The organism is Rouxiella sp. Mn2063, assembly GCF_049319665.1.
In the GTDB taxonomy this organism is placed as follows: Bacteria; Pseudomonadota; Gammaproteobacteria; order Enterobacterales; family Enterobacteriaceae; genus JBMOUD01.
Map to the genome: position 1 here is coordinate 57,672 of NZ_JBMOUD010000010.1, position 57,671 is coordinate 115,342.

The 57,671-nt window shown below is 47.6% G+C and carries 52 protein-coding genes, 3 pseudogenes and 1 riboswitch (2 of these 56 cut by a window edge); of the genes and pseudogenes, 32 read left to right on the forward strand and 23 right to left on the reverse strand.

Features of this window, described 5'->3' with window-relative positions; genetic code table 11:
- The 4 genes from ACL9RG_RS15255 to ACL9RG_RS15270 all read left to right on the forward strand — a co-directional run.
- A protein-coding gene (locus ACL9RG_RS15255) for a hypothetical protein (protein ID WP_422793474.1) crosses the window boundary here: on the forward strand, nt 1–182 show its 3' end. The gene continues 808 nt to the left of window position 1, outside the view; the window shows 182 of its 990 coding nt (coding positions 809–990); the start codon falls outside the window, past its left edge; the stop codon is at nt 180–182.
- Nucleotides 179–1,285, forward strand: coding sequence for a hypothetical protein (locus ACL9RG_RS15260; protein ID WP_422793475.1), 1,107 nt, complete (start codon nt 179–181; stop codon nt 1,283–1,285). The genes ACL9RG_RS15255 and ACL9RG_RS15260 overlap by 4 nt, the downstream gene beginning before the upstream one ends.
- Nucleotides 1,286–2,281: 996 nt before the next feature.
- Complete coding sequence (locus tag ACL9RG_RS15265) at nt 2,282–4,630, forward strand: AAA family ATPase (protein ID WP_422793476.1); 2,349 nt, start codon at nt 2,282–2,284, stop codon at nt 4,628–4,630.
- The gene (locus ACL9RG_RS15270; protein ID WP_422793477.1) at nt 4,627–5,352 is read left to right on the forward strand and encodes a hypothetical protein; all 726 of its coding nucleotides are present in this window, start codon (nt 4,627–4,629) and stop codon (nt 5,350–5,352) included. The genes ACL9RG_RS15265 and ACL9RG_RS15270 overlap by 4 nt, the downstream gene beginning before the upstream one ends.
- Nucleotides 5,353–5,776: 424 nt before the next feature.
- On the opposite strand, the pseudogene ACL9RG_RS15275 reads toward ACL9RG_RS15270, so the two are convergent.
- Nucleotides 5,777–5,899 (reverse strand): annotated as a pseudogene (locus ACL9RG_RS15275) (DNA methyltransferase); the annotation flags it as partial.
- Nucleotides 5,900–6,141: 242 nt separating this feature from the next.
- On the opposite strand from ACL9RG_RS15275, the gene ACL9RG_RS15280 reads away from it, so the two are divergent.
- Nucleotides 6,142–6,441 (forward strand): type II toxin-antitoxin system RelB/DinJ family antitoxin, encoded by a 300-nt coding sequence (locus tag ACL9RG_RS15280; RefSeq protein ID WP_422793478.1) that lies wholly within the window; start codon nt 6,142–6,144, stop codon nt 6,439–6,441.
- Entirely contained in the window at nt 6,428–6,715 is a 288-nt protein-coding gene (locus ACL9RG_RS15285; RefSeq protein ID WP_422793479.1) for a type II toxin-antitoxin system RelE/ParE family toxin, read from the forward strand. Before ACL9RG_RS15280 ends, ACL9RG_RS15285 begins: the two co-directional genes overlap by 14 nt.
- A 20-nt stretch (nt 6,716–6,735) precedes the next feature.
- Here the strand turns inward: ACL9RG_RS15285 and ACL9RG_RS15290 are convergent, their stop codons facing one another.
- Together ACL9RG_RS15290 and ACL9RG_RS15295 are read right to left on the reverse strand one after the other, a co-directional pair.
- On the reverse strand, nt 6,736–6,945 hold the full coding sequence (locus tag ACL9RG_RS15290; protein ID WP_422793480.1) for a DUF4260 family protein: 210 nt from the start codon (nt 6,943–6,945) through the stop codon (nt 6,736–6,738).
- Nucleotides 6,946–7,024: 79 nt separating this feature from the next.
- Complete coding sequence (locus tag ACL9RG_RS15295) at nt 7,025–7,885, reverse strand: LysR family transcriptional regulator (RefSeq protein WP_422793481.1); 861 nt, start codon at nt 7,883–7,885, stop codon at nt 7,025–7,027.
- Between the two features lie 93 nt (nt 7,886–7,978).
- On the opposite strand from ACL9RG_RS15295, the gene ACL9RG_RS15300 reads away from it, so the two are divergent.
- Together ACL9RG_RS15300 and ACL9RG_RS15305 are read left to right on the forward strand one after the other, a co-directional pair.
- Nucleotides 7,979–8,836, forward strand: a complete 858-nt coding sequence (locus ACL9RG_RS15300) for a DMT family transporter (RefSeq protein WP_422793482.1) — start codon at nt 7,979–7,981, stop codon at nt 8,834–8,836.
- A 135-nt stretch (nt 8,837–8,971) separates the two neighbouring features.
- A complete protein-coding gene (locus tag ACL9RG_RS15305) occupies nt 8,972–10,954 on the forward strand; it encodes a tetratricopeptide repeat protein (RefSeq protein WP_422793483.1) in 1,983 nt (660 codons plus the stop codon).
- Nucleotides 10,955–11,069: 115 nt separating this feature from the next.
- On the opposite strand, the gene ACL9RG_RS15310 is transcribed toward ACL9RG_RS15305, so the two are convergent.
- A complete protein-coding gene (locus ACL9RG_RS15310) occupies nt 11,070–11,687 on the reverse strand; it encodes a LysE family transporter (protein ID WP_422793484.1) in 618 nt (205 codons plus the stop codon).
- 206 nt (nt 11,688–11,893) lie between these two features.
- Between ACL9RG_RS15310 and ACL9RG_RS15315 the strand changes: the two genes are divergently transcribed.
- The 4 genes from ACL9RG_RS15315 to ACL9RG_RS15330 all read left to right on the forward strand — a co-directional run bounded on the left by ACL9RG_RS15315 (nt 11,894) and on the right by ACL9RG_RS15330 (nt 16,123).
- Nucleotides 11,894–12,814, forward strand: coding sequence for a LysR family transcriptional regulator (locus ACL9RG_RS15315; protein ID WP_422793485.1), 921 nt, complete (start codon nt 11,894–11,896; stop codon nt 12,812–12,814).
- Nucleotides 12,815–13,004: 190 nt separating this feature from the next.
- Nucleotides 13,005–14,222, forward strand: a complete 1,218-nt coding sequence (locus tag ACL9RG_RS15320) for an MFS transporter (protein ID WP_422793579.1) — start codon at nt 13,005–13,007, stop codon at nt 14,220–14,222.
- 172 nt (nt 14,223–14,394) lie between these two features.
- Nucleotides 14,395–15,390: a LacI family DNA-binding transcriptional regulator gene (locus tag ACL9RG_RS15325; RefSeq protein ID WP_422793486.1), complete on the forward strand. Its 996-nt coding sequence runs from the start codon at nt 14,395–14,397 to the stop codon at nt 15,388–15,390.
- Nucleotides 15,391–15,568: 178 nt separating this feature from the next.
- Nucleotides 15,569–16,123: an ester cyclase gene (locus ACL9RG_RS15330; protein ID WP_422793487.1), complete on the forward strand. Its 555-nt coding sequence runs from the start codon at nt 15,569–15,571 to the stop codon at nt 16,121–16,123.
- 103 nt (nt 16,124–16,226) lie between these two features.
- Here the strand turns inward: ACL9RG_RS15330 and ACL9RG_RS15335 are convergent, their stop codons facing one another.
- Together ACL9RG_RS15335 and ACL9RG_RS15340 are read right to left on the reverse strand one after the other, a co-directional pair.
- A complete protein-coding gene (locus ACL9RG_RS15335) occupies nt 16,227–17,099 on the reverse strand; it encodes a glycoside hydrolase family 6 protein (RefSeq protein ID WP_422793488.1) in 873 nt (290 codons plus the stop codon).
- 126 nt (nt 17,100–17,225) lie between these two features.
- Nucleotides 17,226–17,741, reverse strand: coding sequence for a MarR family winged helix-turn-helix transcriptional regulator (locus tag ACL9RG_RS15340; RefSeq protein ID WP_422793489.1), 516 nt, complete (start codon nt 17,739–17,741; stop codon nt 17,226–17,228).
- A gap of 151 nt (nt 17,742–17,892) precedes the next feature.
- On the opposite strand from ACL9RG_RS15340, the gene ACL9RG_RS15345 reads away from it, so the two are divergent.
- Both ACL9RG_RS15345 and ACL9RG_RS15350 read left to right on the forward strand, forming a co-directional pair.
- Entirely contained in the window at nt 17,893–18,693 is an 801-nt protein-coding gene (locus ACL9RG_RS15345; protein ID WP_422793490.1) for an SDR family NAD(P)-dependent oxidoreductase, read from the forward strand.
- A gap of 198 nt (nt 18,694–18,891) precedes the next feature.
- Nucleotides 18,892–20,070 carry an MFS transporter gene (locus tag ACL9RG_RS15350; RefSeq protein ID WP_422793491.1) on the forward strand — a complete coding sequence of 393 codons (1,179 nt, stop codon included), beginning with the start codon at nt 18,892–18,894 and terminating at the stop codon, nt 20,068–20,070.
- A gap of 2 nt (nt 20,071–20,072) precedes the next feature.
- Here ACL9RG_RS15350 and ACL9RG_RS15355 read toward each other — a convergent pair whose 3' ends face one another.
- Both ACL9RG_RS15355 and aphA read right to left on the reverse strand, forming a co-directional pair.
- Entirely contained in the window at nt 20,073–20,498 is a 426-nt protein-coding gene (locus ACL9RG_RS15355) for a GNAT family N-acetyltransferase (RefSeq protein WP_422793492.1), read from the reverse strand.
- 363 nt (nt 20,499–20,861) lie between these two features.
- The gene (gene aphA, locus ACL9RG_RS15360; protein ID WP_422793493.1) at nt 20,862–21,578 is read right to left on the reverse strand and encodes an acid phosphatase AphA; all 717 of its coding nucleotides are present in this window, start codon (nt 21,576–21,578) and stop codon (nt 20,862–20,864) included.
- Nucleotides 21,579–21,847: 269 nt separating this feature from the next.
- Between aphA and ACL9RG_RS15365 the strand changes: the two genes are divergently transcribed.
- The 4 genes from ACL9RG_RS15365 to ACL9RG_RS15380 all read left to right on the forward strand — a co-directional run bounded on the left by ACL9RG_RS15365 (nt 21,848) and on the right by ACL9RG_RS15380 (nt 26,326).
- Nucleotides 21,848–22,924: a porin gene (locus ACL9RG_RS15365; RefSeq protein ID WP_422793494.1), complete on the forward strand. Its 1,077-nt coding sequence runs from the start codon at nt 21,848–21,850 to the stop codon at nt 22,922–22,924.
- Nucleotides 22,925–23,115: 191 nt separating this feature from the next.
- Nucleotides 23,116–23,658: a winged helix-turn-helix transcriptional regulator gene (locus ACL9RG_RS15370; protein WP_422793495.1), complete on the forward strand. Its 543-nt coding sequence runs from the start codon at nt 23,116–23,118 to the stop codon at nt 23,656–23,658.
- Nucleotides 23,658–24,740: an HlyD family secretion protein gene (locus ACL9RG_RS15375; RefSeq protein WP_422793496.1), complete on the forward strand. Its 1,083-nt coding sequence runs from the start codon at nt 23,658–23,660 to the stop codon at nt 24,738–24,740. The genes ACL9RG_RS15370 and ACL9RG_RS15375 overlap by 1 nt, the downstream gene beginning before the upstream one ends.
- Nucleotides 24,741–24,781: 41 nt before the next feature.
- Nucleotides 24,782–26,326: a DHA2 family efflux MFS transporter permease subunit gene (locus ACL9RG_RS15380; protein ID WP_422793580.1), complete on the forward strand. Its 1,545-nt coding sequence runs from the start codon at nt 24,782–24,784 to the stop codon at nt 26,324–26,326.
- An 86-nt stretch (nt 26,327–26,412) separates the two neighbouring features.
- On the opposite strand, the gene ACL9RG_RS15385 is transcribed toward ACL9RG_RS15380, so the two are convergent.
- Complete coding sequence (locus tag ACL9RG_RS15385; RefSeq protein WP_422793497.1) at nt 26,413–27,183, reverse strand: DeoR/GlpR family DNA-binding transcription regulator; 771 nt, start codon at nt 27,181–27,183, stop codon at nt 26,413–26,415.
- A gap of 101 nt (nt 27,184–27,284) precedes the next feature.
- On the opposite strand from ACL9RG_RS15385, the gene hisN reads away from it, so the two are divergent.
- Both hisN and ACL9RG_RS15395 read left to right on the forward strand, forming a co-directional pair.
- Nucleotides 27,285–28,073 carry a histidinol-phosphatase gene (gene hisN / locus ACL9RG_RS15390; RefSeq protein ID WP_422793498.1) on the forward strand — a complete coding sequence of 263 codons (789 nt, stop codon included), beginning with the start codon at nt 27,285–27,287 and terminating at the stop codon, nt 28,071–28,073.
- Between the two features lie 86 nt (nt 28,074–28,159).
- Entirely contained in the window at nt 28,160–29,326 is a 1,167-nt protein-coding gene (locus tag ACL9RG_RS15395; protein ID WP_422793499.1) for an MFS transporter, read from the forward strand.
- A 200-nt stretch (nt 29,327–29,526) separates the two neighbouring features.
- Here ACL9RG_RS15395 and ACL9RG_RS15400 read toward each other — a convergent pair whose 3' ends face one another.
- The 3 genes and pseudogenes from ACL9RG_RS15400 to ACL9RG_RS15410 form a co-directional block, all read right to left on the reverse strand.
- Nucleotides 29,527–29,775, reverse strand: a complete 249-nt coding sequence (locus ACL9RG_RS15400) for a hypothetical protein (protein WP_422793500.1) — start codon at nt 29,773–29,775, stop codon at nt 29,527–29,529.
- Nucleotides 29,776–30,008: 233 nt separating this feature from the next.
- Nucleotides 30,009–30,272: a hypothetical protein gene (locus tag ACL9RG_RS15405; RefSeq protein WP_422793501.1), complete on the reverse strand. Its 264-nt coding sequence runs from the start codon at nt 30,270–30,272 to the stop codon at nt 30,009–30,011.
- A 315-nt stretch (nt 30,273–30,587) separates the two neighbouring features.
- Nucleotides 30,588–31,578: pseudogene (locus ACL9RG_RS15410) on the reverse strand (IS630 family transposase).
- A 158-nt stretch (nt 31,579–31,736) separates the two neighbouring features.
- Between ACL9RG_RS15410 and ACL9RG_RS15415 the strand changes: the two are divergent.
- Nucleotides 31,737–32,158, forward strand: a pseudogene (locus tag ACL9RG_RS15415) (integrase); the annotation flags it as partial.
- 139 nt (nt 32,159–32,297) lie between these two features.
- Nucleotides 32,298–33,809 (forward strand): SIR2 family protein, encoded by a 1,512-nt coding sequence (locus ACL9RG_RS15420; RefSeq protein WP_422793502.1) that lies wholly within the window; start codon nt 32,298–32,300, stop codon nt 33,807–33,809.
- A 555-nt stretch (nt 33,810–34,364) separates the two neighbouring features.
- Here ACL9RG_RS15420 and ACL9RG_RS15425 read toward each other — a convergent pair.
- The gene (locus tag ACL9RG_RS15425; RefSeq protein WP_422793503.1) at nt 34,365–34,724 is read right to left on the reverse strand and encodes a hypothetical protein; all 360 of its coding nucleotides are present in this window, start codon (nt 34,722–34,724) and stop codon (nt 34,365–34,367) included.
- Between the two features lie 362 nt (nt 34,725–35,086).
- Nucleotides 35,087–35,190, forward strand: a riboswitch (TPP riboswitch).
- 34 nt (nt 35,191–35,224) lie between these two features.
- On the opposite strand from ACL9RG_RS15425, the gene thiM reads away from it, so the two are divergent.
- Nucleotides 35,225–36,016, forward strand: a complete 792-nt coding sequence (gene thiM / locus ACL9RG_RS15430) for a hydroxyethylthiazole kinase (RefSeq protein ID WP_422793504.1) — start codon at nt 35,225–35,227, stop codon at nt 36,014–36,016.
- Nucleotides 36,016–36,831, forward strand: a complete 816-nt coding sequence (gene thiD / locus ACL9RG_RS15435) for a bifunctional hydroxymethylpyrimidine kinase/phosphomethylpyrimidine kinase (protein WP_422793505.1) — start codon at nt 36,016–36,018, stop codon at nt 36,829–36,831. The genes thiM and thiD overlap by 1 nt, the downstream gene beginning before the upstream one ends.
- 369 nt (nt 36,832–37,200) lie before the next feature.
- On the opposite strand, the gene yegS is transcribed toward thiD, so the two are convergent.
- The 6 genes from yegS to mdtD all read right to left on the reverse strand — a co-directional run bounded on the left by yegS (nt 37,201) and on the right by mdtD (nt 44,338).
- Nucleotides 37,201–38,091 (reverse strand): lipid kinase YegS, encoded by an 891-nt coding sequence (yegS, locus tag ACL9RG_RS15440; protein WP_422793581.1) that lies wholly within the window; start codon nt 38,089–38,091, stop codon nt 37,201–37,203.
- Nucleotides 38,092–38,557: 466 nt separating this feature from the next.
- A complete protein-coding gene (gene yegQ, locus ACL9RG_RS15445; protein WP_422793506.1) occupies nt 38,558–39,970 on the reverse strand; it encodes a tRNA 5-hydroxyuridine modification protein YegQ in 1,413 nt (470 codons plus the stop codon).
- Between the two features lie 215 nt (nt 39,971–40,185).
- Nucleotides 40,186–40,524 carry a YegP family protein gene (locus ACL9RG_RS15450; protein WP_422793507.1) on the reverse strand — a complete coding sequence of 113 codons (339 nt, stop codon included), beginning with the start codon at nt 40,522–40,524 and terminating at the stop codon, nt 40,186–40,188.
- Nucleotides 40,525–40,791: 267 nt separating this feature from the next.
- The gene (gene baeR, locus ACL9RG_RS15455; RefSeq protein WP_422793508.1) at nt 40,792–41,511 is read right to left on the reverse strand and encodes a two-component system response regulator BaeR; all 720 of its coding nucleotides are present in this window, start codon (nt 41,509–41,511) and stop codon (nt 40,792–40,794) included.
- On the reverse strand, nt 41,511–42,902 hold the full coding sequence (baeS, locus tag ACL9RG_RS15460; RefSeq protein ID WP_422793509.1) for a two-component system sensor histidine kinase BaeS: 1,392 nt from the start codon (nt 42,900–42,902) through the stop codon (nt 41,511–41,513). Before baeS ends, baeR begins: the two co-directional genes overlap by 1 nt.
- The gene (gene mdtD / locus ACL9RG_RS15465) at nt 42,899–44,338 is read right to left on the reverse strand and encodes a multidrug transporter subunit MdtD (protein ID WP_422793510.1); all 1,440 of its coding nucleotides are present in this window, start codon (nt 44,336–44,338) and stop codon (nt 42,899–42,901) included. Before mdtD ends, baeS begins: the two co-directional genes overlap by 4 nt.
- 18 nt (nt 44,339–44,356) lie before the next feature.
- Here mdtD and ACL9RG_RS15470 point away from each other — a divergent pair, with 18 nt between their 5' ends.
- Complete coding sequence (locus ACL9RG_RS15470; RefSeq protein WP_422793511.1) at nt 44,357–44,611, forward strand: hypothetical protein; 255 nt, start codon at nt 44,357–44,359, stop codon at nt 44,609–44,611.
- A gap of 139 nt (nt 44,612–44,750) precedes the next feature.
- On the forward strand, nt 44,751–45,704 hold the full coding sequence (locus ACL9RG_RS15475) for an aldo/keto reductase (protein ID WP_422793512.1): 954 nt from the start codon (nt 44,751–44,753) through the stop codon (nt 45,702–45,704).
- A gap of 190 nt (nt 45,705–45,894) precedes the next feature.
- On the opposite strand, the gene yegD is transcribed toward ACL9RG_RS15475, so the two are convergent.
- Both yegD and ACL9RG_RS15485 read right to left on the reverse strand, forming a co-directional pair.
- Nucleotides 45,895–47,247, reverse strand: coding sequence for a molecular chaperone (gene yegD, locus ACL9RG_RS15480; protein WP_422793513.1), 1,353 nt, complete (start codon nt 47,245–47,247; stop codon nt 45,895–45,897).
- A gap of 388 nt (nt 47,248–47,635) precedes the next feature.
- Nucleotides 47,636–47,839, reverse strand: a complete 204-nt coding sequence (locus ACL9RG_RS15485; RefSeq protein ID WP_422793514.1) for a hypothetical protein — start codon at nt 47,837–47,839, stop codon at nt 47,636–47,638.
- 49 nt (nt 47,840–47,888) lie between these two features.
- Here ACL9RG_RS15485 and ACL9RG_RS15490 point away from each other — a divergent pair, with 49 nt between their 5' ends.
- The 5 genes from ACL9RG_RS15490 to ACL9RG_RS15510 all read left to right on the forward strand — a co-directional run bounded on the left by ACL9RG_RS15490 (nt 47,889) and on the right by ACL9RG_RS15510 (nt 51,934).
- On the forward strand, nt 47,889–48,164 hold the full coding sequence (locus tag ACL9RG_RS15490) for a hypothetical protein (RefSeq protein WP_422793515.1): 276 nt from the start codon (nt 47,889–47,891) through the stop codon (nt 48,162–48,164).
- A gap of 305 nt (nt 48,165–48,469) precedes the next feature.
- Nucleotides 48,470–49,003, forward strand: a complete 534-nt coding sequence (locus ACL9RG_RS15495) for a hypothetical protein (RefSeq protein WP_422793516.1) — start codon at nt 48,470–48,472, stop codon at nt 49,001–49,003.
- Nucleotides 49,004–49,222: 219 nt separating this feature from the next.
- Complete coding sequence (locus tag ACL9RG_RS15500; protein WP_422793517.1) at nt 49,223–50,638, forward strand: cytochrome ubiquinol oxidase subunit I; 1,416 nt, start codon at nt 49,223–49,225, stop codon at nt 50,636–50,638.
- A gap of 2 nt (nt 50,639–50,640) precedes the next feature.
- Nucleotides 50,641–51,648: a cytochrome d ubiquinol oxidase subunit II gene (gene cydB, locus ACL9RG_RS15505; RefSeq protein WP_422793518.1), complete on the forward strand. Its 1,008-nt coding sequence runs from the start codon at nt 50,641–50,643 to the stop codon at nt 51,646–51,648.
- Nucleotides 51,649–51,763: 115 nt separating this feature from the next.
- A complete protein-coding gene (locus ACL9RG_RS15510) occupies nt 51,764–51,934 on the forward strand; it encodes a DUF2474 domain-containing protein (RefSeq protein ID WP_422793519.1) in 171 nt (56 codons plus the stop codon).
- Between the two features lie 176 nt (nt 51,935–52,110).
- Here ACL9RG_RS15510 and ACL9RG_RS15515 read toward each other — a convergent pair whose 3' ends face one another.
- Both ACL9RG_RS15515 and mgtE read right to left on the reverse strand, forming a co-directional pair.
- Nucleotides 52,111–54,345, reverse strand: coding sequence for a diguanylate cyclase domain-containing protein (locus tag ACL9RG_RS15515; RefSeq protein ID WP_422793520.1), 2,235 nt, complete (start codon nt 54,343–54,345; stop codon nt 52,111–52,113).
- A gap of 225 nt (nt 54,346–54,570) precedes the next feature.
- Nucleotides 54,571–56,010 carry a magnesium transporter gene (mgtE, locus tag ACL9RG_RS15520; RefSeq protein WP_422793521.1) on the reverse strand — a complete coding sequence of 480 codons (1,440 nt, stop codon included), beginning with the start codon at nt 56,008–56,010 and terminating at the stop codon, nt 54,571–54,573.
- A 993-nt stretch (nt 56,011–57,003) separates the two neighbouring features.
- Between mgtE and ACL9RG_RS15525 the strand changes: the two genes are divergently transcribed.
- A protein-coding gene (locus ACL9RG_RS15525) for an EAL domain-containing protein (RefSeq protein WP_422793522.1) crosses the window boundary here: on the forward strand, nt 57,004–57,671 show its 5' end (the start). It continues 1,564 nt past the right edge of the window; only the first 668 of its 2,232 coding nucleotides appear in the window; its start codon is at nt 57,004–57,006; the stop codon falls past the right edge of the window.

Genomic DNA, 57,671 nt, shown 5'->3' on the forward strand with positions numbered 1-57,671 from the left:
ACACTGATCAGTTCGACAGGGCACAGGGAATCCTCAATTTCGTTGCTCATGAGCACGGTACAAGTCGAGATATCTCAATCGAGGTTTTCGGTACTGAAGCGAAATTGCGGATTTGGGCACAGTGTAAGCGCGATGATGTCTTGATCATTCTCCAGCAAATATGGGGATACAACGCGACGTGACTATTGATGATGCTTCAACACAGGAGCGATGGGGCGATGCCTTAAACCGGAAGGTGGAGCTTGGTGAGGGTCTTGAGTTTTCGGCTGCCCAGCTTGCTCGCCAGTTGAACGAGCCCGACATCGCTAACCTGACAGCATTTCTCACCAAACTTGTGGCATCGGGTTCCGCGACCGAGTTCACGGCTTACACCTGTCCAATGAGCGGTTGCCGTAAAACACTTCCTAGTGGGGTCGATCCGGGTGCATGCCCATTCTGCAAGGTGACCTTCATCGAAGAGGGTGTTACACCTACATCGGAACATTTTTTTCGCATGACCGGAGAGAATAGTCGAGACATTCGGTGGATGGTGGTGATTCATGGGATGAACAGTCGTGCTCCATGGCAAGAGGCGTTCAGTTGGGAGATAGCAAACCTTCTTAAATACTCCGCGCCAGTGCTGATCTACAAATACGGTTGGGCAACGTATGAAGTCTTGTTCCCGGGTATGCATAGACGGATGGCGAAGAGTTTGGGGAGGCGTATTCGTATTGCCACTGAACGGGCTAGGGCCGCGAATCTGCCAGATTGCCCGGACGTGATTGCACACAGTTTCGGTACTCGCTTGTTCTCGTTAGTCTTAGAGGATCCTGAATTCGCTGATCTCAGATTTGGACGAGTAATTACTGCTGGTAGCATCATTCGACCTGATTTTGATTGGAAATGTCATTTTCGAGATGGAAGAGTTGAGGCAGTTTTGAATCATGTAGCTGCAAAGGATGGTGCTGTTCCCTTTGCTGTTTGGGCTATTCCCGGAACGGGCCCTAGTGGAAAAGTCGGGTACATGTCTCAGCAGGTTTTGAATGTTCGTAACCTGCAATACGGGCATTCGAGCTTTTTTGACGATCAGTATTTGCCTGCACTTATTGGCGAAAACGGCCTGTGGCGCAGCTTCTTCACGCGGCCACTGAAGCCATTGAGGAATGATGGTGTGTTCGTGCAAAAGGATGCCTGGCAACCACCGACGACGTGGCGGATTATCACTGCTCGTGTAGGAGGAGGTATTACAATCACTTCGCTAGTGTTGGCGTCTCTATGGTTATTGAAGCTGATTTTGTGCTGGTAGGGAAATCCGCCTCGACTTTGGATTATTAGGCGGCCCGTGACCTCCAATACGTCCGACTATGACCTTAAGCGACTTGTATTTTATTCCTATGAGCTCACTCTATCGGTAAAGCAAGCTCGATTTGATACGAGATTCGTCGATATCTTTCATGACGTGCATTAAGCGATCCGATGGTGTTGAAAACATACACGTTGAACTCACAATCATTGGCGGATCTTAGAGATAGGGGCAGCTAGAGGCCAGAAACTAGAGGCTAATCCGACATTCTTGAATATTTTTTTGTGCATGGCACTTTTCATGGTTATTTAATTTATTTACTCATCAATATTCTGTTTGATATAAAATCAATTGATTGGCTTATAATCGAGTGGGAGTGAGGTTTTTATCAATGTTCTGCTTTGATTAAATATAGTGATGCATTTAATAATGCATTTTCATTGTTAATGGGATTTTATTTGTTATTTAAAAGGCTTCACCGGGCGAAAGTGGTTTAATACCATAATGAAAAGCCTGATCTACATGATAGAGGGCTAAATCCAGAGATTTTAGGCTTGGGCTTATATGTGTTTTACCAGGATTCCCACTCATGGTTATGCCATCACCTTAATTCAAACTGGTGCTTTAAAGATATTAGTCCGCCATCGTAATTTAGAATTTTGTCAGCCTCGCCAATGCATTGTAATGTTTTTTATATTCCATAAGGCTAGGTCGGCGTGTTATCTGGTAAAGCTGCATATAGTAGCGTTAGCAACCGTTTAGGATACCAGTATATAATGTTGTCTGCGGGTTTGCCAATTGATGATAATACCTCAATGACTCTTTATTTCGGTTGCAGCCAGTTACAGCAAGATGCTAGCTTAGAAAATACCTATGAGTAGCAGAAGTTGTAACTTAAATCGGGGTCATGTTATCCGCAGGATTATGTAAAACGAATGGTTGTAGCCTCCAGAGACATAAATTTCAATAATTTTAGATAACAGGGGTTTGTACTACAATATGGAAAATATAGACGAACGCGACATCGACGCAGCTCGTTTTGAAAAGCATATTTTGACAATGGGGCGTAATATATCAAATCAAGCGCCAGCAACGGTGCTCAAGTTAGCTGTATTCTTGTTATTCACTGAATTGAACGAAAATTTTTTACCGCTTCCCTGGTCACTGGACGATACAAAGACTACTGATGGTTTGATAACCGCCAGGCTTCGTGCTATTGAGTGGTTGGAACTTAGCGATGACGATGGAACAACGCTAGAATGGAGGCGTTTGCCTCAACACGGGCTGGATGAACTATTTCACTTTATTGTATACAGTAGCGGCAGTCGCGAGGTTTCTCTGAAGCGATTGGATTATCTTGTCAAAAGCTTGAGTGTTCTCCGTCACTCTAATAATTGGGCCCAGAAGGTTGAAAACTTCGTCTCTCATTTTACACACGACTGGCCAATCCAAGGCCACGTAGTCGTTGACTTGAACACTATGACAACTGGTGAACTCGGGATTAAACTGAGCGATTTTAGGGCAGTTAGAGAATACGCATTGCCTGATGTTCTCAGGCCCCATCTCTTCGAGGTCTGTCTTCGCCTTCGTGCCTATGAGGTTAGATATCATTTCGTTCCAGAAAAGGGGGCTGACTATGCTTGGGACTATGTTGGCACAACTTTTAAAATTGCCTGGCCAACTCGCAATCGCAAAAGAAGAAATCCATATGAAAATTTCCTACCCTCTAATTCAGATGGTCTTGATTTTGCTCAATGGTTTCTTGGCAGTAATTATGCTCAGCGTGTGACGATCGTAGTCCTTCCCTCTGCTGATTTACGAGGCAGAGGTTGGCGTACCGAAATTCGACATAATCTATTACGGGGTAGGCATGTGATAGGTGTATTGGAGCTACCTGCTCGGGTTTCTGGTTCTGCACGGCTTTCCATGTTAATTATGGCAACCGGGCAATCAAGCTTAGACGAACCAGTTTTGCTGATGGACGGTCGTGCTGTAGATGGGCTAAGAGATGAACCCCTCGACCGTTTAGCACGATTTCTAAGCATTCCGTTTATGCGAAAAATGATGAATGATGGAAAATCCCGACAAAACCATGACTACTTTTTGGGAGAGGGGCTATCAAATCGCGCTAGGAAGATGTTCAGGTCAGATTCAGGTGAGATACCAGGATTTTTTCGTTACGTGATGCCAGAAAAAATTCTGGACGATAAGCATATTGCACTAAATCCTGGTCATTGGATTACCGAACGCCAGTCCATGGTCACAAGCGATCTGCTAGATGGTTCTCCTGTTTATAATCTGTTGGAAGAACGAGAACAAGCATGCTGCATATACGTTATCGGAAACAATGGTGCGGGAAAAAGCATGCTCTTGCGTCAGCTAGCCAGAGCTTATGTTACTTCAGGGCGGCCCGTGCGTACTATTGCTTCTGCAACCAGCGACAGATTTGATACCAAAATGGGTGCAAATTCTGACTACGTCTACTTAGGTTCGCGTACGAGTGAGAGATCTACACAGCCACATAGGCTTGGGCGTAAGTTAGCTGAACTGATGGTTTCTATCCACGCGGATCGCGCTAAAGTTGTAGTGGTGAATAGGGTCTTGGAGCAACTGTCCTTCTCGGGCCAGCATTACCTTCTGCCGGAAGCCGCCACTTCTGATATCCTTGAATCATTGCGAGAACTAGGTAGAGATGATACCCCAGTCAACATGAATGGGTGGAAACTCGGTTTTCGCAAGACCCATGAAAACACGATTGTCCCCTTTGATCACCTTAGTACAGGTGAACAGCAGCTACTGCTTCTGACGGCAAGGCTTGTTGAATACGCGAGGCCCGGCGTTATCTTCTTGGTCGACGAACCTGAGACGAGTTTGCACGTCGCATGGCAGCGAGCACTGCCATCGGTCTTTCAGACCATCAGTCGGGACTTCAATTGCCAGATGGTCATTGCTACGCACTCACCGATTCTAATTTCGACCTCGCATGGAAGCGATACATTCCGATTTATGGCAGATGGCGGTGTGCTAGAAGCAATTGATGAGCAAGCTGCGAACAGTGTCGAGCGAGTCCTTTTTCAAGGGTTCGATACCTACACAGGCAACAACCGAGAAGTTCACGAACGCTGTGCTGAGTTGGTTTCGCGGGCAATCGAGTTTGCCAACACGGAGCGAACTGAAATGTTGCCGATGGTCTTGGATGAATTACGGCAAATGGAGGAGACAGTTGTTAGAGCTGTCCCGGCACTTGGCTCAGATGTACCAGCGCTGCACCTTGAACTCATCCGGAGAGCTACGTTAGCGATAGGGGAATTGACTAGCTCCGATCAGCCTGAGGAGGCCAGATCATGAACCAACTAGTAACGGCTGAGATAGATTTCGGGATGAACGTACTGACCTCAATCGAGGCTCGAGCTTTCTATCGTGCATGGAGAAAAATTGCGTCAAACAGAGCTGGGTCCTGGTCTGCCATTCGTAATGCTACATTTACGGTTGCGAGCAAAAAAAAACGGTCGGGTGTTGATGTCATATCAGCACTTCGTGACCACCTTGTTGCTCTGCAGGCTGAACGCTGCTGTTACTGTCGACGTCTGCTTGCTGGGATAGCCTATGCGCGGCCTATTGAGCACATCCTACCCCAAAACATTTACGGGCATTACACGTTTACTTACCGTAATCTTGCCGTGGCATGCTTCGACTGTAATCACGTAAAAAGTAAAGCCAACTGGTCAAACTGGCCAACAAATCGTAGGGTGTACATTAATGAAAAGAGCTGTAACAGTTTTTTTCATGCCCGTTTCCATGATTATGACTCCCATGTCAGATATCTTCACTTGGAGACGAATGGCGCATCGGTCAGCATTTACGTTGGCTTGACTCCTCAAGGACGACATCTTTGCGTTGAGCTACTGAAAAAGTCCTCGGGAAGAACTCTTGCGGAAAGCGCCAACCCACGATTTTCTGCCGCAATGAGTAAACTTCGTGGCCAAGTTCAGCAGATGAGGGCGGCTACTGACGACACTAAGTTGTTAGACTTTATGGAAGCGTTGGAACTTGCCGCTGACCCGCAGTGAAGGAGTAAACGTCTGGCAGGGGCGACAGTAAGGCAACTTATTTTGGGGGGCATAGTTATCAAGTAAAGACGTTCTATCAAAAGACTATCCCCCACTTGATCCTGCTCTTTGACCTACTATGCGAGATTTCGCCTTCGGCGAAACGGGCCGATAACAAGCTGCAACTTGTCCCATTACGAAGGCCATTTTGCGACTATATACACATTCTCAAAATGGTATTTTTTATGGTATTAAATGGCAGGTGGGGTTTAAGTTATTTTAAAATAATGGTTTTCTTTCCCTATCAATAATCGAGTGGGAATAGTATACGGCCACTTGTTAACGATTTGAGTCGATAGCAAAACCCGCAAGCCCTCTGATAAAACAGGGGGCTTTCTCTTTTCTACGATTGATAACGAATTCTGAAAGCCTCAAATTTTTACCGGTGTTTTTGACGATAACTGGTACCTCGCACGACAATCAGCAGATCCTCACTGTTAGCGAGGGTGTAGTTTCCGCCGTTCATTCGCGTCTGGCAGTTCAGCAGATTGAGGAAGTCGTAAAAATTTACCGGCCCCGTAATCAATGGAATTTGAATACTTTCTATTTCTAAGCCAGAGCAAACGAAAGTCATCAGAAATAAGATACCAGTGAGCAATATTGTACGAGGCGCCTTCCACTTTTGAGTCGTGAAAGTATTGTTGTCATAGCGTTTCTCATAATATGTCAGAGCTATCAGATGTGGAGGGGCTTGACTGTATCTCTATTGAGATACAGTATGAGTAAAAGTCCACAAAAGGAGACATCACGATGGCTGCTCAAACATCCATGCTACACATTCGTATAGACGAAAAACTGAAGGCTGATGCTGCCGAAACGCTCGCTAATGTCGGCTTGTCTTTATCGGATGCAGTGCGGATCTTTCTAACCCGAGTGACCAAGGAGGGAGGATTGCCAATGGGACTGACTATTGACCCGGAAGCTTATGATCAATGGTTTCGCGATAAGGTGCATGAGGCTCTGGCTGACCCGCGCCTATCAGTGACACATCAGCAGGTGATGGATGAGGCGCAAGACTTGATCAACAGGAAGCGTCGTGCCAGAACTTGAATGGTCGCAACTAGCTCGCGCTGATTTACTAGCGATTGTCGATTATATTTCGGATGACAATCCCGATGCTGCGCAACATCTTAAAGACGATATTGAGTCCAAAGTGGCGAAGCTAGCAGAGCATCCGAAGCATTATCGGCAGGGACGCATTAAGGGCACGCGGGAAATGGTCGTCCGAGAAAATTATATCCTTGTGTATATAGAAAACCCTTTTATTGTTCGCATTCTGCGCGTGATGCACGCCGCGCAACAGTGGCAGCCCGTTAACGAGTAAAGATGGTCATTTCTCGAAGATTAGCCCACATCATGCGGTCTACCCGACGATAAATTTTTCACCTCACGACCAATAGCCCCAAGATGGGTTGAGCGAAAATCAGTTGAGTACTTAAGGCTATAACCCAGTGTGCGATCCAGGCCAATATGCGCAATCCAAATAATGTAGTGGCACACTGAATTTATACACCTCAATAATCGGCGTTGTGTCAAGACGGCAAGAAAATGCATCCTGATGCGCTGACTTAGATAAGTGATTCGGGTAGGTGCTTGTAGCCAACAGGAAGGTCATGCCAAGTATGACGGGATGTCACTTCAACGTTTTAAAGGTCGTGATAATTTCCTCAATCAATAACGTGGCGATGATATTCTCTTTCTGTCGTTCACTGCTGACGACGGCGATATCCAGCACGGGCAAGTCGGGTAATGCGTTATGTGGCGACATAATCAGATGGGCGGGGGCGCAACATCGTGTCAGTACCGAGACCGCCAAGCCACTTTCGGCAACGGCTATCTGACCGGCGATATAAGGGCTGTTATACATCACCCGATAGCCACCCGGTAAAGCATCCAGAATGTGGGTAATTTTTTTCCTGGCTTCACTACCAAATTCATACATTGCGACCGGCAAAGGGGCATGCTCTAACCGTATTGCCGCCATCGTTCCCGCCCAGACCAGAGGTTCGCTGGTTAAGAATATCCCTCTGCTCGGGCTATCCCGGGTGATAATGGCGACATCAAGTTCTCCGCTGTCAATTTTAGGGAGCAGCTGTGAAGAGGGTTCGCATAACAGTGATATTTCAACTTGGGGATAGCGTTGGGTAAATGAGCGCAGAATAGACGGCAGGTAATAAGAGGCATAGTCATCCGGGATACCTAAGCTGATTTTTCCGCGTTGCTCATTGCCTGAAACATGATGAATCGCCTGCGCGTGTATTTTCAGAATGCTATCGGCATATTTCATCAGTTCATGACCCGCCGGGGTTAACTGAATACTCTTAGTCTCACGGTTAAATACCGTGGTTCCCAGCACCTCTTCAATATTTTTGATATGCATACTAATAGCCGACTGAGAGCGGCTCAGATGGCGTGATGACGCAGTCATTGAGCCGCTATGGACGACGGAGATAAACGTCCGCAGCCACTGAATTTCTAGATCCTTTTTAGCCATGTTGCCACCTATTCGATAATCGAATGATATCGTGCGTAATTATGCGTTTTTATAAAGCATGCCTCAACGCTAGAATTTTGGCAGGGGGAAAATATGCGTACTATTGGGTTTCAAGCTTCAGTTGGCGTGCATTTGTGCACCATGTTATTTGGGTTATCAGCCGTGCTAGCTAAAGGCCTGTCGCTGCCGGCCGTGGATATTGTCGCCGGGCGGGCGCTATGGGCATCTATCACATTATCAATGGTGCTTTTTATTTTGCGCCGCGCTCAGTGGGCCACACTTTCGTGGCGTGATGGCTTGCACTTAATATGCAACGGCATACTATTGGCCGTGCACTGGATGTGCTTTTTTATTGGTGTTGAACAAGGCGGCGTCGCGGTAGGAACACTGGGATTTGCCTGTTTTCCGGTATTCGTGGCTTTGTTCGGTCGGGCGCTGTTTGGCACGCCGGTGACAGGACGTAATGTGATAGCGATGCTGTTAGTTGCGTTCGGGCTAGCGGTTATCTCTCCCGGCGTACTCTCATCACCCGCAGAGGGTATCGCGCTCGCCTGGGCGCTGGCCGCTGGTTTATCCTATGCGGTGATCGTGCTTTACAATAGCCATGTTAAAACGGCGGCCCTGCCGCTGCAGTCTTCCTGCATTCAATGTATTGCCTGCGCGCTGGTTACTTTACCTTGGGGCTATCCGGCTTTTAGCCGTGCTGCCAGCGAAAGCTTTTGGCACGTGTTACTTATCGGTGTGCTATGTACCGGTCTGGCTTATAGCCTGCTGACTTTTGCATTAAAAAAAGTGGATGCGGGAAGAGCCGCGATCATTATTTCTCTGGAACCGGTGTGGGCTATTCTTTTTGCCGCATTGTGGTTTGGCACGCTGCCGAATATACATACTCTGGCGGGAGGCGGGCTGATTATTGCTGCCGTGATAATTAGCGCAAGGGCACGAAGATAATCGCGGGTTATTTTGATGAGCATAATAGCCGTAGCACTGATAAATCCCGCTCGGTTTTATTTGCGCTAAGATATCTATACCAAAAATATATCCAGCAGAGGCGATTGCCTCTAATAAAGGGCGATAACTCTACCTATGTTTAAACGTCTCCTGTCTGCCCTGAGTGGCAAAAAAAATGATACCAATACCTCCGCCGTTTCTGGTGCAACGAAGACATTAGAAACTTTGCCAAGCAATGAAGAGCTGATTGTCGCTTATGATGCGCATGGTCAAGAGATGCGTATCGCCCGCAGTGATTGGCGTGACAGCATCTTTCTGCCTGCTTTGCAGGAAAAGTGGAACGATGCGGGTGAGCTCTACGATACGATTATATCCGGCTTGAATGATGGTTTTGTTGCTGACCTGATACCCGCGGCTGAACGTTTGGTTGAGATTGACCATATTCCCGAGCGTAGCCACGTTATTCAAGGCATTGTGCTGATGCAAAATGGTCAGCTCGACGCAGCGGAAAACACCTTGCGGATCGGTATAGCTAAGGCTGGTGAGACGGGAAATCTGCTGACTAATCTGGCTAAGGTATTCTCCGCGCGTGGTGAGGAAACGCGTGCCGATGAAATACTTTGGCAATCGATACAGGCTGACCCGAATCAAGATAATGGCTTGCAGTGGTGGGCAATTATCCAGCAGGAACGCGGGGGAGAAGCGAGTTATCTGGCTGCACTGCAAAAGGCAGCGGCGTTGCCCGGCAGTTGGCTAGCGCAGTTATGGTTGGCACGTCATTATCTGGAACATAAAGACATTGAAGCTGCTCGTACTTTATATGTCGAAGTGTTGACTGAAGGGTTGTACGACCAAAATGCATTAATGATGATTTCCGGCGATCTGGGTAACAATGAGCAGATCCCGCTGCTCGTCGAGCTCATTGCACCAATCTACGATGAGCACAAACATGAGCCGATGGCTGGCCTTAACTTGTTGCGTGCTTATCAGGCGCTGGGTAATGCTGAAGAAGGCGAAAAGCTATTAAGTCGCCTGTATGCACTGAACTTCCCGCCAATCAAACAACATCTCGATCAGTTCGCGCAAGCTTTCCAACAGATGAACAGGCAAGCCGCACAGGCGACGCCAATCGATCCTGCTAATGTGAAGTTCAGCACCTTGTCCTTGACTCAACCTATCTGGCATTACGGGCTATGCAAAGCCGATTGGCTTTTTGCGCATAAGCCTAAGGATGCACAACAAGTCGGGTTCTTCGCATTTTCAAAAATGACCGACGGCACAGAACAGGCCGAATCGCAACGTGAAGACGATGTTGGCCGTTTGGCTCGCGCTTTGCCCCTTTACTTTGCGGAAGCCAGTCATTATTGGAGCCACTATGCGGCCAGTGTTTATATTATCGTCGCAGAAGGCATTGGCCCGGTGTTATCCGCGTCTGAGAGCGATGGACAGCCACTGTTCGATATCGTCCCGCCGACGATGACGTATTTTGTTACCGGCGAAATCGGCAGTTCGGGGCAGGGGGAGCAGCTGCAATGGCGAGTATCGCTAAGCTTATGGGACTGCGCTCGTCGTACCAGGCATGCGGTTGAACATGGTGAGTCAAGCGAAGCCGGGTTAGGGGCGTTAGTTCTCGACCTTGAACAACGCCTGCTCACGCATATTGGTCAGCAACGGGAGCAGCCGATAGATGCTTTTTACTTGCGTCCTTCTGTTGAGGCCATGCCGATTTATTTAACCGCCTTGGGACAAGCATTGATGCTTACACTCGCGGCGAATGAACAAATGCCTAAGTCTGCATTGTGGGGCGAGCGGGCCATGCTGGATTGGCCGCTTAATATGGCGTTGCATTGGCCAGGCGTTGAGGTGCCTAAGTTGATGTATATCTCCGAGTTGGGCCAGGCCTGCAACTATCAGTCGGATGTATTGGCTGAGTATCAGCGGCGAAGCTTGGATCTGCTGCGTAAAGCGCAAGAAGAGGACAGCCCGGCCGCCAGTCTGGCTCCGCTGGTATGGAAAATATTTGGCATGAACGATGAATTTAATGCTCATCGCCAGAATGTGCCTGCCGATGCCAGTGCCGCGTATGTAGCATGGCTGGACAGAGTGGCAGAGAAGTAAATATACAGTCTGCTTACTAATAGATCAGTAAAACTTGGCCCGCTCATATAGCGGGCTTTTGGTTCTTTATTTAACTCGTTATTTAATTCTTTATTTGGCGCGAGGCTCCTAACCCTCAGTTAAAAAACGCCAACTTAATCGCAAATATCGCCAGGCATAATCCCGCCGTCTTCTCTAGCAGAAAGATCATCCCAGGCCGCGCGCGCACGCTATCTGCAACCGAGGCGGTCAGTGTGATCATCACTGTACAATAGATGACCGTCAGCACGGCGGCCGTTGCTGCCAGACATGCAAAGGTGATCAATCCTTGGCTGTGAACCGGGTCGATAAACAGCGGCAGAAACATCACATAGAATAGAATCGGTTTTGGGTTGGTCAGGGTAATCACTAACCCTTGCCAAAAGGGCGTTCTTTTTTGCGTGGTTGGCGGTGGGGCGGCGCTCGTCCGTGCTTTCATCAACAATTGCGCGCCCATCCATAGCAGATAAGCAGCACCTAGCCATTTGATGGCCTGAAACAGATGGGGTGACGAATCTAAAAGAGTTGCTACACCTGCAATAGCCAGCCAAAGTAAGGTTTGATCGCCGATGATGATCCCCATCAGGCAGATAAATCCGCTGCGCGCCCCGCCTTTACTGGTACTGGTAATCAGGACCAGATTGCCCGGTCCCGGGATAATTAATAGCAGAATAAATGACAGGACAAAGGTCCCATAGTTAATGATGCCCGGCATGCTCATAATTCCTTCAAAAATAATGTGTTAAACCTAAGGTCTTATTGGTTTGGTATATCAAAAGAGAGAAGAAGTCTCCGTCTGCTCAGCCAACATATGATGAAAATCCTGCTGATATCCGGCAACCGAAAATCGTGATATGTTTGCTGTATCTATGAAAGAATTCGATTTGTCATTCGACAACTCTTTAATAACTGACTGATAAAATGTCCAAGATTAAGCTCAACCAGCTGGAAATGCTGATTGCGGTAGTAGAAAACAACGGTTTCAGCGCCGCCGCCGCCGCTTTAGGCTGCACTCAGTCGCGTATCAGTCATGCTATCGTTGAACTGGAACAACATCTGAACATCCGTTTATTACACCGTTCTCGTACCGGCTGTGTGCCGACGCCTGCCTGTATGCGCATCTTGCAAGATGCGCAAAAAGTGATGCGGCTGGTGGCGGGAATCGAACAAGTTGCCGCAGAAACGCCACAGATCGCCGGGCGTATTCGAGTTGCCTGTTTCCGTAGCGCTACCGCGTATATTCTTCCTCCCTGTTTGGAGGCGCTGGCTTTGTCATGGCCGGATATTCATTTGGATATTGATGATAGTGCGACCGAATATCACCATATTGACGAGGCGGTCTCTTCAGGACGAGCCGATATTGGTGTGACGATTAATGGACATTTGCCGGATATGCACGTGGTTCCTTACGTCAGCGATCCCTACGTACTATTACTCCCGCGAACATTTCGCTTACAACAGCCTTTTAGCTGGCGTCAGTTGGAGGCTTTGCCGCTGATTCAACCCAGCGTAAATACACTGACGATGGTGATTGAGCGCTGTCGAGAAATGGGGCTGCGTAATGAGGTAATACATAAATTGGCCAGCGATAGCGGCATTGTGGGGCTGGTCAATCAGGGGATTGGTTTTTCTATTATGCCTTGGTTATCGATACTTCCAGTCCCCGACAATATGCGTATTTTGGAATTACCTCAGCCACTGCGACGTCATCTCTATATTATGACCCGTGCCGAAAACCGTCACGATAGGGTGATATCAACGCTGATTAATCTCCTGCGAGACAAAGCGCTAATTCGTACTACCCATGTTTGGCGATCCGGAATGTTGGCTTTCGACTACTAAGTAAATCTCCTTGCGAGCGATGTGGATAACGAGGGCACAAAATGATGCGTTTATGCTTTTTTTATCGTTGTGTAACGCGTTACATTTTCATAATATGCGCTGACAGTGAAGGGTGAGCATTCTTAGGTAGTCGGAATTCTGTTCCGCTGTGATGCCACTTGCTGAAGATACCGGACATATTGTGAAACCTATGAACCCACAATCTACATCAATTGATACCAAGCCGGCAGAACATCCCGCTTGGGGAGCCGTATTTGCCATGGGAATGGGCGTCTTTAGTCTGGTGACTGCGGAGTTTCTTCCCGCCAGCCTATTGACGCCGATGGCCCTTGGTTTGCATCTTTCTGAAGGGCAGGCAGGGCAAGCCGTTACCGCCACTGCCGCTGTGGCACTGGTGACCAGCCTGCTGATTTCAGCACTCATCAAGGGCACCGATCGTAAATATGTTTTGCTCTCTTTTACCCTGCTTTTGATCATATCTAATCTGCTTGTTGCTTCCGCGACCGGATTAACCGCGGTGCTGATAGGGCGTATTTTACTTGGTATTGCTATCGGCGGATTTTGGACCATGGCGGTGGCAACCGCCATGCGATTGGTACCCGAAGCGATGGTGCCTCGCGCGTTATCTATTATTTTTAGCGGGTTGTCTCTGGCGACAATCGCGGCCGCACCGCTTGGGACTTACTTTGGCAATCTCTTTGGCTGGCGCAGCGTCTTTTACGCCGCCAGCGTCCTTGGCGGCCTGACCTTCCTGGCGCAGATGCTAACTTTGCCATCTTTACCAGCCAAGGGTTCTGCGGGGCTGCGTACTATTATCGAAGTGCTTCGTCGGCCTACCGTCGGTCTGGCGATGTTAGCGACCATCTTGGTCTTTAGCGGGCATTTTATGTTCTTCACCTATATTCGCGGTGCGCTAGAACAATCGGCTGGCGTTGGCGTGAATGTGCTGGCGGCGATCCTCTTAGGCTATGGCGTGGCTAATTTTATCGGCACACCGTTATCAGGCCGGTTGGTCGAGAAACGCCTGCGCCTGATGTTGATTGCGATGCCTGCACTTATGGCAGTTCTGGGTATCGTGTTGGCGATGTTTAGCCGTTACCCATTGATTGATGCGGTGCTGGTGGCTGTTTGGGGGCTGGCCTTTGCCGGTGTCCCTGTTGCCTGGTCAACCTGGGTAACGCGCACCGTCCCTGATGAAGCTGAAAGTGCTGGAGGGCTTATTGTAGCGGCAGTCCAACTGGCTATCTCAATAGGTGCTGCTTCTGGCGGCGTTGTTTTTGACGCCAACGGCGCTCAGGGTATTTTCTTTACGACGACAGCGATTTTTATTTTCGCCGTACTGCTCATTACTTTTGCCGTACCGTCAAGAGAACAGGTACAAGGCGCCGCGGCGCAAAGTTTACACTAACCAGGCAAACCTTTCGGCTAAGTGCGATAAGCCGGAAGGTTTTCCGACTCACATTTTTCGTTTTTAGCGACGCGATTCTATGTTGAGGTCAGCATTAGGTCATCGTCGTGATTGCCGATTGCATGTTATCCTGCTGCCAGTTAAAGACCTTTATCGCGCACAAGAAGGACACATGAGCAGGATAAACATACGCCAGGTAGCCAAGGCTGCAGGGGTTTCAACGGCGACGGTCTCTCGCGTTATCAATGGCACGGGAGCCGTGAAGCCAGAGACGCGGGAAAAGGTGATGAGCGTAGTGGAACAGCTCGGCTTCTATCCCAATCAACTGGGACAAAAGCTGCGAAATTCACAAAGCGGCATGTTATTAGTGCTGGCATCGAACATCGCTAATCCTTTTTGTGCGCTGGTCATCTGTGGCATTGAATGTGAGGCCGAGAAACGCGGCTATCACATCTTGCTATGTAATTCTCAATCAAATCCTCATCGTGAAGAGACCTATCTTAAGCTCCTTCAAGGCGGCGTTGTTGACGGCGTTATTACCATGGATGCGACAATCCGCACCGATGCGCTTCAGGCGCTGATCGGCAAGCGTCCTTGGGTGCAGTGTGGTGAATATAAACCGGGAGTTGCCCCTTTCGTTTCTATCGATAATTATGCTGCCGCACGTCAAGCGGTCGATTATCTTATCGACTCTGGGCGCACGCGCATCGGCATGATGAGTGTGCAAGATGGTTATATGCATGCTGATGAGCGAGAAAGGGCCTACCGCGATAGTCTTGCGGCGGCGGGCCTGTCATTTGAAAGAGTGGTTTATGCCCAGAGCGTAAAGAGCTTCGAGCATGCGACCACCGCATATGAAGCGTTAATGTCTGGCGAGGAGGGCTGCGATGCTATTTTTGCCATATCCGATATTCTCGCCTGCGGCGCGCTTAATGCGGCAGTGAAAGCCGGTAAAACAGTACCTGATGAGTTGGCTATTGTTGGTTTCGACGGCGTGCCTTATTCGGAAGTCACATTACCTGCATTAACGACAATCCAACAACCTATGTTCGAAATGGGAACACACTGTGCTCGACTGTTGATTGAGCAAATTAGTGGGCAAACACATGACAACCACGAAAGCCAACTTCTCCTGCCATGGACGCTGGTTATTAGAGGGTCATCCTGAGGTTAGCAATATTATTCGGCTTTAACGAAGTCACCCTTTTGGTTTTACTCAATTCTAAAATAAAGCTGAAGCAAATATCCTATTGGGCAATACGAGAAATACTGTACTGAACCTCTTTATTTATCTGGTTCCTATACGTAGCTCACGTTTTATTTAAAACCTTTTAGGAAATCGTATTATGCAATCTTCACGCAACGCACGACGTATAACCAATATTTTAACGACGATCACAGTAGCAGCAACCGTAGCCTCTTTTTCGGCAAATGCCGCGTCGAACGAACTGATTGTACCCAAGGTATTAATTGCAGATAGCCACCTGACATCAAAGCAAGTTAGCGCTTTGACCAAAGCGGCGATTCGTTATGACACATTCTGGAATACCGGCAATGAAGCACTAGCTCGTGAAGCGCTGGCTGATAATTTTATTGATAAAACACCGCCAGAAGGGCGCAAACAAGGCCCGGAAGGTCCATTGCTTGCCTCTCGAGTTTTTCGCACTGCCGTACCAGACCTCTCCGCTGAGGTTGAGCAGATGATAGTGGCTGGCAATCGTGTGGTATCACATTTACATTTTCGAGGGCATTTCACCGGCACTTTTGGCAAGATTCAAGGCCAGGGACAAACTGTGGACTTCATTGCTACCGATATTTATCAAATCCAAAATGGTAAGATTGTTGCCAATTGGCATATTGAAGATAACCTTAAATTAATGAAGCAGTTAGGGGCGTTATAGACTATTAAATAAGTCTTTATTCTAGAGCGGTATGCCACTCGCCATGATAAAGTCTTTCTACTCCCGGAGTTGGCGCAGTACACGATTTGCCTTGATGTTGATATCACTTTCCTTCAATCAGTCGCTGCGCTAATTCTGGGCTAAATACGCCCGCCTTTACGGTTGGCGCAATCCCGCAGGCACCGTCTGAATTGCCGGGTGCTTTGATCCACGCTAGCAAGATATTCTTAGACTGATAACCGGTGTGGCTGCCAAGCTTGCTGCGAGCAGGATTACACCACTGGCCCTGTGAGCCGTTGCCGTTCCTGCTGGTATCGATGATGACTGACTTGGTATAACCAAACTGCTTTTCCAATTCGCTGTTTACTGCGTTGGCGTAAATAATAGACCGCTCGGTGTTATAAAAATTAGACACGTTCAATGAAAATCCCTTCGCTTGTGCAATACCAGCGGCATTTAGACGTCTGGCGATTTCATCGGCAGCAATCCAGTGCGCATTGCCGGCATCAAGATAGACGTCTGCCGCCGGGGCACTTTGCTGCAATTGCGCTACGGCATTTTTCAATAGTGCCAACCGCGAGTTTCTCTGCGCCGCGCTTTTCAAACAATCCAATTGACCAAGCGAATCTGGCTCGACGACCACAATAGCGGGATTTTTGCCGATGCCCTGTGCAAAGACGGCTACCCAACGGCGATAAGCCTTGCTGTCGTCTGCGCCCCCAGCAGACTCACCGCCGCAGTCACGATTGGGAATATTATAAGAAACCAGAATGGGCGTTTTATGCATGGCAGCCGCGCCCATAACAAAGTTTTGCACGTTATCGTGAACATCATGGTTCCAGTTGCCAAACCAGCGGGCCATCGGTTGGTTAGCAATCGCCGCGGCAATCTGAGCAGCGCGTGGATCGTCGGCATGGCTTTGTAGCCACATTGCCGAGGCGGAATGTGGGTCAACATAAAAGTCGTTTTTCGCCAATGCGTATCGGGGTCCACAAACAGCGAATAGGGCAATCAACAAGAGCTTTTTAGGCCCCCGCTTTAGAGAGAAATCACGATTTTTTTTCGCCATAACAGATTAATTAATTTATTTTTTTGAAAATGATCAGGATCTTTCTGTTTCGGCAGATGTATCTTGATTGTACTGTGCCAGAAATTCATCTGAGGCAACGCGATCGGCAAGCGCGCGTAAAGTCGCTGCTGATTCTACTCCCAATATATCCTCAACTCGCTGATTCGCTCTGGACCAATGCTGTAAGGCTTCGTTCAGATGTGCAACTCCCGCTGGCGTCAGAACTCCACGTTTAGTGCGTTTGTCATCTTTGTCGGGCTGTAACTCAACAAGGCCATCGCGGATCAATGGCTTGAGAGCGTGTGTGATAGCAGAAATCTGGATTGATAGTTTGGTCGCCAGACTTTGTAACGATGGCGCTTGTCCCGCGTTACTGGCAGTCAGGCGTTCAATTTCACACAGCAAACTTATTTGCGTTGCTTTCAAGCCAAGTGGGGCAAGTGCATCGTCATATAAGTGACTTAATCTGCGGGCTGCGCGCCTTAGCGCGGTGTTAGTGCAGGCTAAGACTTCAAAGACATTCATCCCGTTATTTTCTGTCTTATTCATGTCGCTCACCGTCTTCATTTCATCAAGGGTTTATCTAAAAAAGCAAGGATGGGGTAGTTCAATCTTATTGACAAGGACAATCTATAGGATTATAAACTTGAGTACTCAACTAATTGGTTGAGTGCTCAAGTTTAATCTTATGGAGTAAATTATGTCCACTTTGAAAAAAACTGCGGTAGTAACGGGTGCCTCTTCTGGGCTTGGTGCGGTATATGCTGACCGTTTGGCCGCGCGTGGTTATAACCTGATGCTGGTGGCTCGTCGCGCCGATCGTCTGGCAGCCTTAGCCGACAAGTTATCTAAGACTTATGATGCCAACGTCCAAGTACTGGCCGCCGATCTTGAAGATGAAAAGGATCTGGCCAGCATCGAAAGCATCCTGGCTAACGACGCCAATATCAGTATCCTCGTGAACAACGCGGGACTCGCCAAGTTGAAAACACTGGGAGACTCCTCTTTGCATGACTCTAACTCTCAAATCGCGCTCAATATCACCGCCTTGACGCGTCTTACTCATGCCGTACTGCCAGGATTTTTATCACGAAATGAAGGGGCGATTATCAACATCGCTTCCGTTTTGGCCGTCCATTCACTCTCGAACAGCGCGGTCTATAGTGGTTCCAAAGCTTATGTATTGGCCTTCACCCGCGGGTTACAAGCCGAATTGGTGAGTACCGGAGTCAAGGCGCAAGTCGTGTTGCCAGCATCGACGGCAACTGAAATTTGGAGCGAAGAAGTTTCAGGCGTGCCTTTATCAGCATTGCGCGCAGAGACAGTAATGAGTGCAGAAGAGTGCGTGGATGCAGCACTGACCGGTTTTGATATGGAAGAGGCGGTCACTTGGCCATCGGTAGCCGATGACAATTTATGGACCGAGTACGACGTTGCTCGCGCCACATTGTTTGCGGCAACTCAGGTGGGGACGCCAGCACCTCGTTATCGTCAATCCTAGTTATCGCAAGCAAGCTGTTCAAAAAGCATAGACATTCCAATGAAGGCGCGGCGATGGCCTTCATTGGAGGACATCAAATTGCCGTCGTAAGCACTTATTGCTGACACAACGTTTGATTAGTAAGCACCGTGGATTAGCTAGTGAGTGAATTAGTTCGAACAGTTGATTAGTAAGCATTTCATTTTTAAGGAAGTCACTATGTCTTCACAACAACACGCTTTAGATAATGCCCCAACGTATTCTTGGTTGGGGGTGTTGACTATCGCACTCGGCGCACTTTCTTTGGTGGTGACCGAGTTTTTACCCGTCGGTTTGCTTCCCGGCATCAGCCGCGACCTTGGCATTACTGAAGGCACCGCAGGTCTGGTTGTTACCGTCACCGCTATACTCGGATTTATCGCCGCCCCTATGACGGCCGTTGCTATCGGGAAAGTTGACCGTAAGCTTGTGTTGCTTGGTTTTACTGCCTTACTCATCATTTCCAGCGTGCTGTCCTGGAAAGCCGAAAGCTTTGCGACCTTGCTAATTGCTCGCGTTATTCTTGGAATTGCTATTGGTGGGTTTTGGGCGATTTCAATCACTGCCGCGGCAAAACTGGTCCCTGCCGAAAAAGTACATGCTGCGTCTTCTTTAGTCTTTGCTGGTATCTCTATTGGTTCTGTTATCGCGGTTCCAGCTGGTTCCTATATCGGTGCCTATGCCAATTGGCGAGAAGGTTTTTTAGGCGCCAGTATCTTGGCTATCATCTGTTTTATCCTGCAGTTTATTTTTCTGCCAAAACTCAAGATGAAACAGGGGGTGAGCACTCATGATTTCTTTGGCTTGCTGAAGAATGCCAAGGTTCGTGCGATTTTTCTGACCGTGATCTTTATTATTGCCGGGCAATATGCGGGTTACACCTTTGTTACCCCTTATCTGGAACAGATCACTCATCTTAGTACCGAAGTGGTTAGCGTTCTGCTGTTTGCCTACGGTGTAGCGACGGTGATTGGAAATTTTGTCGGTGGGGCTTTTGCCGGGAAGAATTTACATAATACGGTCGTGGTGACCGCCTGGCTTTTTGTTTTGTCATTAGCCGCTATAGCTACATTCGCGACCAGCCCGATTCTGGCCGGTGTTGCGTTAATGGTCTGGGCGATATCCTGGGGAATGGCGCCGGTAGCGACGCAACTTTGGTTATATAACGCGACATTGCATGCTCCTGAAGCTGCACAGGCCATGAATACCAGCGTGTTCCAACTCTCTATTGGGCTGGGTTCATTGGCCGGCAGTATTGCGGTTAACAACGTTGGTTTACACAGCTCGATGTGGCTTGGTACGTTAATTTTGGCCTTAGCTGTTTGCATGGTCTATATCGTCGGGCGAATGAACCGCTAAGCCTAGGGCAAAACAAAATGGAACAGATAATATTCCCCTTTTGGACTATCGCCGGTGGCGATAATTTCCCAACCGTGGCGCTGGTAGAATTTGACGGACTTTTCACTGTTGACCAAACATTTTAAGGAACCGGTAGAGGTGAACGTTTGTTCGGCGGCGTGCAATAAGGCGCTGCCGACACCTTGTCCTTGTATATCGGGCGCGACAAAGAGGTTATGCAGAAAGTTTTCGGCGGTGAAAATGGAAGCAAAGCCGAGGCGGTGACCATTTTCTTCGGCCACGATGACCTGTTCATCGAGGATTGCTTGGTCAAAATCCTCCAGCGCCAGACTATCGGGATCAACCCAGTGCCAGGCTGCTTTGCGGGAGGCTAAATAGAGCGTACGTAAAAATGGTCGGTCAGCTTCTTGGTAAGGACGTATCAGCACGCGGCGATCCTTTTATAGTGGTCTGCACAGCAGGATACAAAAATAAAAGGACGCAGTTCAATCAGTAAAAAGAGCGGATTAAACAACCTGCCAATAATGGCGCGTCACGATGCCAATACACTGTTTATGGCAGGTGATATTCCCTTGTTCTGCAAGCTTATTGAGCCGGTATTCCACTTTATATCGGGTGACATTTTGAAACTCAGCGACAATTTCTTGCACGCTATATTTTTTCTGAGGATGAGCAAGGAGCAACTGGAGCAAATTGTGTTCAAAATTTTGTTGGTTATATTCCATTTTATCTATGCAATGCGGTCCCTGGCTATTATAAGAATGGGGCCAATATCTGGCCCCCCATTAATATTAAAACTCTGAGTTAATGACGACTTTTTCACCAAAGTCACCATTTTTTGGCATCGGGCGATTAGTGGAGTTGAGGGGGCGTAAAACTCGAATGCCTTCCGCACCTGCCGCCCGTGCATCGGCAATATCATTATCAGAATCACCGTAGAATAGGGTGATATGATGCTCTTTCATATGATCGGTTTTTTTGCCATCGCCTACACCGGCGAAAATAACGTTATTTAACTGGGTATCGCTAATATTGAAGTCTTTCTGCAACGTTTTAGTCAATGTCTCTTTACCTGAAGACGGCATCGGACGTCCGGTGATGAAATAAACATGATCACCACGTGATAAATGCATTTTTAATAGTGCAGCACCGGACTCTTTAGGTATTGAAAATTCATCCCAGCCATTACTGACCTCATCCCAGAATTTAGGATTTTTCAAATATGCCTGGCTATTAGGGGAATAAACCTGCTGTCCGTGGAAGAACGCAGGGCTGGAATAGAGCAACGTATCATCAATATCAAATCCGACGCTAATTGGCGCTTGGCCTTTGAGTTGCTCGGCGATTTGTTCGATTGATACCCAGTGGATTGGATATTGTTGATTCAGTTCGGAAAGAGTGACGCCAGGAGTAAGGCTATGTGCGGGTTCTGCATAAGACGAACCGATGCTGCCACATACGGATATTATCAGTGCAATGGTGCTGAGAATTCTGACCTGCTTTTTCATAACAACTACCTATTATTTTGTATTTAAATATTATTAATGTTAAGTGCCGAGTTATTATTCTTATTTGGCATTATAAAAATGCGAGCGGTATCAAATTTTTATTCATGGATGTTTTGTTAGTGCAATAAATGTGCGAGCGTTATCGCATAAAAATAATCCTGTGTAAACTAATTTACTGCGGGAATAATTTTGCAAAAAAAAACAGGATAATAATGAGATATCGACGCCTTTGTATTAATTCTCTGGTATTTTTTATTACTTTAGGATGTATGAATCAAACAGCCACCGCAGCACAAATTTATAACCAAGATGGCAACCGTATTTCTCTTGATGGTTCTTTTAAAGTCAGATATTACTCATCGAAAGATAAAGGTATTGATGGCGATCAATCCAAGGCAAAATTCACCTTCAAGGGGGAGACCCGAATAAGTGAATTAGCCACGGGGTTTGCTCGTTGGGAATATAACGTCAAGTTTAACCAAGCGGAGACAATGGGCAGTAAAAAGAATACTACGCGCATTGCTTTTGCTGGCCTGAGTTTTGGCAAATATGGCACATTTAATTACGGTCGAGACTACGGAATTTTAAATGATATCAATGGCTGGACCGGCGCACCTGTTCCCGTCTTTGGCGGCTTGAGTTATGACGGTATTGATAACTTTATGACCTACCGCACCAATAATATCGCCACCTATCGTAACCGTGATATTTTCGATTTAATTGATGGTTTATCCTTCGGCCTGCAAGTACAGGGCAAAAATGATGGAGTAAACGATCCTGAGCGAGAATTAGGTCCAAGAAGTAATAATCCGCGCGGCGTGGCGCATCAGAATGGCTCTGGTGCCGGAATGTCACTGGTCTACGCGCTGGATAATGGCATCAGTTTTGGGACCTCGTACGCCAATTCAGATCGTACCCGCCAACAGCGTCAAGATCAGCAAGGCAACAAAGCTCACGGCTGGAATGCTGGGATAAAATATGACGCTAATAATATCTATCTTGCTGCCATGTATGCCGATGTACATAACATTCACTATATTGGCCGCACTGATGGCTTCGCCCCGAAAACCCAGGCGGTGGAGCTATTGGCACAATATCAATTCAACTGGGGATTGCGGCCTTCCATTGGCTACACGCAAGGCATGAGTAAAACGCAGAATAGCCAATATGGTAATAAAAAGAACACCACCAAGTTTCTCGATTTGGCGACAACTTATGATTTGAATAAGAACTTGGCTTTGATGCTGGAATATAAGCTGAATCTGCTCAATAAAAGTGAATTTACCCAAGCAAACCGTATCAGTACCGATGATATTTTCGTCACTATGCTTAATTATCGTTTTTAATTTATCACGTTATGGGCGTGTGCAAAGCACGCTCACCGCCTCCGCTGGTTGATCCATTCTTGTACGCTAACGTCCTTTAAACCCTACAAAAAAACCTGGTATTAAAAATACCAATCTGGTTACTTGCATTTTGCAACTGACTGGCGCAGCATAACTATCAAAATGCAAGTGACTAGGTTGGAGTCATAAAAATGAAGAACGATGCGCTATGTAATATGGTCTGTCCGGTAGCTCGTAGCCTTGGTCGTATTGGTGATGGCTGGAGCATCATGATTATGCGTGATGCTCTTGCTGGCCTGACGCGATTTGACGAGTTTCAGAAAAGCATCAATATCGCGCCGAATATCTTAACCAGCCGCTTAAATGCGTTGACTGAAGACGGGTTATTGGAGCGTATTCAATATTCTGTAAAGCCGGTGCGTTATGAGTACATTTTGACGGAATTGGGTTTAGATTTTCGCCCGGTGCTGTTAGCGCTCTCGGAGTGGGGGACACGTAATTTCGCGCCAGAAGGGCGGGCAATCGAGGTCGTAGAGCGGGAAACCGGACGTCCTGTTCGGGTGGGAATGGTGGATCTCGATACCGGTAAACCGATCTCCTTAGAAGAGTACGCGTTGGTACCGGGCCCGGCAGCGAGTCCGGGTATGCGTTATCGCTATGACTATATTAAGCAAAAACAAGCCGGTGTGACGACGGCGAAATACGATCCTCTTAGCGTTTCTCAGGAAAAATAATGAGCGCCACCATCGATGTAGTTGCGGAAAATACCGCTTCACGTAAGCCCGCCAGCAAGAAAATATTTCTATTTATTATTGTGTTAGCATTGCTTATTAGCGCAGCTTTTTATGGGGTTCACTGGTGGCAAACCGGTCGTTTTATTGAAGAGACCGACGATGCTTATGTAGGAGGCGACATCAGCGTAATGTCTGCCAAAGTCTCCGGCTATGTTGCCCAGATTGCGGTGACAGATAACCAGCGAGTTAAAAAAGGCGATCTACTGGTTAAACTTGACGACCGCGATTATCGGGCCGCGCTGGCACAGGCTGAAGGTAACGTGGCCGCTCAGCGTGCGCAGTTAACCGATCTGGCGGCTACCCGTCAGCTACAGTTGGCAAATATCGCCAGCGCTCAGGCGACTGCACTTGCCGCCGCCGCAGAAACCCAGCGCACTCGTGATGATAACCATCGTTATCGCGTACTTTCTAACTCAGAAGCGGTGTCTGTGCAAAGCCGTGAAAAAGCGTCAGCGGATTATCTGCAGGCCGATGCTAATGAGCAAAAAGCTAAAGCAGATATCACGGCAGCACAGCGCCAGCTAGTGGTATTAGATGCACGTAAAGAACAGGCGCAGGCTGCGTTGGATCAGGCAATTGCCCAGCGTGATATTGCGCAGTTAAACCTCAGCTATACCGAAATACGTGCGCCTTTTGATGGCAACGTAGGTAATCGGCGCGCGCAGATTGGTGCTTATGTCTCCAGCGGCGTGCAACTGTTGTCGTTGGTGCCCGAACATGGGCTGTGGATTGATGCCAATTTCAAAGAGAATCAACTGACACATATGCGGGCCGGACAACCAGCAGATATTCGCGCGGATATTATGCCTGGCCGCGTTTTTCATGGTCACGTTGGCAGCTTGTCTCCTGCTACCGGGTCGCAATTTAGTGTGTTGCCCGCGGAGAATGCCACCGGCAACTTTACTAAAATCGTCCAGCGCGTACCGGTTCGTATTTTATTAGAAGGGGATGACGCGAATTTCGGTATCTTACGTCCGGGTCTTTCAGTCACCGTTGACGTGAACGAGCAGAGTGGACGATGAGTGGCACAACACCAGCCCCTGCGGTATTAGGCACCGCGGGTATGAGCATGGCGAAGAAGGTGTTTGTCTTCGCCACCATGTGCCTTGGGATGTTTATCGCTTTGCTGGATATCCAGATTGTTTCGGCTTCACTGCGAGATATCGGCGGTGGATTATCAGCGGGAACGGATGAAACCGTGTGGGTGCAGACCAGCTATTTGATTGCCGAAATCATTGTGATTCCGCTATCGGGCTGGCTGGCTCGGGTAATGTCTACTCGCTGGTTATTTGCTGTTTCGGCGGCAGGTTTTACCGTGATGAGCTTGCTGTGCGGCTGGGCGTGGAATATCCAAAGTATGATTGCCTTTCGCGCCTTACAGGGATTTATGGGCGGGTCGATGATCCCGCTGGTGTTCACCACCTCATTTGCCTTTTTTACCGGCAAACAGCGGGTGATTGCCGCGGCGACCATCGGTGCGTTGGCTTCGCTGGCACCGACGCTTGGGCCCACCGTGGGCGGCTGGATCACCGATAACTACTCGTGGCACTGGCTGTTTTTTATCAATCTGATCCCCGGTCTGTTTATTGCTATTGTGGTGCCAATATTAGTCAGGGTTGATAAGCCGGAATGGTCATTGCTGCGTAAAGCGGATTATTTTGGCATCGTGCTGATGTCGTTGTCGCTAGGTTGCCTGGAATATACCTTAGAGGAAGGGCCGCGTTGGGGATGGATGGACGATTCGGTGATTGCCAGCACGGCGTGGATTGCCGGAATATCGGGATTGTTGTTTATCTGGCGCTCTTTAAGCTATGTCAATCCGGTTGTGGATCTGCGGGCGTTAAAAAACCGCAACTTCTCGCTGGGCTGTTTTTTCTCATTTATTACCGGCGTTGGCCTCTTCGCGACTATTTATCTAACGCCGTTGTTCCTGGGGAATATTCGTGGATTCAGTGCGCTGGATATTGGTATCACCATCTTCTCGACTGGTGTATTCCAGATATTATCTATTCCGGTTTATTCGTGGCTAGCCAACCGGGTAGATTTACGCTGGCTGATGATGGTCGGGCTCGGCTCCTTTGCGCTCTCAATGTGGTTGTTCACACCGATCACTCACGATTGGGGTTCGGCACAGTTTTTACTGCCGCAGGCATTTCGCGGCGCGGCCCAGCAATTTTCCGTAGCGCCCACGGTGATGCTGACATTGGGGGCGCTGCCGCCAGAGCGATTAAAACAGGCATCGGGCTTATTTAACTTGATGCGAAACTTAGGCGGGGCCATTGGCATTGCCTGCTGTGGTACTGTCCTCAATAATCGTACCAATCTGCATTACAGCAGGCTGGCTGACCATCTTAATAATACGAATCAGGCGATGGATAGTCTGTTGCAGAGTTCGACGGCCCATTTTATTCAAGGTGGAATGGACCTGCTTGCGGCGCAAACTGCGGCATTAAAACAGCTGTCATCGCTGACGTTTCGTGAGGCACAAACTCAATCGTTTTCTGATGCGTTTTTGCTGATTATGGTAGCGTTTATTGTGGCAATGTTAATGGTGCCTTTAATGCGCAAACCCGGCGCAGTGAAAGCCCCATCGCCTGATGCGCATTAGTTTTATTTCATCTAGTTTTCATCGAGATAATAGTCATGGATGACTATTGATGTTAAATCCTGCCGGCTAAACTGACATCGATAAAACTAGACCAACGTGATGGTCAAATCCTTATCTGCAAATGCCGCTATTTTATCTTTCGAGCGGCTCTCTTCTACCAAAAGTACTGAAATCTCATCGCAAGAAGCGACGCAATAGCGGGTAATTGCCGGGAATTTTTCTGCCGTTAGCGCCACGATAATCTCATTACTGCGTGCGATCAGCACTTTTTTAAACTCGGCATCTTCATAGTTAAATGCGCTGACCCCTTGCTCTGGGTCCATCGCGCAGGCCCCTAAAAAGGTTTGATCAAAGTGAATGGCATTAAGCTGGAGTTGTGCCGTAATCCCCAGGCTGCCGCCGGTTTGTTTATCCAGCCGTCCTCCTAAGATAATGGTTTCACACAGCGGATGTTTCATCGCTTCAACCGCAATCAGGGGGGAATTTGTCACCACGGTTAAGGCCAGATCGTCGGGCAGAGCTTTGGCTAATTGCAGATTGGTGCTGCCAGCATCAACAAAGATACAGCTGCCTTGCTTAATCAGTTTTACAGCCCCTAGCGCTAATAATCGCTTTTCACTGCTGCTATCGGCTGCTCGAGCCTGCAAATTATCCGTTCTCGGTAAAATCGCCACGGCTCCGCCATGCACGCGCTTGCAAACCCCTTCGCTCGCCAGCTCCTTAAGGTCTCGGCGCACCGTATGCTCGGAAACGTTCAGCCTGGAAGATAGCTCGGTACAGACCACGCGACCTTCATCTTGCAGGATCTTACGAATGAACGTGTGGCGCTGTTCAGGAAAAGAAGCATATTCGAGCATTGAAACTCTCCGTAATTGATCATAATCTTGCATGGTCGAGCATAAACCATCATGCCGTCATCACTCAACCTCTGTATAACGCTGTTGAAAGGCGATAAAAAATGAATCAGCAACTTCCCGACATTGCATTCTTCCATGAACTGGCGAACGCCGCCAGCCAACAAACGCTTCCTCGTTTTCGTACCAACAACCTACAGGTTGACACTAAGCCGAAAGAGGGCGAACGTTTTGACCCGGTAACCGCGGCGGACAGAGAAGCGGAAAGGGCGATGCGGGCATTGATCGGTGCGCGTTACCCAGACCATTCCATTATGGGCGAAGAGTTTGGTATTAGCGGCGAAGGGCCGTTCCGCTGGGTGCTTGATCCCGTTGACGGCACGCGCCCTTTTATTTGTGGTCTGCCGGTGTGGGGCACGCTGATTGGGTTGCTTTATGAAGGCCAGGCGGTCATGGGAATGATGAGCCAGCCGCATACTGGTGAGCGTTTCTGGTCTGACGGCATTCGAGCATATTCGAGCAGCTTCCACGGACAGACAGTACTGCAAACGCGTAAATATATTCCGCTAGAGCAGGCGATATTACATACCACCTCACCTCAACCGGAGCACTTGCGCACGCAAGCTAATTTTTCGGCGCTGGTTGAGCGCACGCGTATGACACGCTATGGCGGTGAGTGTTATGCAATGGCGATGCTTGCTGCCGGACATATCGACGTCTGTGTTGAATTCTCTCTGCAACCTTACGATATCGTTCCTCTTATCCCAATCATCGAGCAGGCAGGCGGTATTGTGACTACGCTTTGGGGGCAGAGCGCCGAAAGCGGCGGACCGGTGGTGGCCAGCGGCTGTCCTGCTTTGCATCAACAGGTTCTGGCAATCCTCAACGGATAACTAACCTCAACGACTAAATAACAGCAGGCTTATTGCGTTCGGCGTGGGCCTGTTTGATAACAAAGAGTTTGACGAGAGACGCTGTCATGCAAGATTTTACTCAAGCTGTGCAAGAGCTGCACCGTGAAGAGACACCAGGTCGCTGCGCACAACGTGCCACGCGAATTATGTTTTTTGTCGCCGGTTTTGCCACCGCAGCATGGGCGGCGTTGGTCCCTTTTGCCAAATTGAATACCGGCGTTAACGACGGCGCATTGGGGTTGTTGCTACTGTGTTTGGGGGGCGGGGCATTGGCGGCAATGCCAGTAACTGGCGCATTGACCAGCCGTTTCGGATGCCGAATGGTGCTGATTTTTTCTGTGGCGTTGTTCAGTATTGTATTGCCACTGCTACCGATAATTACTAGCCCGGCGTTACTCGCTATTGCTTTATTACTGTTTGGTATCGGCATCGGCACCACCGATTGCGCGATGAATATTCAGGCCATCATCGTTGAGAAAGCCGCAGGTAAACCGATGATGTCGGGATTTCATGGCTTTTATAGCGTGGGTGGAATTGCCGGCGCTGGGGCAATGAGCGGTTTATTAATGCTGGGTCTTGATCCGCTATACGCCTGTTTGGTGTCGGCGTTGTTTATCTTGGTATTACTGGCAGTTAGCATCAGTAATCTGCTTGGTTATGCCAACCCAGCGGAAGGGAAAGCCTTTGCGATCCCTCACGGGGCGGTACTGATTTTGGGCGGGATCTGTTTTGTGGTGTTCCTGGCGGAAGGCACGGTGCTGGATTGGAGCGCAGTCTTTCTCACCGAACATCGCCAATTGTCTGATACGTTGGGGGGATTAGGCTTTGCCTGTTTCTCGGCATTGATGACCGCAGGACGCTTGACTGGCGACAAGATAGTAGCCTATCTGGGGCCGCAAAAAGTGGTGGTCGGCGGCGCGTTAATCGCGGTTGCTGGATTTGCGCTGATTATTTTTGTCCCTTGGTGGGAGCTATCGTTGCTCGGTTATGCCCTGATTGGCATCGGTTGTGCGAATATCGTCCCGGTGATGTTCTCGGCGATAGGCAGACAAAACAGCATGCCGCAAGCCGTGGCTGTGCCCGCTGTCACCACGCTAGGATACATGGGCGTGCTGGTGGGGCCAGCCTCTATTGGTTTTATCGCTCACTACAGTTCATTGCCACTGGCCTTTTTAGTGGTCGCTGCGCTGCTTATTGCTGTCGCGGGGACGTCTCGTTTAGTGAAAATGTAGTGCTTATTTGCAGGAGTGGGTTACAAGTCTAAAGCAGACCTCTACCCTGTGGTGGTCTGCGTTAGGCAGACAAGATAACGATGTTATGACCGACTCGGGTTGCCGATAAGTTTGATTGGCTGAGAAAGGTAATCCCCCATTTTTAACGGTGACAATAAGTAGGGGCAGTGCATGATAGCCCCTATCAGTTAACAACTGGCTCACTCCACTTCAATGCACGTACTAATGTGGATGTTTGCTTTGTAGGTGTCCAACATGCCATCGGTTGTGACTCTTATATATTCTACAGCCTGATTTGGTTCGGGGTTTATCTCCTGCCAAATGTCATCGGCGATTTTCTTCGCGTAATAAACCTCCGCCCCAGCACGTTGCAGAGTCATTGCGCCAGAACGTGCATTAACTGCCGCGTAAAGGTCTGGGGCTTGTTGTGGTGTCCCAGTAAGTAGCAACGTACACGCATAATGTTTCTGGTAAGGAACGTTGATTCTTTGCGCCGCAGTAGCGGGTATTGTAGTTACAAGGAGAATCTAGGCTAAATACGGAAATTTCATTTTATCTCGTTGTTAGTAAAAAATTTTAGATACTTTTACCAGAACACTAACAAGTTACCCCAGTGTGATTGATTATGTCTGGTGAGAGGCTTACATCTTGGTCAAGGTTTAGGGGGAGTATATTCTCAAAATTAGATGGTACAGCGAACGCCAGTCATCTTGTATAAGAATTCAATCAGATGCTGAGAGCCTTCATCTATAGTCGAAAATTTTTGTGAATGGTGAACACCATCAGCACGTGCTCTAAAAAGGTGATGATGCTCAGGTTTCACTTCAACTGACAATTTGCGTTTAATGCTATCCATACAAACACGGTACTTAAAGCTATGGCCTGACTGCTGAAGAAAATGGACTCCGGTTACAGTCCTTCCCTTGGTTTTGACAAGGCTGGTCATAAACTCATTCCTCTCATGAAAATGGTGTAAATAGGGCACTTATCTAACGGTCATTTGCAGTGTAGACAATAGCCTGACAATCATCAGTATTGAATTTACTGAAATCAGCAAGACTCACTCACAATTTCATGAGCTATCTCGTAACCGGTTTTGCGGCGTCTTTGTTCACCGGATCATAATTTAGTCTAAAATCATACCGAACACTGCGGGGTATTGCTGTAGTTGGGGGCTTACGTATGTAATCATTTATGGTTGGCTGCATTCACTGAAATGCGAGGTGAGTAGAGCGCCAGTAACTAGCTAATCCTAATACCGCTACACTTTTGTTTGCCCGTATTTACCGTTGGGCAATGTGCTGACCGTTTTCATAAAGTGGCGTATTTTGTTTAATAATTGCCACATCGACCGGCAGCTATGATTCCTGTTTATCGTGTCATGCAATGCCTGCGAAAACCGTTCAACGTGGTTTATCTACGGCGAATAGACCTGTTTATAAATAACTATAAATTTGAGATTTTTCTTCAGCCAGCGACGGGTTTCTGCGTTTTTATGGATGATGTAATTATCGACGAACAGTGTGACTGTTTTTGCCCACAGGTACGTACTTTTTAGATGTTTTAACAGGCTGATAAATAACCCAGAGTTTTTACTGTTGCCGCGGAGATAACTGACTTTTTACGTACCACTGTGTAACGAGCCAGCCAGATAATGTTTTTCGTTCTGACCCGGTGTAACAACGCGCTTTTGTTGGCTACGCAATTGCCAGTCTGCACCGATTTTCGGATTGAGATGGATATCGACTTCATCCTCGTAAAACACTGGACTTCTGGCGCTGCATTGCTCGAGAGCGTCGGCGATAGCCGCCATTTTTTCGTCTTTGTGTGGGTCGCGAATGCGCAGTGTTGGCGCAGTTCTTCGCCAGACAAGCCCTGCGGCAGGAAGCCAACGACGAACGGTTGAAGTATGCAAACGATATCCTGTTATCACATTGATTTTTTATTGCTAATAGTTCAGTACTTCAGCGAGAGCGCTGATAGATAAAATCATCGGGTGAATGCTTAATTAACTGGCGTAACAGTGCACAAATATGCCCAAACGGCCAGCGTCGCTCACGGCCCGGGGGCGGTGATTTCAGGCCGTCTATCCCATAAAGAGTGAACCAATTAATCCAGCGCTCCAGAGATGAATGGGCACAACAAAGTGTTTTGGCGACATCACTTATCTTGTGCCCACGATGAAGCATCAATATCGCGGTGAGTCTACGAGCATGGTTTTTATCACATGTTTTATGGATAATTTTTTGCATCAAACACCTTTAGGTGTCGGGTATCGGTGCTATGATCGACATGGCTCAGTCCGGTTGCGGTGGTTTGGGATATTCAGCGATTGATCAGAACGCTAAAATCGGGCTGAGTTCCCTTCGAGGGATCTACTATTTGGAACAGCTATTTATTGTGATGATCTCCTGAAGATCTAGTTGACGCTGAATCGAGCCACAAGCATCTGAAGATTTACAAATTGCTATTCAAAACCTTCCTGACAGACAATAAAGATATCCTGGATAAGTCACAAATCAAGTATGACGAGTATAGTAAGCGGTACCATCTCTTGTTCGCGGAAGGAGGGCTAGGGGAAATAGAGAACGCAACAAGGCAGGTGGCTATCTGCCCCAACTGATCTAGCAGGGACTCCCCGATTTCGTTAACTGCCAATGAAAATAGAAAATTTTCTCGCCTGTGTCGGGTAAGAACATGCGGAAGATCGACAAAGTATTAGCGAACATGCGTGATCGATTTGGAAACTTGGCGCACTTGCAACAATCTGTTGGTCATGAAAAGAGCGGGTCAGGGATCACTAGGCGTTATATACACATATTCCCATTATGAACTATCAGTTATGTGATTGGCGGGTGGTATTGGGAGTGATTTAAGCAAGTCTACAATGGGTCGCTGTAAATTTTCATATGATTGATTTTTATCATAGTCAATATAGAATATTCCCACTTACCTGCCGGAGGCTAATTACATGAATATTCGGGATTTTATCGGACAGTATCGTAACCATCCTGTACTTTTTATCGGGGCAGGTGTCAGTTTACGATATCTTAAAAACTCTCATACTTGGGATGGTTTATTAAAGCACATTGCTTTTGAATTAAAAGGAAATAACGAGTTTTACCTAGATATCAAAGCTGAGTGTCAAATTGGTGGGAAGTATAACTATGCCCTAATTGCAACAAAATTAGAAAAGGCTTTTAATAAGTCTTTGGGCGAGGATCGGAATGGGAAATTTAAAGATATTAATGATGTTTTTTATGCTGAGATGGAGCATGAAAATAATCTAAGTCGATTCAAGATTTATATTTCTAAGTTGGTTGAAAGCTTAATTTATAGAGAAGAAAAAAGAGAAGAGTTGGCTGAATTAAAGAAAATAAGGAAAAATATTGGTTCGGTAATAACTACTAATTATGATGGCCTCATTGAGGATGTATTTGGCTTTGAGGCATTGGTAGGAAACGATATTTTATTGAGCAATCCTTATGGTTCGGTTTATAAAATACATGGTTGTAATAAGGATGCATCAAAAGTAATTATAACTGAAGAGGATTACACTCATTTTGATAATAAGTACGAGTTAATTCGCGCTCAGTTACTCTCAATATTTATACATAACCCAATTATATTTATGGGGTATGGTATTGGTGATGAAAATATTAAGAGTTTACTTAAAACCATTTTTACTTATGTCGAACCAAATTCGTTAACGGCTCAGCGGATAAGAGATAACTTCCTTTTAGTAGAGTTTGAACAAGGCTCTATGTCTCATGAGATAAGTGAGCACGACATCGATTTGGAAGGATTTTCTACGATAAGAATAAATAAAATAAAGACGGATGATTTTGTCGAAATTTATCGATCTTTATCAAATTTAAATTTACCTGTATCTGCAATGGATATAAGAAAGGTACAAAGCATAGTTAAAGATATATATTCTGGTGTTCATGATGATGGAACTAGTATTAAAGTTAACATTACTGAAGACATTGATTCTCTTAATAATAGCGACAAAATACTAGTAATTGGATCAAGTAATTCTATAAAGTATGAGCATAAAAACTCCTCTAGTTTTATGTCAGATTACTTTGATATTATCGATGAGTCTAATCATCAGTTGCTGCAACTCATTGATAAGATTAATATTGCCTCAACGCAGTGGTTTCCTGTTTATGGTTTTTGTATGATCTGCAGAGATCTTGAAAAATGTAACTCTCTCAAAGCACAACAAATAAGAAAAATCGAAGAGTATCTTGCTGGTTTACCTACTTCTGTTCACTCCATGCATGAGGATTTGAATGATATATATTCTGATGATTTAATCACTCGCACAAATAAAATAAATGCCATAATTTGGTCTGCTTGGAACGATAGGATTGTACTTGATGAGGTAGAGATGCTTTTGCGAGCAATGGCAGATAAGAAAGGTACCGATTACCGGCGTTTGCTCTGTGTATATGATTTTAAAAAATATGCTGAATGAAATGGTTGGTAATGCTTTGATTTAATTATACACTCATCTAATTATAAGCTATATGAGAGTGATTGATATCACTCTCATATTTTACTTTTCGTTCTCGGGTGTGTCGAACGTCTTCTAGTACGGGCATGATTGAGAACGGGTCTTCGCATAAACATATAAATGCTATTTTCGAAAGTACAAAGCCACTTCCCGCCTTGCAGTTCCTGTTTGCCCAGGTTTTTCATGGTGATTTTTCCCACCTAGTTACTGCACAAATTAAAACACTATTCATTCTCATAACTTGGCCTAAATTGAGCCTTCTCGCTTAAGTTTACATTTTAAGACTAGAAAATCGGGCCTTTATCCAACTATTGATTAGACTTTTGTGAAGTAAAAAAGGCGAGCCAAATGGCTCACCTTTTAATATTAATTAAAAATGTTACGATTGTTCATCAATAGTATACTCAAAGCAAATTCAAAACTATGTTGAGCCTCAATGCAGCTAGGAGGGGCGACCCTTGCTTACTATGAGCATCAATGAAAAGCATAATAGCCGAAATTAACCCAGCTTTACTTTTAATTAACCCTAACACTTAGGGAAATACTTTTATTTTTAATGATTTCGTTTTGGTCGAGGGGGGCTATAAACGGTGTGTTGCACGGATTGTGTATGTCGCTGATTGCATCATTGTATTGACATAAGTAAGTAAGCACGTTATCAATACCATCTGAGAAAATATCACAAACATTAGATTTTAACTGAGATATAAGATGGTATATACTAGTCCCAGATATTCTATCTAATATAACCATATCACCTGAAAAGCCGGTTTGTTCTTTGTATATATTTATTATAAATTCTCTGCCATTATTCGTGGAAATGTTGATATTTTGTAGTTCTTTAGATGCACCCAATGTTAATACTCCACTAGACATTTTATTCTCCTTTGTAAAAACATGTTTTTTACTCGATTATTTATTTAAAATCAACTTGTTAAGGTTGATAGATGTGCCATCCTTACATACTCCAATAATTCGTTCATATCCACACCTTTGCTATACGTCTTAAAACTCTTAGTTTCCCTAATCAAATCTAATACATACACATACATTACGTTCCGGTTCTGCATTAACGAACAGCGACAACGAAGGACAAGAGGCTGCAATTCGACCATTTTTGTCGTTTTTTTATGGGGCACAGGTTGAGATATATAGCATTTTTTTATGGTTGAGTCTTTGGCTTCCTGCTGGCATGATCCAGAATAGTGATTAACGGGACGTAATCGCAAGTTTTTGATTTAAATGACTCGGGGTGCCCTTCTGCAAATCGTTAGAAGGCTGAGAAATACCCGTACCACCTGATCTGGATAATGCCAGCGTAGGGAAGTCGAGGTATCTCAACCGGTACCCCTTCTTGAACGCCGGTTGGGAGATTCATGAACGCTCGACCTATCGTATTTTCTGGCGCACTCGCCGCCGATTCTTTGCAGCAACTGCGAGCTGCTTCCCCTCTTGTTCACTGTCTTACCAACGATGTAGTGCAATCTTTTACTGCTAACGTATTGCTTGCGGTGGGTGCATCACCGGCGATGGTGACAGACCCGCGTGAGGCGGCGCAATTTAGCGCGATCGCCAGTGGGTTATTGGTCAATGTCGGTACCCTGACGCAACCTGTCGCCGATGCCATGCTGGCAGCAATTACGGCGGCAAATCAAGCGGCAACGCCTTGGGTGCTCGATCCCGTTGCCGTCGGTGGATTGCATTGGCGCAGCGAGTTCTGCCATCAGCTGTTGAGCCTTCGTCCTGCCGCCATTCGTGGTAACGCTTCAGAAATCATGGCATTAAGCGGAATGAATTCTAGCGGGCGGGGCGTAGACAGTGCCGACGACTCTTTAGCGGCGTTGCCTGCGGCACAAGCCTTGGCACAGCAAACCGGCGCTGTCGTGGCGGTTACGGGGGAAACCGACTATGTCACCGACGGTGAGAAAACCTATGCCGTGACTGGCGGTCATCAATTGATGACGCGCGTAGTCGGCACCGGTTGTTCGCTTTCTGCCGTGGTCGCCGCGTTTGTTGCCTTACCGGGTGAGAGATTACAACATGTCGCTGCCGCGTGTCGGGTAATGTCCTGCGCCGGTGAACGTGCCTGTGCAGCGGTGCGAGGTCCGGGCAGTTTTGTGCCTGCGTTTTTAGATGAGCTGTATACCCTGCAAGGGGAGGTACTGTAATGAAACGGATTAATGCATTGACCATTGCAGGAACCGATCCAAGCGGCGGCGCAGGTATTCAGGCGGATCTCAAAGCTTTTTCAGCGCTGGCGGCTTATGGTACCAGCGTTGTTACCGCGCTCGTCGCGCAAAACACCCGCGGTGTGCAGTCGGTGTATCATATCGACGCTGAATTTGTTGGCGCACAGCTAGATTCAGTCTTGGGCGATGTGCGTATCGACAGCGCCAAAATCGGCATGTTGGATAACGTAGCGATTGTAGAAGCGGTGGCGCAGGGATTGCTGCGTCATCGTCAACTGGGGCAGGCTCCAGAGTTTGTGGTGCTTGATACGGTTATGCTGGCGAAAAGCGGCGATCCGCTGTTATCCCCCGATGCTGTCGACGCGTTGCGCCGTTTACTGCTGCCGCAAGTCTCTATCATTACCCCAAACTTACCTGAAGCCGCGGCGCTGCTCGACTCGCCTATTGCCACCAGTGAGCAAGAAATGTGTCAGCAAGGCGAAGCATTGCTGACCATGGGCTGTGAGGCGGTATTAATGAAGGGCGGTCATCTGAGCGACAGCGAAAGCCCGGATTGGCTGATCACCGCCGACTACCGTCAACGCTTCACCGCGCCTCGAGTTAACACCCGTCACACACACGGCACCGGCTGCACACTCTCCGCCGCCCTTGCGGCCCTGCGCCCGCGCCATAACGACTGGATAAGCACCGTACAGGCAGCAAAAGACTACCTACAACAAGCATTACTCCAAGCCGATTCACTAGAAGTCGGCCACGGCATCGGCCCCGTCCACCACTTCCACCGCTGGTGGTAAAAAACGCCGCGCCTTGGCTTTAATATTAATCTCGACCTTGTCCTTGATCTTGACCTTGACCTTAAACAGCGCATCTTATCGGCCAAGCGAACGAATGAGGCCAGGGGAAAGCAGACAAGGAAGTCTGCTTTAGGTTGAGCCGGGCAGGGACGCCCGTCTCAGCCGACCCGTAAGGCCGAAGCAGTAAGCACGGGCAGTCGCGCAGCGACCCGATAAGCTAAGCGCAAGGCGTTGGGTGCAGGGGCTTTCGCTGAAAAGCCCCTGCCGGTCGCGTTCGGCGTAATATGCATATTACTGGGTATTAATAAGCGGCCGAACGTTCACCATATTGTTATATGCCGATAAAAATCCCCGACGCTGGATTGAGTGTCAGGCCAGTAATGGACATTGCGGCGGTAATCGACACTCAATGGCGCCAGCTAAAACCTCAATACGGAAATGGGTGCCTTTTAACGGTTCACCGTCGAGATTAAATGTAATGTCGTGAGGGGCGCTAATTTCCAGCCAAGGCAGGGATGTGGAGATAATATTTTTATTCTCTTCACCTTTTACCAAGCTGCGCACAAATGCAGGCAATAGCTCTTCTGAGGTGAGTAATCGTAGTTGCAATAAGCCATCATTAATCAGGGCATCGGGACAGATTTCTTGCCCACCGCCTGCTTGCCGACCATTCCCGATTCCCATGACTAATACGTCACCAGACCAGCAAAAATCTGGGCCACGAAATTCACAGCGGTCTACTTTTAGCGTATCGAGTCGCAATAGACCGTGAATAAAATAAGAGGCGCTTCCTAATGCCGATTTCAGCAGGGCCGGCGTCTCTGTGGTGATGCGCGTACCGAAGCCCCCGGTCGCCATATTAATGAAACAGCGCTTACCGTTGACTTGCGCCAGGTCTATCGCCACAGCGCGTCCCTGCATTGCTAACTGTAAAGCGGGCTCCAACGCTTGCGGAATGCCACAACTGTTGGCGAAATCATTCGCGGTACCCAGAGGAAGGATGCCAAGGCAGGGCGTTTTAGCGGTTTTTAGTTTAGTTAGCGCTGTCGCCACTTCATTGATGGTGCCGTCGCCACCGCCAGCAATGACAGTGTCAAAGCCAGAGGCCGTTGCTTCATCCACATAACGTGCGGCATCGCCATGTTCCCATGTCACTCTTACGGCGAGGTTAGCTCCGGCAAGACGCAGTGCCTTTACCGCCTGACGCAGCTCAATATTAGCGGCGCTTTTGCCGTTTAAAATCAATAATGCACTGGGTATTCCACTCATTATATTCTCCCATATTATGTCCGCCATACTTGATACAGCCCGTGCGCCCAAGAGATTATCGGGGACATATCTTGCAATTCTGATGTCACTCCAATTGTTTAAGGAGCCAATGCAAATTAAATATTATTTTTCACCATAACCAATAGCCTAAATGATATCTATCAGAATAGTCAGGGAATAAAATAACGAGCGTTATCTTAAATTTTTAATTTTCAGCGTGATATATGAAGAAAAATAGGCGGAGGAAATAAAAGAAACCAGTCCCAATATTATTGGAACTGGCTAAGGAGGTGATTCGAGGTCTACCTTGATCATTCATTTACATTTTTATACATTGCGCGAAGATAATACCCAATGATTGATTAGCACACTGTGATCAAAAACCAGTTTTCTAATAAAAGTACGTGGACGATGGTAAATAAATAACGCCGCAGCGAGCGGCGTTATTTTGCCGATTTTAGCCGTGAGGATTGCGGGTATCCGTATCTTGTAAATTACGCAGCAGAATAGCGAAATCTAGATTTACATCGTCAGGGATAGGCAGGTAGACGATATGCCCATTTCCCGGCGCGACATCGATAACTTGGCCTTTTTTGTTGTATAGCGCTTCGATAGTAAATTGAATATTGCCCTTTGGCGTCATCATTTCTACGCTATCGCCAACGGAGAATTTGTTTTTAACATCGATCTCCGCATGGCCGTTCATACGCTGGCCGGTAAATTCGCCGACAAACTGCTGACGATCGCTTACCGAAAAACCGTATTCATAATTCTGTTGTGCATCGTGTACATGGCGGCGTAAAAAACCTTCGGTATAACCGCGATGGGCTAATCCTTCCAGTGTGGTTAATAGTGACGGGTCGAAGGGCTTGCCAGCCGCCGCATCATCGATGGCCCGGCGATAAACCTGTGCGGTGCGGGCGCAATAATAAAACGATTTAGTTCGCCCTTCGATTTTCAGCGATTGCACACCCATCTTAGTCAGGCTTTCGACGTGCTCAATGGCACGTAAGTCCTTAGAGTTCATGATATAAGTACCATGTTCATCTTCAAAAGCACTCATATATTCGCCGGGGTTCATCTTCTCTTCCAGCATAAACACTTCACTGGTTGGCTGGCCGATACCTAGCGTAGGCTCTACCTGAGTGACTGGGATGGGTTCGTGCTGATGCACAATATTGCCAACATCGTCTTGTTTACCTGGCTGAACTTTATATTCCCAGCGGCAGGCATTGGTGCAGGTCCCCTGATTCGGGTCACGCTTATTGATATAGCCTGAGAGCAGGCAGCGTCCTGAATAGGCCATGCACAGTGCGCCATGAACAAAGACTTCCAGCTCCATCTGCGGCACTTGACTGCGGATTTCGGCAATTTCTTCCAGCGACAGTTCTCGGGATAAAATGACGCGAGTGAGCCCCATTTGATGCCAGAATTTAACCGTGGCCCAATTGACGGCATTAGCCTGAACAGAAAGATGTACCGCCATATCGGGGAACGCTTCGCGCACCATCATGATCAAACCTGGGTCGGACATAATCAGTGCGTCTGGCCCCATATCAATCACCGGTTGTAAGTCGCGCAGGAAGGTTTTCAGTTTGGCGTTATGCGGGGCAATATTGACGACAACATAAAACTTTTTGCCTAGCGTATGGGCTTCACTAATACCAATGGCGAGGTTTTGGTGATTGAACTCATTATTCCGTACGCGCAGGCTATAACGTGGCTGCCCGGCATAAACCGCATCGGCCCCGTAAGCGAAGGCGTAACGCATATTTTTTAACGAGCCTGCCGGGGAGAGCAATTCAGGAATAAATGCCGGGGTTTCTGGCGTGATGATTTCTGGTGAAGTAAGCGTTTCTGATAAAGACATAACCAATCTCAGTCTGATTCCAGGTCAGGGCTGCGCCATTAGGTGCAGTGAAAGAGCGGAATTGTATCTGGCGACAGGTAAAAAAGCAGTGAAAGTGTGTGGGTATTTACGCTTTGGACGCGTGAGATCAAAAAAATGGGCAGGGTAGAACAAAAGCTGTTCGATAGTGAGTTGAACAGCTTTATCACTCGCTGTTATTGCACGGGCCGCAGGTATTAATTTGTCAGATCGCGAATATCGGTACTAGGCCCATTTTTGATGACTGACAGCACGCCTTTTTTAGCATCACTGGTCGCGTGATACATTTCGCTGACCCCAATGACCTGATGATTTTTCGCTTTCAGCACAAAATAATGTTGCCCATCTTTACTTGGCTTGATTTCATAAGCCTGTTCATTAGGCGAGTTGGCTTGTACTGAGGCAATACCATTTTCAGCGGATGCTTTACTGGCATACATCTCGCTACTGAGAATAATCTCTCCATTACCGGCTTTCAGGTTAAAGTGAAACTGTCCGTTCTTCGCTTTTTTAAGATCATAATGACCGTGTGCCATAAAGAAACCTCCAGATAAATACCCGTCATATTTCAAGTTGCACAGCGGCGGCGGCCCTCACTTATGCCCGTTTTGTGGTGATAAGTTTTTGGGATGTGTTCAATTGCCGCTAATCTGTATCTCGAAGTTTATGGGGTATCGACTCGTCGCTTAAAAAGTAGACTGAACACTTGATAAGTATAGTTGAGATATCCGCTGATAAACGGATACCTGCCATATTGACGTTGCCTCGGTTTCCCAGCTAAAAACGTGATCGGCCCTACAGCCTTAAATAATTCGGCAAGGCTCGGCTTCCCAGCGATAACCCACGCCATAAACGGCGCGAATAAAAGGCTTTTCGCCATCGATAGATTCGAGTTTACGCCGCAGATTTTTGATATGACTATCGATGGTTCGGTCGGTGACGACGCGATAATCATCATAGAGATTGTTCAGCAAAGCTTCGCGGGTAAACACATAACCCGGCTTATTTGATAGTGTTTTTAGTAAGCGGAATTCAGCTGGCGTTAGCTCGAGCTCATGCCCTTGATAACTGGCATGGAAACGCGCTTCATCAATATTCAGGCCATTATTATCGACGGCATCGCCTTCCGGGCGGTAACAGCGTCGTAAAATCGTTTTTACCCGCGCAACGACTTCACGCGGACTATAAGGCTTGCAGATATAATCATCGGCACCGATTTCCAGACCGAGAAGGCGGTCTATTTCTTCCGTTTTGGCCGTAACCATCATAATAGGGACGTCGGAAAACTGGCGAATATCACGGCAAATCGTTAACCCACTGATCCCAGGTAGCATTAAATCGAGCAAAATCATCGCCGGTGGCGTATCGCGAACATACTGCACAACCTGAGCGCCGTCGCTTAACCAGCGCGTGGCGTAACCGGCCGCCTGGAGATAATCAACCAGCAACTGCCCCAATTTAGGCTCATCTTCAACAATCAATATTTGCAGTTGCCGGTTATCCGGCATGGTGAATTCGCTCATTAATTTTTCTGTCCAATTGATAGGGAAAGTGGCAGCTCTAGGACGATTCTAACCCCACCCGTAGGCGAGTGTTCTGCACGGATTTTTCCGCCGTGTGCTTCGACAATGTTTTGGCAAATGGCTAAGCCAAGACCAGAACCGCCGCTGGCGCGGTTACGCGACCCCTCTGCACGATAAAAACGTTCAAAGATTTGCAGCAATTGTTCCTCATTGATGCCAGGCGCGCTGTCCTGAAAATAGACCTGCAAACATTTATTGCGGCGCGTGGCGATAATGTCCAATTGCCCACCAGAATCAGTATAACGCAGGCTGTTTTCCAACAAGTTATTAAACAATTGCGACAGACGCTGTGGGTCACCAAACACTTGTGCTTTATCGGGTAACTGGCTGACTAATTTTAGCTGTTTGGCGTGAAAACGATCGCGAAAACCCGCCTCGGCCAACTGAATTAAATGTACGACGTCGGTTTCTTCTTTGCGATAGGCCAGCGCTCCGGCATCGGATAGCGAAAGCTGATATAAATCATCTACCAGCTTAGTCAGGATAGAAACTTCGGACTGTAAAGAGGAGAGGGAATCTAACGACATCTTACGCACGCCATCTTGCATGGCCTCCAGCTCGCCGCGTAATACCGCCAGCGGTGTGCGTAATTCATGCGAAATATCAGCCATAAATGCGCGGCGCATCTGTTCGTTTTTTTCCAGCGTCATGGCCAGTTGATTAAAATCTTGCGCCAGTTTTCCCAGTTCATCCTGACTGTGCACTTCCACTCGGCTACTAAAATTCCCGGTCGCTAACTGGTGGGTGGCATCTACTAAGCGTTTTACCGGCGCTAACATGCCGCGAGAGAGCAGCCAGGTGGCGGCGGCGGCCAGCAGCGAAGTAAAAGCGACAATAATCCAGCTGGTCAGCCTTTGCCGCTGGTCAAAGTTAATATCAGCATTGCGCGTCAGGCGTTCTGCCGGGGTAGAGACAATGACACCGATACGTTCGCCTTTGGCTCTCAATACGCGCCCTGATGCGATAAGTTCCTGCGGAACGGGGGTATCCGAACCGGCAACCCGCTGATTTTGACTATTCAGTATCCAGAATTTAGTTCGCCAACCGGGCGGCGGTAATTTATGGGTATTTTCGTCATTAAGATCGAATGAATGCAGCAGCTGAAAGACGCTTTTTTCATTTTTAGTGAGGAAATCCCAGTTGCCAGTTTGTTGATATTCCTGCTCCAGCGACTCCGCCATCATCTCTATTCGCTGTTCGTTACCCAGCCGCACGTAGTCGATAAAACCTCGTTCAAAACTCATGCGTACGCCAAAATTCATCGTAATGATGACCAACCCACAGGTGAGAAAAATGGCGAAAAATAATTTGGCTGTAATTCCTGGTTTCATGATTTCCCCATCGAGCTAGCGCTGGATTGCGGGTTGTGAGGTGGCCCCACCAGCGGGGTCGCGGTTTCATCATTTGGTACGCGTGCAAATACCCACGCCGGGAGCAAGATAATGACCGACATACAGATATAGCAGTACAGGAAAGTACTGTGCATGCCATTACTTCCCGGAGCGACGTGCTGATTAGCAAAGATTGCCAATAACAGACCGGCTACGCTGACGCCAAAACTCATGGAGAGCTGCATCACCATTGACAGCAAACTATTGCCGCTACTGGCTAATTTTGGCGGTAAATCTTTGAGCGTCAATGTGTTCATTGAAGAGAAGCGCAGAGAGTTCACCATCCCCTGGAAGAACAGAACAATAGGGATCATCCAGAACTCGCCATAGATTGCCACCAAAGGGAAGATCAGGGTAATCAAGGCTAACAATACGGTGGCGGAAACCAGCGCACGCCGGTAGCCCACGGTTTTAACCAGCTTAACCACAATGCGTTTCATGCCCATACTGCCGATAACCATCGGGATCATCATCATCCCTGCGTGGAAGGGCGAGAATCCGAGGCCGAGCTGTAAGAATACCGGGGTCATAAAGGGCAGCATACCGCTGCCAATTCGCCCGAGCAGGCTGCCACCCAAACCGATACTAAAGCTGCGCGTATGGAACAGACGCAGAGAGAACAGTGCGCCAATATTGCCACGTGCATATAGCCAGTAAATCCCCAGCGATGCCAGGCCAACGAGTACCAGCACCGCTAACATGACGGGGGGGATACCCAAGCCTTTGCTGCCATCTAATGCCAATGTCAGCGTTGCCATTGCGACCGCCAGCATAATAAAACCGGTGATATCAAAACGTCGGGTCTGCATTTTGTAGTTAGGCATGATCATCAAGGTGGCGATAGCGCCGATAAACCCAACCGGTAGATTAATCAGGAAAATCCAATGCCAGCTGGCGTATTGCACCAAAAAACCACCCAGTGCTGGGCCCATCAGTGGCCCGATTTGCCCTGGCAATGTCACGAAGGTCATCGCGGCCATATATTCACTGCGCGGTACGATTTTTAATACCGTCAGGCGGCCGACTGGCACCATCATGGCTCCGCCAACACCTTGTATTACACGCGACATCACTAGCTCATTAAGCGTGGTTGACTGTGCACATAGTAGTGAGCCGAGAGTAAATAAAATAATGGCTGAGAAGAACACCCACTTAACGCCGACGCGGTCAGCCAACCAGCCGCTGGCTGGGAGCATAATGGCGACAGTTAATACATAGGCCACCACGACTGAGTGCATATGTAGAGGATTGACCCCTAAGCTCACCGCCATCGAAGGCAAAGCCGTATTAACAATAGTTGTGTCTAGAGACTGCATAAAAAATCCGAAAGCAACGATCCAAAGCTGCCATCGGATTGACGCGGGCTGTGTGGCCATGTCTATCCGGATTCCTGATTGAAAAAAGCACCGGCGTTGTCTGCTTTAGTGGCTGATGCGTGCCGCGGGCTCATTATCGTTGTTTTTAATGCCCTGCTAATCTCAGGCAAAAAAACTCAACCGATAACTGATCATAGTATTCACTTACGCGAGGATAAAGATGAAGGAAATATGGATTCCTCGTTATTACACCCGCAAGATTTGTCGCCGCATGAGTGTGCTCAAGGTGATGACCACAATTATTTGGCGCATAGATTAGCATTAGGAGGCTAATTCCTAAAAAACTTCTCGGTCAGCTGCTACTGTTAACCCTATTGCTTTATCAACAATGATTTTATTAACAGCCGCTTTATTAAAAATGCTTGTGTTATGAACCATCCATCGAAAAATCATCGTCAAACAGGAGAGTGTGATGAGTAAAAGAGAACTGGGTCGCAGCGGTATTCAAGTGCCAAAACTAACATTTGGGGGCAATGTGTTCGGCTGGACAGTCGATCAAGCGACCTCTTTTAGTATTTTGGACGCGCTGTTGGAGCATAAACTTAACTTTATCGATACGGCAGATGTCTATTCAACTTGGGTTGAAGGCAACCAGGGCGGCGAGTCAGAGACGATTATCGGTAACTGGCTGAAGAAAAGCGGTAAACGTGAGCAAATAATTCTTGCCACCAAAGTAGGCAAACCGATGGGCGAGGGCAAGGTTGGTCTGTCGCCAAAATATATCAAGCAAGCGGTAGAAGCCTCACTTAAACGCCTACAAACTGATTATATCGATTTGTATCAATCCCATGACGACGATGCCGATACGCCGCTGGCAGAATCTTTGGCCGCCTTTGACGCACTCATTAAAGAAGGCAAAGTGCGGGCGATTGGCGCGTCGAACTACAGCGCGGCACGGCTGGCCGAAGCTTTAAAAGTTTCGAAAGACAACGGGCTGGCGCGTTATGAAACCTTACAGCCGGAATATAATTTGTACGATCGCAAAGACTATGAAGATTCACTGGAGAAAGTGGTCACTGAGCACGGCGTGGGTGTTATCAACTACTACGCACTGGCCAGTGGTTTCCTCTCTGGCAAATACCGTCAACAGTCTGATGCGAGTAAAAGTAAGCGTGGTGAACAGGTCGTTAAGCAGTACCTTAACGATCGCGGCCTGAAGATTTTGCAAGCGCTGGACAAGTTGGCGGAAAAACACCGCGCCAGCCCAACTCAAGTGGCGTTAGCCTGGCAAATCGCCCGCCCAAGCATCACCGCACCGATTGTCAGCGCGACCTCGCTGCAACAACTCAGCGAACTTGCCAAAGCTGCCGAGCTGAAGCTCGATAGCGGTGATATTGAATTACTGAATCAGGCAAGCAGTTACTAAGGTATTTTCAGGCTGCTAAAAGGCCAGTGATTAGGGCGGGTACGCCGTTGGGGTCGTAGCGAGCTTGCTCGCCGGAGTGCCTCTAGGCTTACTAAGCCCGGGTATCTTAGTACACCAGACAACATTGTCATCAAATAAAAACCGCCTAAGCAACAGGCGGTTTTTTATTTACTAGCGACCAGAAATGCCATTATCGAAATAGTGTTTGCGCCCAACGCGCTAGCCCTGCTGTTACGGAGCCAAAATCATTGCCACCGACTAACTCGATCCCCGGTAGCTGAGCTTGTAATGCGCTGCGCAGCAGTGGTGAGCGGGCGCTACCGCCGGTGAGATAAATCACATCGGGTTTAATTGCACTGGCTGATAACGCCAGGCTAACCTGTTCTTGAATACGCTCCAGCGGTTGAGAAATAGCTTCACGCAGTTGCTGCTGAGTAATACTTTCGGCCAGACCAGCTTCGACGAAATCTAATGCTGCCGTAACGCTTGCCTGCTCTGACAGCGCAATCTTGCTCTCTTCGGCAGCACGCACTAAACGATAGCTCAAACGCTGCTGCTGAATTTTCAACAGGCGCTTAACTTGTTCAGGCTGAGCGGCATCGCGGATAAGATCACGCAACATACGCGTATTGCCCTGGCTATAGAAATCCTGCTGTGCGGGAACGTCATTGGTGGCAACTGCATTCCAATAAGGCAATGAAGGCAATGCCAGGCCTTTTTGCGTTTCGCCGCCCATGCCAAACTGCGGGGTCAATTGCTTAAAGGCGGTCATGATATCCAAATCATTTCCACCCACGCGGCAGCCACTGTGGCCGAGCAGGCTTTGCTGGCGGTCTGATTTATCGCGCCATTGTGGGCCCATAAGCAGCACTGAGCAGTCGGTGGTTCCGCCGCCGATATCTACAACCAGCACGGTTTTTTCTTCATTAAGCGTGGCTTCAAAATCCAGCCCTGCGGCAACCGGCTCAAACTGGAAAGCGATATCACGGAAACCAGCGCGTACAGCGGCGCGTTGTAAAATCCCTTGCGCCTGCTGGTTCGCTTCTTCGCCACCCATGCCCTGGAAGTTAATCGGCCGACCAATCACGGTTTGCTCAATAGTTTGCTGCAAAACCGACTCTGCCTGACGTTTGATATGGAACATCATGGCGCACACTAAATCTTCAAACAGGGCGATTTGCTGAGGCTTTAGCCCATTGGCTCCCAAGAAGGATTTCGGTGAACGAACGAAGTAAACCTCTTCTGGGTCTTCAATATAAGTTGCCAGCGCCTGCAGACCAAAATTCACGCTATTGTGATTAACCGAAATATCTTCTTCGCGGTTATAGCTGATACTGCGTTGCAGCAATTGCTGATTCTCAACACTGCCAGTCGGCACCTGCCAATGGCGATGCAAACATTCACTCACTGCTTCACGCGTTGGCGCACAAAGCATGGAAGGGAGGTAGGGTGTATTATTTTCCAGCGCCAGTAGCTCGGCATTATCGTTGCGCATAACAGCAACCGAACAGTTCGCTGTGCCGTAGTCAAATCCAATAAACATAACTATTCCCCCACTAGGTGGCCCCTGCCATTAGAAGGGGCGCGACTTTACCGGAGATATCTTTTTCCGACAAGCCGAACATGAAAATTGGGGGTTCTTTTATGCAAGAACGGGGCATTTTTTTAAGCTAGACATAGCTTGGGACGGATATTGAAACCGAAACGGTGTCATTTTCGGTTCTTCAAATGCGGTGTTTCATCCGGCCACATAGCCGGAACCGCCGAAAGGAGGCTGGCGGCCCCCTTTCGAATCCCGCGCCTTTTTAAACATTTACCCCAAATCTAGTGGAGGCTATGTTTCAGGTGCTACCGCGACAGGCGCAAATGCCGCTGCTCCGCAGTGCCTTCAGTCGGGATTCGGACTCGCTCAATAAAGACTTCGCGATTTCTCACCGCTCCTTCAGCGCCATTTCGAGTGCGCCACCGGGCTTTTTTAAATTCAAAAGATAAACCGCTTTTGCCTTTCTATTTGTGTCGTTGCCGTTGATGTAAAAGCTTCCAAGCGCACTCAAAATGCCACCGGTGCAGTGGTGAAAGACAACAGTTTTATCGTTGGCTTGAACCCGGAGGCGGGGAGCCTGGAAGGCTGGCATTTGCGCTATCACTGAGGTTTCTGAAACATGGCCTCCGCTGGACTGGATATTGAAGTATCAAAAAAGCGCGGGATTCTTAAGGGTAGCGTGCTACCCTTATGGCGGCTTAGGCTGCAATGCCAAATTGAACACTGCATTTGAGAAGCCGAAAAATTCACCGTTCTGGTTTTACAAAGCCGCTTCAAGCTCGGCCAAGCTTGAGCAAATCGAAAAATTCACCGTTCCCGGTTTTACAAAGCTGCCCCAAGCTCGGCCAAGCTTGAGCAAATCGAAAAATTCACCGTTCCCGGTTTTACAAAGCCGCCCCAAGCTCGGCCAAGCTTAATAAACCAAAATATTCACTAAACTGATTTTTTAAAATCTCGCCGTTGATTTAAACGGCAAAGAATCCCGTCGTTGATTCCAACGACAATAATTCTCATCGTTAATTCGAACGATAATAAACCATCATTATATTTTACATAACAATAATGTTTGCATTCCCATTTTAACAAATCGCACAAACCACGATCATGATTCAGACTATTTGTATTAAAAGTTACAGAAATAACTCGGATTTTTTTTAACATTCATTCCATTAAGACGTACAATCCCTTGCGAATCGAAATGATTTTCTGCTTTGGATAAATTGTGCCAATACACCAGATGTCACCACATCGAAGCCTCTCGCCAACCTGGTGGGGAGTTTTCGCCATACTGATGTTACTGCTTGCGCCAGCGATCTGCCGATCTCTGGTTCAGCCGAACATGGGTATGTTGCTGCCCTCGGTAACGAGCGAGCAGGGTGTTGATATCAATATGGATACAGCCTATCCGACAGCCGTTAATTCTTTAGCAAACAATCCGTTAGCAAATACCTCATCAGAAAATAATCCGTTATTTAATAATGTGAGTAGTGGCCGCTCATCGCAAAATGCACGCCACTTCGCAAGTCCGCAACGGGCGACGAGTAGCGGTATCGGTGAGGCAACGCTAGTGGATGTGGTGACAAACAATTATTGCGAACTCTCAGATCCTGTTCTGGTTGTGAGCTTATTTGTTTTGTTACTTTGCTGGCCTGATCTACGACGTTCTCCTGCTCCTCGTATTCATGCCGATTCTCCGTTGTTTACCTCTGTTAAACAATCTGGATCTCGTCCTCGCGCTCCACCCGTCTATTTCTGACACCTGCAATTATTTAGTCTAGAAACTGTTATTTAAAAGTCATAGACACAAACATCGCGTTTTACTGCGTTTTTACGCAAGCTAGTCTTTTTATTATTTTTTATTTTTGGCCAATTTAATCTGTGTCGGCTTGCGGCATGAGATCAATGGCGACTTGTTATTTGAACAAACTGACTATTTGTCATTTATGAATCTTTTTATGCAATCTGAGGTAATGCCATGTTGGGCTTAACAGCATTGGATCTAGCAAGACTCCAGTTCGCCTTTACCGTGTCGTTTCATATTATCTTTCCGGCGATCACTATCGGTCTGGCGAGTTTTTTAGCCGTTCTGGAAGGGATGTGGCTGAAAACACGCAACGATGCGTATCGTGATCTTTATCATTACTGGTCAAAAATCTTTGCCGTCAACTTCGGGATGGGCGTAGTTTCTGGGCTAGTAATGGCTTATCAGTTCGGGACTAACTGGAGCGGATTTTCTGATTTTGCCGGTAGCATCACCGGGCCGTTGCTCACTTATGAAGTGTTAACCGCATTCTTCCTGGAAGCTGGCTTCCTTGGCGTTATGCTGTTTGGCTGGAATCGCGTTGGGCCAGGTTTGCACTTCTTCTCTACCTGTATGGTGGCGTTGGGGACAATTATGTCTACCTTCTGGATCCTGGCTTCTAACAGCTGGATGCAGACGCCGCAGGGCTACAGCATTGTCAATGGATTGGTTGTGCCGCAGGATTGGCTGAAAATCATCTTCAACCCGTCGTTCCCATTCCGCTTGGCCCATATGAGTATCGCTGCTTTCCTGGCAACGGCATTCTTTGTCGCTTCCGCGGCAGCCTGGCACTTGCTACGCGGTAATAACACGCCAGCGATGCGTAAAATGTTCTCCATGGCGATGTGGATGGCGTTGATTGTTTCGCCTATCCAGGCTTTTGTCGGTGATGCGCACGGCTTGAATACCCTGAAGTATCAGCCAGCAAAAATCGCGGCGATTGAAGGACATTGGGAAAATACTGACGATAAACCAACGCCATTGGTGCTGGTTGGTTGGCCGGATATGAAAGACGAAGTGACTAAGTACAAAATCGAAGTGCCAGATTTAGGTAGCCTGATTTTGACTCATAGTCTGACCCATCAAATCCCAGCGTTGAAGTCATTCCCAGCGGAAGATCGCCCTAACTCAACGCTTATTTTCTGGACCTTCCGCATTATGGCCGGTCTGGGGATGCTGATGATCTTCTCTGGCTTGTGGAGCGTAGTACTGCGTAAACGCGGCACCATGTACCAAAATCGCTGGTTCCTGCGTTTAATGCTTGCAATGGGGCCTTCTGGTCTGATTGCTCTGTTGGCAGGTTGGATTACCACTGAAGGTGGGCGTCAGCCGTGGGTGGTTTATGGCCTGATGCGCACCAGCAACGCGGTGTCTGAGCACAGCGTCTTGCACATGAGTATCACGCTTATCGCCTTTATCGTTATCTACTGCTCGGTATTTGGTGTGGGTTACGCCTACATGATGCGTTTGATCCGTAAAGGACCACAAGAGCATGAAGGTGAAGTTCACGAGCACGGCGGCCCGGGTCAACAACGTACTCCGGCACGACCACTTTCCGCAGTTGATGATAAATTGGATGCAAGGGGCTGATAATGGGCATTGATCTTCCGTTGATTTGGTTCGTCATTATCGTATTCGGCGTCATGATGTACGTGGTGATGGACGGTTTTGACTTAGGTATCGGTATTCTGTTCCCGTTCGTAAAACAGAGTCACGATCGTGATGTCATGATGAATACCGTTGCCCCGGTGTGGGATGGTAACGAAACCTGGTTAGTGTTGGGCGGCGCGGCGCTTTACGGCGCTTTCCCGCTGGCTTACTCGGTGATATTGGATGCGCTGGCAATGCCGCTGACCATCATGCTGTTTGGCCTGATCTTCCGTGGCGTAGCCTTTGAGTTCCGTTTCAAAGCATCTGAAGATAAGCGTCATATCTGGGATAAATCCTTTATCGTGGGTTCTCTGGTTGCCACTTTCTTCCAAGGCGTGGTGGTCGGCGCGGTTATCAACGGTATGCCGGTGGTTAACCGCGTTTATGCCGGTGGCTCAATGGATTGGTTCACCCCGTTCACCTTGTTCTGCGGTCTTGGACTGGTAGTGGCTTATGCGCTGTTGGGCTGTACCTGGCTTATCATGAAAACCGAAGGCCATCTGCAATCTGTCATGCACAAATTGGCGACGCCGATGCTTGTGACATTGCTGGTTATCCTGGCGATTGTTAGCGTTTGGACGCCAATGACTCACGCTGATATTGCTCAACGCTGGTTCGCGACACCAAATCTTTACTGGTTCCTGCCTGTGCCGATTCTGGTGCTGTTAGTGTCGTGGTTATTGATGCGTTCTGTCGCAAAAAATAGCCATTACCTGCCTTTCTTGCTGACTTTGGCGCTGGTATTCCTGGGTTACAGCGGTTTAGGTATCAGTATCTGGCCGAATATTATTCCACCATCCATTACGTTCTGGCAGGCGGCTTCGCCTCCGCAAAGCCAGGGATTCATTCTGGTTGGTGCGCTGTTTATTATCCCAATCATCCTGGTTTACACCTTCTGGAGCTACTACGTGTTCCGCGGGAAAGTGACGCCAGATCAGGGCTACCATTGATAGCGTGTAGGGTTGGCTGAATCTTAACTGAACAGCTAAATCTCAAGTGATTTGTTAAAAAGAACGTAACTAACGGGGCAGTATTGCTGCCCCGATTATCCGTTAGGAGTGAGTCATGAATTACATCAAAAAGATGGACATGAAAACCACGCCGTCAGCGCGTGAGCCCTTCTGGAAAAAACTGTCTTGGCTGGCGATTATCTATGGCGGCAGTGTACTGGCGTTATTCGTCGTAGCGGTGTTCTTCCATGTGTTGATGTTCGCGGCAGGTATGCGTTCTCACTAAATCCCATGCCATACATGACGTTGTTTCTGCGGTGGCTGAGTTCACTTGCCGCTTGCGGGCAATGCCAATTATTGAGCCTGTGGTCGGATTGGCAAAGACAGCTCCCGGTTATCGGGAGCATTTTCTCATGGCGATACGGAAAGAGTGAGTCTAGCTAAAGAGTGGAACTCGCCGCGTTAAGCCGATTTTTCTGCAAGGTTGTGCGTTTTTAACGCATGTTCGTAGAGGCAAATTTGCCCGCGGCCATTATGTTTAGCGGTGTAACAAGCCACATCCGCCTGTGCCATATATTCACTGGCAGTAAACCGTGAACTATTGATCTCGGTGATGCCTGCACTGGCACCAATGTGAAATATCTGGTGATTCCAGCTAAAGTCGAACTCGTTAATTCGGTTAATTAACTTTTGAATGATTTGCTGGCCTTGTTCTATCCGGCAATCGACAAATAAGATAGCAAACTCATCACCGCCTAAACGGGCAACAGTGTCGCTATTACGCAGGTTATCTTGCATCAGTTGGCTTAACTGACGTAACACCTCATCTCCTGCGGCATGGCCCGCTGTATCATTAACGGCTTTAAAGCGGTCGAGGTCGATAAAGGCTAAGCAGTGCTGCTGGCCTTGTTGCTGTGTCAGCGCCAAAGCATTTTTAAATCGCTCTTCAAAATAGCCTCGGTTTGATAAGCCGGTGAGCAGATCGTGTGAGGCGTTATAACTGAGTTGGCGCATCAATTCTCGTGATTTACTCACATCCTGTAATACCAGCACGCTGCCAATGGGTTCATCGCTAAGAGTCTTTAACGGAGAAATCGACAATTGAACATCGAAACTACTGCCGTGATGACCATGAAGCACTAGCGACTGCGCCTGATTTTCATAACCATCAAACGGACTAAAATCTACAATTAACGGGCCATCAATACCATTACTGATATGCACAATGCGACTGACCGGATGACCTTGTGCTTGCTGCTGGTTCCAGCCGGTCATTCTCTCTGCCACCGGATTCATAAAGGTGATATTCATTTGTCGATCGGTAGAGATGACCGCTTCGTTAATCGAATTAAGCGTAATGTGTAAGCGCTCTTTTTCTTCGTGTAAGGCTTCCGTCAGGCGCTTATTGGTTAACTCCGTCTGCTTGAGTTCAGTGATATCTTTAACTTGCGAGATAAAATAGAGCGGCTCATCGGCTTCATTACGAACGACAGAAACGGTCAGCAGCGTCCATACCATTTGGCCGTTACGACATAAATAGCGCTTTTCAAGCATATAGTTGACGATTTCACCATCAAGCAGGCGCTGCTTTTGCAGCAAATCTCTTTCGAGATCATCAGGATGAGTGATCTGCTGGAAGGTTGATTTTTTTAGCTCGCTTGGCTCATAACCTAACAGATTACACAGCGCTTTGTTGACTTGTAGCCAGTGGCCATCTGGCGAGACCAGCGCCATGCCGATAGCCGAATATTCCATTGCGTGACGAAAACGGTTTTCACTCTCGATGATATTCGATTTCTCAACGCGTAATGCATGCATCACCATGGTGACGACATTGATGGGTAACAAGATAAGCAACAAAGGAACAAACACTAGCCCATCGGCCAGGCCGAGCATACCCGGAATAATGGTCACTATCTGATTGGGTTGCAGCGGAGTGATAATTAACGTCACGCTCAAAAAGACGATGAAAGCATCCAATTGTGGCAAACGAATAGCCGCCAGCAGTAAAGGGAGGGTGATAAAGGCAAAGGGGAAGGGGATCCATTGCATTGCCATGACGCTGGTGAGCAGCGTAATAAACAGCGTAATCAGTAAATTTTTTAGCCTGCCGGGGGCTTTCAATTGCTGTAGATAATCACGACGCAAGAGAAGACCGACGGGAACCAAAGCGACTGTCGCGACGGCTTCTGAGATATACCATGTAATGAATTCGCGCATGGTGTTTAATTCTGTTGAATTAAACACCATCATTAACACCGCACCGAACAGCGGGGTGCATACGACGGCAATAGAGAGAAAATTAATCCAATCGCTTAATTTTGCCAGCGGTTCCTGACGATCGAGATTATGACGTAACAACGCGGCGCAAATGGACGCTTCGATTAAATTATTTAGCATATTAGCTAAATAGTGGGGATTAATGATATTACCAGGTGGCAGGTAGCCGCTGATCATATCGGCTAAAAGTATCCCTAATGCTGCGCAGACGAGCAGCACTGGCCACTCTCGATAGCGCCGATGGAACAATACCGATGTTAATAATGCCGTCGGCAACCAAATGGTTGCCAGATTGGATGTGATCGGACTTATCTTCAGACATAGCAGTGCCACCAGACATATGCCCAGCCCCAAAGACAGCGCGATGGTCCGATTTAACGGTAAATAACGGAGTGTCGAGGCCATATGTTTGTTCACAACGACGCCTTTTTTTGACTCAGGGCTGAAAATACAATGTGAGTCAGGTAGTTAACTTTTTGTCTTTCTTCCATTTTCGGCATAATTCGTTGGTGGTTTTTGTAAAACCGAGCGGCGATGACCTAGTTGGCGCGCAGTTTACCTTACTCGTGATTTGATTAAATTAATTTTATAAGACTATTCTCACTTTAAATGGGCATCAAACCTCTATTAATGGAATATTCACTACAGCAGGAAAATTGTCGCCAACCCCAGGAAGATAAAAAATCCACCGGTGTCGGTAATTGCCGTGATCAATACGCTGGCACCTACCGCTGGATCGCGTCCCAAACGCAGCATAGTCAGAGGAATAATCACCCCCATCAGTGCGGCAACCAGTAAGTTGAGGATCATCGCTAATGTCATGACTGCGCCCATCTCCCAATCGCCATACAGCAACCAGGTGATAATGCCCATCAGTCCTCCCCAAACTATGCCATTGATCAATGACACGCCAAGCTCTCTGAACATTAGAAAGCGAAGATTACCTAATTGAATCTGATGCAATGCGAGCCCGCGCACGATCATAGTGATGGTTTGATTGCCGGTATTTCCGCCAATCCCGGCAACGATAGGCATCAATGTTGCCAGGGCAACTAACTGTGAAATTGTGCCCTCAAATAAACCAATGACACGAGAGGCCAAAAAGGCGGTGCATAAATTAATGGCCAGCCACGCCCAGCGATTACGTACTGCTTTGCCAACAGGGGAAAAGACATCTTCTTCAGGACTTATCCCCCCCATACGACGCAAATTACTGTCTGAGTCTTCGTTAACAAAATCAACGATAGATTCAACAGTCAGTCGGCCCATCAGTTTTCCTTTATTGTCGACGACAGGCGCGGTAATGAGGTCATAACGTTCAAAGGCGCTGGCCGCATCTTCAGCCTTATCTTCTGGCTCAAAGCAGGTCGGGTCGCTATTCATCAATTCAGAAACTAAGCGATGCGGAGAATTGAGTAAAATAGACGTCAGAGGAAGCTCGCCTAGTAAGGTATTTTTTTTATCCGTCACAAACAACTTATCGCTTGCTTGCGGAATATCTTTACGAAAGCGCAAATAGCGCTGCACGGTTCCCAGGCTGACATCGGCACGCACGGTGAGTAATTCAAAATCCATAATGCGGCCAACGCTGTTTTTGTTGAATTTGACCACCTCACGCACTCGGTCGCGTAAACGTGGTTCCAGCGAAGTTAGCACGCGTCCGGTGAGGTCTCGTGGCAAATACTCGGCCAGATAAACTTGGTCATCAAGGTCCAGGAACGACATCGCTTTTAGCAAATCACGATCGCTCATTTCTTCTATCAAGCTATCCCAGACGGTTTCAGAGACTTCAACCAAGGTTTTACCGCGCCTTGGCGTATCCACTAATCGCCATAACGCCAGTCGTTCATGTTCTGGTAGTGCTTCGAGAATGTCGGCTAAGTCAGCTGGGTGTAGACCACTTATCAAGCCGCTGAGTTCTGCGGTGGTATCCATTAAATAGGCGACGTTTGCGCGATCTGCCTTGTCATCCTCTTTAAGAATACTGTTACTAAGCTCAGGGTTGTTTAACAGAAGTTGCAGCACCCGGTTACGAACTTCTGCCAGTTTCTGGGCATGATATTTATGTTTTTCAGCCGACATTCTCGATCCTTAAGCTAATAGAGAGGCAGAATTGATAGAAAGTATGGTTAAGCGGTTACTTGTCCTAAGCGTCAGGCCCATCTTGGATTTATTCGCACAGTATGTTGCGCACCTCATGGGATAGTGACTATCAAGCCAGTCACCGATGATTTTATCTCTCTTGAGTTGATGCTACGGGGATGTTGAGGGTGCGGGTGGCGTTTTAATACTTTGCTCAACCTGCGGATTTTTCTGGTCTTGATGATGAGAATAAGCGCCAATTGCCGTGTAAATCAATCGCCCAAATAAAATGATGAAGCTAATGGCTAATACGATTTTAGTCATTCTGATGTTGTTTTTTTTTCGCATAAATAGCACCTGCCAATTGGGGCTGTGGTTTGGCTTATGTGATATCAACCCGTGGTACTTGAAGCCGCTTCTGTGCTGGCTAGGCTTACTGACCCGAGTAAGCTCGTCGGGACAGGTTTCCTTGCCACAACGCCAATTATTTTGGGCATAAACCCGTTTATCAATTGACTATCGGTTTTTTAATATATCGTAGAAGTTTTTTATCGGCCAGATAAATGGTAAAAAATCGGCATTTACCAGAGATTAATCTGGTGACGAAGACGTATATTACGTATGTTCTGGGATAATATCGGTGCTTGGATTTAACTGATTGTTTTGTATTGATTATCTAAAGTGAATTTGTTGTCAAATTCTTGTGCTAAATCATCATAAAATGTGTAGTAGATAAATTATAATCACGCAGGTTTATTGTTAATAATAAAATACCTTATTATAACAGTGAAAAAAGTACCTTTGTGACCAAGGTTTGGCAGCGGGTCGCTGCATTACATCACCAGTTAGCACACGGAAGGTGTGCTGTATTAGCATCAAGGACGCTCACCTCTCGCATTTACCCTTCTTTTTCTCTGGTGCGAATCAATCATGTGATCTCCTTGGTTGATGTTGAACAGTAGAAAGCCTTAGGGCGGAAAACGAAAATATTTTATGGACAAATTTTTTTCATGGCGTGAATTTCGTCATCAATGGTGGGGGATGCCAATCTGGTGTGCACTCATCCTTATCCCATTAGCGTCTTGGATGTCGCCGATGATAGATTTGCCTGACGGGCGAAACTATCTGATGTATCTGCCTTTAGCCGCCTGTGTCGCACTATTGATGGTGTTTGACTGGCGTGCATTTCCGGGAATTGCGCTGACACTCTTCTTGCGATATGACTTGCGGATTGGCGCAGAGATGGGGCTTTTCTTTACGTTAGTCTATCTGGCCGCCTTAGCGCTTACTTGGGGTGGCTACCGGTTGCAGATGCGTACTCGTTGGTCAGCCTCTTTTGGGTTTGGCCGCATCTCATTACCGCGTTTTATCTGGACGGTTATTGTACTATCCGCCGGCTTTACTATCTTCCTGCAAATCATTATCGAGCTAGGTTGGTTGCCTGCTTATCTCGGGATGGTGTCGCAGAATTATTTAACGTTGCGCACGTTACTCAATCTCCAATCTATTATTTTGGGGACCACGCTGGCCGCGCCAATATTTTATATCGCTATTCGAATTTGCCGTAAACCGGCATATCTTCGCGTAGTGTTCATGAGAATGCGCCGCCAGCAGGCGGCGAGTACCACCGTTGCTGAGATTATCTTGTGGAGTATTCTGAC

Coding starts and splice junctions, on each gene's coding strand:
- ACL9RG_RS15295 (WP_422793481.1), bottom strand. CDS start 7,885: ATGGCTAAAAAGGATCTAGAAATTCAGTGGCTGCGGACGTTTATCTCC.
- ACL9RG_RS15300 (WP_422793482.1), top strand. CDS start 7,979: ATGCGTACTATTGGGTTTCAAGCTTCAGTTGGCGTGCATTTGTGCACC.
- mgtE (WP_422793521.1), bottom strand. CDS start 56,010: ATGTCGGCTGAAAAACATAAATATCATGCCCAGAAACTGGCAGAAGTT.
- ACL9RG_RS15290 (WP_422793480.1), bottom strand. CDS start 6,945: ATGCATTTTCTTGCCGTCTTGACACAACGCCGATTATTGAGGTGTATA.
- thiD (WP_422793505.1), top strand. CDS start 36,016: ATGAAACGGATTAATGCATTGACCATTGCAGGAACCGATCCAAGCGGC.
- ACL9RG_RS15475 (WP_422793512.1), top strand. CDS start 44,751: ATGAGTAAAAGAGAACTGGGTCGCAGCGGTATTCAAGTGCCAAAACTA.
- thiM (WP_422793504.1), top strand. CDS start 35,225: ATGAACGCTCGACCTATCGTATTTTCTGGCGCACTCGCCGCCGATTCT.
- ACL9RG_RS15450 (WP_422793507.1), bottom strand. CDS start 40,524: ATGGCACACGGTCATTATGATCTTAAAAAAGCGAAGAACGGACAGTTT.
- ACL9RG_RS15305 (WP_422793483.1), top strand. CDS start 8,972: ATGTTTAAACGTCTCCTGTCTGCCCTGAGTGGCAAAAAAAATGATACC.
- ACL9RG_RS15510 (WP_422793519.1), top strand. CDS start 51,764: ATGAATTACATCAAAAAGATGGACATGAAAACCACGCCGTCAGCGCGT.
- ACL9RG_RS15265 (WP_422793476.1), top strand. CDS start 2,282: ATGGAAAATATAGACGAACGCGACATCGACGCAGCTCGTTTTGAAAAG.
- hisN (WP_422793498.1), top strand. CDS start 27,285: ATGAATCAGCAACTTCCCGACATTGCATTCTTCCATGAACTGGCGAAC.
- ACL9RG_RS15310 (WP_422793484.1), bottom strand. CDS start 11,687: ATGCCGGGCATCATTAACTATGGGACCTTTGTCCTGTCATTTATTCTG.
- ACL9RG_RS15370 (WP_422793495.1), top strand. CDS start 23,116: ATGAAGAACGATGCGCTATGTAATATGGTCTGTCCGGTAGCTCGTAGC.
- ACL9RG_RS15405 (WP_422793501.1), bottom strand. CDS start 30,272: ATGACCAGCCTTGTCAAAACCAAGGGAAGGACTGTAACCGGAGTCCAT.
- ACL9RG_RS15385 (WP_422793497.1), bottom strand. CDS start 27,183: ATGCTCGAATATGCTTCTTTTCCTGAACAGCGCCACACGTTCATTCGT.
- baeS (WP_422793509.1), bottom strand. CDS start 42,902: ATGAAACCAGGAATTACAGCCAAATTATTTTTCGCCATTTTTCTCACC.
- ACL9RG_RS15395 (WP_422793499.1), top strand. CDS start 28,160: ATGCAAGATTTTACTCAAGCTGTGCAAGAGCTGCACCGTGAAGAGACA.
- baeR (WP_422793508.1), bottom strand. CDS start 41,511: ATGAGCGAATTCACCATGCCGGATAACCGGCAACTGCAAATATTGATT.
- ACL9RG_RS15345 (WP_422793490.1), top strand. CDS start 17,893: ATGTCCACTTTGAAAAAAACTGCGGTAGTAACGGGTGCCTCTTCTGGG.
- ACL9RG_RS15365 (WP_422793494.1), top strand. CDS start 21,848: ATGAATCAAACAGCCACCGCAGCACAAATTTATAACCAAGATGGCAAC.
- ACL9RG_RS15375 (WP_422793496.1), top strand. CDS start 23,658: ATGAGCGCCACCATCGATGTAGTTGCGGAAAATACCGCTTCACGTAAG.
- ACL9RG_RS15380 (WP_422793580.1), top strand. CDS start 24,782: ATGAGCATGGCGAAGAAGGTGTTTGTCTTCGCCACCATGTGCCTTGGG.
- ACL9RG_RS15280 (WP_422793478.1), top strand. CDS start 6,142: ATGGCTGCTCAAACATCCATGCTACACATTCGTATAGACGAAAAACTG.
- ACL9RG_RS15350 (WP_422793491.1), top strand. CDS start 18,892: ATGTCTTCACAACAACACGCTTTAGATAATGCCCCAACGTATTCTTGG.
- ACL9RG_RS15340 (WP_422793489.1), bottom strand. CDS start 17,741: ATGAATAAGACAGAAAATAACGGGATGAATGTCTTTGAAGTCTTAGCC.
- ACL9RG_RS15270 (WP_422793477.1), top strand. CDS start 4,627: ATGAACCAACTAGTAACGGCTGAGATAGATTTCGGGATGAACGTACTG.
- yegQ (WP_422793506.1), bottom strand. CDS start 39,970: ATGTCTTTATCAGAAACGCTTACTTCACCAGAAATCATCACGCCAGAA.
- ACL9RG_RS15330 (WP_422793487.1), top strand. CDS start 15,569: ATGCAATCTTCACGCAACGCACGACGTATAACCAATATTTTAACGACG.
- ACL9RG_RS15485 (WP_422793514.1), bottom strand. CDS start 47,839: ATGCCAGCCTTCCAGGCTCCCCGCCTCCGGGTTCAAGCCAACGATAAA.
- aphA (WP_422793493.1), bottom strand. CDS start 21,578: ATGAAAAAGCAGGTCAGAATTCTCAGCACCATTGCACTGATAATATCC.
- cydB (WP_422793518.1), top strand. CDS start 50,641: ATGGGCATTGATCTTCCGTTGATTTGGTTCGTCATTATCGTATTCGGC.
- ACL9RG_RS15320 (WP_422793579.1), top strand. CDS start 13,005: ATGAACCCACAATCTACATCAATTGATACCAAGCCGGCAGAACATCCC.
- ACL9RG_RS15315 (WP_422793485.1), top strand. CDS start 11,894: ATGTCCAAGATTAAGCTCAACCAGCTGGAAATGCTGATTGCGGTAGTA.
- mdtD (WP_422793510.1), bottom strand. CDS start 44,338: ATGGCCACACAGCCCGCGTCAATCCGATGGCAGCTTTGGATCGTTGCT.
- ACL9RG_RS15500 (WP_422793517.1), top strand. CDS start 49,223: ATGTTGGGCTTAACAGCATTGGATCTAGCAAGACTCCAGTTCGCCTTT.
- yegD (WP_422793513.1), bottom strand. CDS start 47,247: ATGTTTATTGGATTTGACTACGGCACAGCGAACTGTTCGGTTGCTGTT.
- ACL9RG_RS15325 (WP_422793486.1), top strand. CDS start 14,395: ATGAGCAGGATAAACATACGCCAGGTAGCCAAGGCTGCAGGGGTTTCA.
- ACL9RG_RS15425 (WP_422793503.1), bottom strand. CDS start 34,724: ATGTCTAGTGGAGTATTAACATTGGGTGCATCTAAAGAACTACAAAAT.
- ACL9RG_RS15420 (WP_422793502.1), top strand. CDS start 32,298: ATGAATATTCGGGATTTTATCGGACAGTATCGTAACCATCCTGTACTT.